The sequence below is a fragment of the Actinosynnema sp. NPDC023794 genome (assembly GCF_040639675.1).
Taxonomy (GTDB): Bacteria; Actinomycetota; Actinomycetes; order Mycobacteriales; family Pseudonocardiaceae; genus Actinosynnema; species Actinosynnema luteola.
In genome coordinates, this window is the sequence record NZ_JBFAFR010000002.1 from 678,050 (window position 1) to 734,485 (window position 56,436).

A 56,436-nucleotide genomic window follows, 5' to 3' on the forward strand; every position below is an offset into this window, starting at 1 on the left:
CCCCGGTGCTCGCTCACCCCGAACGCCAGCACCTGCCGCCGGAACACGTCGTGCTTCCGCATCAACCGCTCGATCTCGCCACCGACCGCCCGCGCCGCCGCGCGATCGGCCGCGAGGACCTCCAACCGGCAGGCAGGCGGCCCGAAGTCGTTGGACCCGCGGATGCCCACCAGCACGGGCGTGCCGTCAGGAGCCGTGGTCGGCACCAAGCCGAGCTGGACGACCTCGACGCTGTCCTCCGGCCCCACCGCCGCGGTCGCGTAGTCGGCCGACCCGAGGCCGACGCCGACCGAGTGCCGTGCGGCCAGGAGCATCCCCATGATGTCCTCGTGGCCGCGGTGGTGCCCACCGACCCCGAACCACTCGGCGTCCGGGGTGTGCTCCGCGAGGTACGCGTCGACACCCCGCTGGAGGTTGACGTGCTCCCACACCTCGAACCGCGTGGCGACCGACAACACCTGCGCCAACTCGCACCCGAGGTGATCACGGAGCCGCGCGAGCAACGGCGCCGCCTCGCCGTCCTGTTCGACGAGGTTCGCGGTCAACTGCATCAGGCGCCGCAAACTGCTCGCGAGCGCTCTGGCCTCGTCCCCGGAGAGTTCCCCCATGTGCCCATCATGCCCGGATCGGGTGCATCCGACCCGTTGCTTTCTGACAACGTGTACGGATGCTCGTGGACGACTCGGGACGCCCGTTGAACGCCGACTTCTCGATCGAAGCCGAGGGAGGCGGACTGTCGCTGGTGCTGGAGAGCGCCGGCGGGAAGAAGCGCGGCGGGGGCGTGCGGAACGCGGACTACAAGGATGCGCTGGAACTCTTGCTGCGCCGGCTCGGGGACCGGCGCGCCGTGGTGCGCACGGCCCTGGTCGACTCCCTCACCACGCAGGGGCTGCCGGAAGAGGACCGGCTGCTGGCGCACGAGCCGCTGCGGTTGGCGCCGGGTCTCGACTTCGCCGGGTTGCGGGTGCGCCTCACCAGCGCCCAGGGCCGCATCGGGCAGCGGGAGGGCGCGCTGAAGGCCGGCAACAACAGCAAGCGCATCCGGCTGCGGCTGGACGTGCCGGGCTACGGGCCGCAGGACGTTGCGCGACTGCGACGCGAGTTGGAGGGCTTGCGGCAGGACGTCGTGTGGCCGACGGGCCGGGTCGAGTTCGCCGCCAAGGCCGAGGACGAACTGCGGGTGCGCATCGGGGAGGAGCTGCCGGGTGGCGGTCGGATCGTCGCAGTGCCCGCCGGCGCCGTGGTGGTGGAGACCTCCCGCGGGTACGAGGAGGTCGCGCTCGACGAAGTGCAGGAAGGGCTCGACCGGTTCGCTGAGGACGGGAGGACGTCGGTCGGGAGCCTGGTGGACGCGCTGGTGGCGGTGGCGGCCGGCGCCGAGGTCGACGGCGGGCAGGCCGTGGTCCGCCCGCCGAGGCGCACCGACCGGCAGTTCGCCGGGTTCGACGGGCGGGCGTTCGCCAAGTACCGCAAAGAGCAGGGCGCGTTGCGGAAGCTGCTGGTCGACGGCGCAGGGCAGGCCGAGTGCGCGCTGTGCGGACGACCGTTCCCGGTGGAGTTCCTGATCGCCGCCCACATCAAGGCCAGGAAGGTGGCACCGCCCCCGGAGCGCCAGGACTTGGAGAACATCGCGATGCTCGCCTGCTCGTTCGGCTGCGACCGGCTGTTCGAACTGGGCTACGTCACCGTGGACGACCGGGGCGTGGTGCTGACCACCTCCACCGGAGGACCGCTCGACCCCCACCTGCGACTGCTGGAGGGCAAGCGGAGCAGCGCGTTCACCGATCGGTCCGCGAAGTACTTCCGCTGGCACCGGGAGAACGTGTTCCGGGGAACGGGCGGAGCGTGACCCTGTCGAGCGGCGGCCCGACCGCCACCCGGTCCGCCTCGGCCGGCACCTCGATCCTGCCGCTCGACCCCGCTCTCGCCGCGCTCCTTGCGGGTGAGCGTCGGGCCGCTCGCCTCGACCAGGTCGGCTGCCTCCTTCCCGAAGCTGTTCATGGCGGCGCCGAGCCGGCGGCACTGACCCGCCGGGCTGTCGAGGCAGCCGACAACGCCCTCAGGGAGGCGGGTGCCCAGGCGCGCACGGCAGCCTCGGCGGCTTCCCGGCGGCGCGGAGTCGAACCGTGGCGGTGTGCCGACCGGCACACCGCCCCCGTTGTGGCCTTGTTCGAGGGCGCCGTCGCGTGGACGGACCGGAGGGGTGTCGGAGGGGTCCGTTAGGATCGCGCGATGGCTTCGCAAGAGGTGCTGCGAAGGATCTTCGGGTACGAGTCCTTCCGCGGGGAGCAGCAGGACATCGTCGACCACGTCGTCGCCGGCGGGGACGCGTTGGTGCTCATGCCCACCGGGGGCGGGAAGTCGTTGTGCTACCAGATCCCCTCCCTGGTGCGCGAGGGCACCGGGGTGGTGGTGTCGCCGCTGATCGCGCTGATGCAGGACCAGGTGGACGCGTTGCGCGACCTCGGCGTGCGCGCCGGGTTCCTCAACTCGACCCAGTTCCCCGACGAGCGCTCGATGGTCGAGGCCGAGTTCCTGGCAGGCGAGCTGGACCTGCTCTACCTCGCCCCCGAACGCCTGCGCACCGAGCAGACCACCCGCCTGCTGGAGCGCGGCCGGATCGCCCTGTTCGCCATCGACGAGGCCCACTGCGTCTCCCAGTGGGGCCACGACTTCCGGCCCGAGTACCTGGCGCTCTCGCACCTGCACGAGCGGTGGCCGGAGGTGCCGCGCATCGCGCTCACGGCGACCGCCACGCCGGCCACGCACGCCGAGATCGCCGAACGCCTCAACCTCGGTGACGCGAAGCACTTCGTCGCCAGCTTCGACCGCCCCAACATCCAGTACCGCATCGTGCCCAAGAACGAGCCGAAGAAGCAGCTGCTGGAACTGCTGCGCACCGAGCACGAGGGCGACGCGGGCATCGTCTACTGCCTCTCGCGCAACTCGGTGGACAAGACCGCCGAGTTCCTCAGCCAGAACGGCATCCCGGCCCTGCCCTACCACGCGGGCCTCGACTCGGGCACCCGGGCGCGCAACCAGTCCCGCTTCCTGCGCGAGGACGGCCTGGTGATGGTCGCCACCATCGCCTTCGGCATGGGCATCGACAAGCCGGACGTCCGGTTCGTCGCCCACCTCGACCTGCCGAAGTCCGTGGAGGGCTACTACCAGGAGACGGGCCGCGCGGGCCGTGACGGGCTGCCGTCCACCGCCTGGCTGGCCTACGGCCTGCAGGACGTCGTGCAGCAGCGCAAGATGATCGACGACTCCGAGGGCGACCAGCAGCACCGCCGCAAGCTCATGGCCCACCTGGACGCGATGCTCGCGCTGTGCGAGACGGTCGAGTGCCGTCGCGTGCGGCTGCTTGACTACTTCGGCCAGTCCGCCACGCCGTGCGGCAACTGCGACACCTGCCTCGCGCCGCCGGAGACCTGGGACGGCACGGTGGCCGCGCAGAAGGTGCTGTCCACCGTGGTGCGGCTGCGCAACGAACGGCGGCAGAAGTTCGGCGCGGGCCAGACGATCGACATCCTGCTCGGCCGCAAGACCGCGAAGGTCATCCAGCACGACCACGACCAGCTGAAGGTGTTCGGCATCGGCGCCGAGCTGAACGAGAGCGGCTGGCGCGGCGTGGTCCGCCAACTGCTGGCGCAGGGCCTGCTCGCGGTGGAGGGCGAGTACTCCACGCTCGTCGTCACGCCCGGCAGCGACGAGGTGCTCTACCAGGGCCGCAAGGTGATGATGCGGCGTGAGAAGGAGCGCGCGGCCAAGGTCAAGACCGCCAAGGCGGCCAAGAACGCGCCGGTGGACCTGCCCGCCGAGGCCGCGCCGGTGTTCGAGAAGCTGCGCGCGTGGCGGACCACGCAGGCCAGGGAGCAGGGCGTCCCGCCCTACATCATCTTCAACGACGCCACGCTGCGGCAGATCGCCGCGACCACCCCGTCCACCTTGGACGAGCTGAGCGCGATCAGCGGCGTCGGCGAGAACAAGCTCGCCAAGTACGGTCAGCAGATCCTGGACGCGTTGAGCGCATGAACGACCTCCGCGCCGACTGCGCGCGCTGCTTCGCCCTGTGCTGCGTGGTGCCGGCCTTCGCCAAGTCGGTCGACTTCGCGATCGACAAGCCCGCCCGCACGCCGTGCCCGAACCTGCGCGACGACTTCCGCTGCGGCATCCACACCGCGCTGCGGGACACGGGTTTCACCGGCTGCACGGTGTACGACTGCTTCGGCGCGGGCCAGCAGGTGGCGCAGGTGACGTTCGGCGGCACGAGTTGGCGTGACGACCCGGCGTCGGCGCCCGCCATGTTCGCCGTGTTCCCGGTCATGCGGCAGCTGCACGAACTGCTCTGGTACCTGACCGAGGCGCTGGACCTGGAGCCGGCCCGCGAGCTGCACCCCGCCGCGCGCGAGCTGAGGAAGACGATCGAGGCCCTCACCACCGGCACGCCCGAAGAGCTGCTGGCGCTGGACGTCGGACCGCACTGGGATCGCGCGAACGCCCTGCTGCTGCGCGCCAGCGAGCTGACCCGCGGCAAGGGCAAGAACCGCCGCGGCGCGGACCTGATCGGCAAGGACCTCAAGGGCGCCAACCTCCGGGCGTCCAACCTGCGCGGCGCGTACCTCATCGGCGCCAAGCTGACCAACGCGGACCTGCGGCTGGTCGACTTCATCGGCGCGGACCTGCGCGGCGCCGACCTCTCCGGCGCGAACCTCACCGGGAGCTTCTTCCTCACCCAGGCCCAGGTGGACGCCGCCAAGGGCGACGACGCGACGAAGCTGCCGAAGTCCGTGACCCGCCCGGCGCACTGGGTACGTCGACAGGCGTAGTCGCGGGAGCCGCTGCCGGACCGACGCGGTGACGGCGCACGGCGCGCCACGCTGTGCGCCATGGAAGCCGTGAAGACCACCAGGACCGTGAAGTCGGCCAGGGCCGGGAACACCGCCAGGGCCGTGAACGGCCTGAAACCCCGGGCCCGCAAGACCTGGCTGCTGCTGCACGTCATCACGTCCGTGGGCTGGCTCGGCGTCACGACCGGGATGCTCGTGCTCGCGCTGGCGGCGTTCGACGCGCCGCAGCTCTACCCGGCGATGGAGCTGCTCGGCGACCTGGTCGTGTTACCGCTGGCGCTGGGCGCGCTGGTCACCGGCGTGGTGCTGTCGCTCGGCACGAAGTGGGGCCTGGTGAGGCACCGGTGGGTGCTGGTGAAGTTCGTGCTGACCGTCATCGCGGTCATCGCCACGACGTTCTCGCTGCGCTCGGGCCTGCACGAGGCGGCGGACGGCGTCGTCGCGGCGGGTGGCGACGTGCTGGTGGCGGCGTGCGTGTCGTTGGCGCTGTACACGTTCAACACCGTGCTGTCGGTGTTCAAGCCGTGGGGTCGGACCCGGTGGGGCTGAGCTCGGCGCGCCTGCGCTCGACGTTCGACGCCAGCTCGACCGGGTCGCACTCGGCGAGGTGGTCGCGGACCAGGTCGTGCGGGAACCGGTGCTCGTCCACCAGCAGCACCCGGTCGCGCGCGGACTGCAGGATCGCCTTGCGCCGCAACGGGAACTCGTCCAGCGCGAGCGGCCGGGCGAGCAGCTCGGCGATCAGGTGGTACGGCCGGTTCGCGATCGGCGTGACGGCCAGCCCGACCAGCAGCCCGGTCACCGCGCCCAACGCCGACAGTCGGACGTCCGCGCCCGCGAGCGCCGCGAACCCCACCCCGACCGCGCCCGCCGCGGGCAGCCAGCGCAGGCCGGCGGCCGGCCGGACCCGCACCCCGGACCAGACCTCACGCAGGCCGCCGACGAACGCGCCCGCCAGCGCGCCCGTGCCGAGCCCGATGCCCAGCCCGGCCGCCAACTCCGCCGACGGTCCCGTCACCACCATCACGCCGGCGGGCACGAGCGCGCACGCCACGGCCCAGTACCGGTCACGGGTGTTGCCGTACGCGACGAGCAACGCGACCACGACGACCAGCCCGTACCCGACCGCCGCGGGCCACCGCGCGACCTGCGTGCCGATCACCCCGCCGAGCACCGACACCCCGCCGGTCGCCAACGCGCCGGCGACGAAACCCGTTGCCGCCCAGACGTTCCCCCGGCTCGGGTCACCACGCGTCACCCGGAAAGCGCTGTGCGGCACGAAGACCGTGGCCACGGCGGCGACCGCGGCCGTCACCAGGCCGAGCCGCACGCCCACCACGAAGCACGACGCCGCCGCCCCGCCCGCCAACGCGCCCGGCGCGGCCCGCCGGAACAGCCGCCACACCGCCTCCGGACCGACGAAGTCCAGCCACACGTGCCGCGGCGGCAGCCGCGATCGCGCCAGCAGGTCGCGCTTGCGCGTCGCGATGCGGGCCAGGAACCGCAACGCGCGCACCGTCCGCTCCGGACGCGTCGCACCCCGTGCGGCCGACTCCACCACGTAGGTGTCCAGCACACCCCGGTACTCCGCCCGCCCGGCCCGGTAAGCCAACGCCAGCAGGCCGAACGCGAGCGGCGTGCGCAGCTCGTCCCACAGGTCCGGGTTCTTCTCCAGCTCGTCGTGCAGGCCGTCCAGCCGCGGACCGCACGCGGCGATCAGCTCCTGCACCACGGTGCGGGACAACGGTTCCACCTGGACGACGTCGTACCGGGGCAGGTGCTCGTACTCGTCGCTCGCGGTGCACAGCACGACCTGCGGCACGTTCAGCGCGGTGATCCAGGCCAGGCACTCGACCCGGTCGGCGGGCGCCAGCTCGTCCAACCCGTCGAACAGCAGCACGAGGTTGCGCTCCCGCAGCCACGCCCGTCCGACCCGCGCCGCGATCCGGTACCGGTCGGCGAGCACGCGCAGCAGCCACGCGCCGAAATCGTCGTCACGCCGCCAACCACCGAGGTCCACGACCACCGGTATCGGCCGGACCGGGTCGAGCGCGGCCCGCGCCAGCAACGCCTCGGCCAGCTCCAGCAGCAACGTCGTCTTGCCCGCGCCCGCCTCGCCGGCCACGATCACCGGGTGGCGCACGCGCGTCGACAGGCGCGGCCCGACCCTGGGCGCGACACCGAGCTTGAGCCGCAGCTGCTCGCCCAGCGACCCGTCCACCCGCGCCCGCACGAACCGCTCGACCCGGTCCAGCGCCGCCCGGCGGTTCGCGGGGTGCGCGGGCCGTCGTCGCACCAGCAGCGCGCTCAACCGGTCCCACGCCGCGAGGCACGCGGTGAGCGCGGACAGCACGATCAGCGCCGGCCACAGCCACCGCGCGTGCGGGCCGAGCACCGGCAGCGCCGACCCGCCGGTGGCGGCGTTGATCGCGACGGGGACGAGCACGAGGCACGTCACACCGCCGACCGCGGCCAGGGCGACCAGACGGGTGGTGCGGCCCAGCCGGGTCCAGCGGGCGCGTCGCGCATCCATCGGGCCTCCCACCAGGTCGCGATCGACGGTAACGGCGTTCGCGACGCGGGGGTAGGCGAGTTCCCGTGGTCGACCGGTCACCATCCGTGGTCACGTACTCCACAAACGGACGCCGGACGGCAGCGGTTCAGCCCTTGAGGAAGTCCACCAGGAGCCGGTTGACCGCGTCGGGCTGTTCGAGGAACCCGTAGTGGCCCGCGTCGGCCACCTCCTCGTACCGCGCCCCCGGGATGGCCTCGGCCACCTCGCGGGCCAGGTGGGCGGGCAGGACCCGGTCGTCGGCGAAGCCCACCACCAGGCACGGCACGGTGATGGCGCGGTAGGCGTCGAGCCGGTCGTCGAAGTCGTTCATCTCCATCTGCGCCCGCACGCCCTTGCTCACCGACGACCCGGTGAACTCGAACACGTCCAGCCAGTCGCGCGCGCCGACCGGGTCGCGCAGGGTCGCGGGAGAGAGGTTCAGCACCGCGTTCACCGCCGCGTAGTACCGCGAGGGCAGCGTGATCCCCTGGTCGTGCAGCGCGCGCTCGCCGTGCGACAACGCCAACTGCACCGGGTCCTTGCGGCCGGCGGTCGCCAGCATCACGGCCTTGGCCACCAGGTCCGGCCGGGCCAGCGCGAGCTCCTGCGTCACCCGCGCGCCCATGGACGTGCCGACCACGTGCGCCCGACCGCCGAGCGACTCGATCAACGCCGCCACGTCGCCGACCAGGTCCTCGATCACCATCCCGGACGCGCACTCGTCCGTCGGCGGGATGCCCCGGTTGTCGAGGGTCGCCACCCGGAAACCGGCCTCCCGCAGCGCGGGCGCCTGGTGCGCGTGCCACACCCGGCCCGGGCTGCCGGTGCCCATCACCATCACGACGAGGTCGCCCTCGCCCTGCACGTGGTAGCTGAGGTTGATCCCGTTGAGCGCGACGACCGGCATGGCCCGCAGGTTACTGACCGGGTCCGCACGGCGGCCATCGCCGCGCGGAAACAGCTTCGAGGTCGGCCGGAGCACGACATAGGTTGATCCCATGAGACGAGCGATCCTGTCGGGTTCCCCGTTCGAAGAGCAGATCGGCTACGCGCGCGCGGTGGTCGACGGCGACTGGGTGCACGTCTCCGGCACCACCGGTTTCGACTACACCACCATGACCATCTCCGACGACGTGGTGGCGCAGGCGGAGCAGTGCCTGGCCAACATCGGTGCGGCGCTGGCCGAGGCGGAGAGCGGCTTCGCCGACGTGGTGCGGGTGACGTACTACCTGCCCGACGCCAAGGACTTCGAGCCGTGCTGGCCGGTGTTGCGCGCGGCGTTCGGGGAGGTGCGCCCGGCCGCGACGATGCTGGAGTGCGGCCTGTCCGACCCGAGGATGCGCATCGAGATCGAGGTCACCGCGCACCGCCGGGCCCGCTAGCCGCGGGTGTGTGCCGGCTCACGCCGCCGTGGATTGAAAGTGACACCGGTGTGAGGTTCGACCATGCGGTATGCGATTCACCGCGCCCCGATCCGACACCGCGCCCCGATCCGACACCGCCGCTCGTGACGACACCGCGCCACCGACCGGGGCCGGGAGGCTGCCGCTGCGGCCCCTGCTCGCGTTGGCCACGGCCGCGTTCATCACGGTCCTGACCGAAGCCCTGCCGGCCGGCGTGCTGCGCGGCATGAGCGCCGGTCTCGGCGTGAGCGAGTCCGCGACCGGCCAACTGGTCACCGTCTACGCGATCGGCACGGTGGCGGCGGCGATCCCGCTGTCCGCCGCCACCTCGACCTGGCCGCGCAAGCGCTTGCTGCTGGCCGGGGTGGCGGGGTTCGCGGTCGGCAACACCGTCACCGCCGTCTCCTCGGCCTTCCCGGTCACCCTGGCCGCCCGGTTCGTCGCCGGCGTGGCCGCGGGCGTGGTGTGGGCGCTGCTGGCCGGGTACGCCCGCCGCGTCGCGCCCGACCACCTGCGCGGCAAGGCCACCGCGCTGGTCATGGCCGGCATCCCGGTCGCGCTGTCGCTCGGCGTGCCCGCGGGCACGTTCCTCGGCGGCGCGCTCGGCTGGCGTGCCGCGTTCTGGGCGATGACGGCGCTGGCCGTGGCGCTGATCGCCTGGGTGGCGGCCGTGGTGCCGGACCGGCCCGGTCAGCCGCGCGGCGGCCGGATCCCGGTCGCGCGGACGCTCGCCCTGCCCGGTGTGGCGCCGGTCCTGGCGGTGACGCTGGTGTTCGTGCTCGCGCACACGATCCTCTACACCTACATCGCCGCGTACCTGGCGCGGCTCGGCCTGGCCGACCGGGTCGACGCGGTGCTGCTCGTGTTCGGCGTGGCGTCGGTGGCGGGCATCTGGGTCGTCGGCGCGCACATCGACCGCCGCCTGCGCGCCCTGATGATCGCCGCCGCCGTGCTGTTCGCCGTCGCGGTCACCGCGTTGGCCGTCGACCTGGCCGTCGCGCCCCTGGTCTACGTCGCGGTGGCGTTGTGGGGCTTGGGGTTCGGCGGTGTGCCGACGCTGCTCACGACGGCGGCCGGCGACGCGGGCGGCGAGGCCGCGGACTCCGCGCAGGCCCTGCTGGTCACGTTGTGGAACGCGGCCATGGCGGGCGGCGGCGTCGCGGGCGGCCTGCTGCTCGACCGGCTCGGCGCGGGCTCGTTGCCGTGGAGCGCGCTGGTGCTCCTCGTGCCCGCCCTCACCGTGGTCGTCGCCGCCCGCGCGCACGGGTTCCCCGCGGCCCGGCGGTGATCAGCGCGGCCCGTGCTCGGACCACTCGATGGCGGGGCAGCGGTCCATGACCACGTCCAGTCCCGCCGCCGTGGCCCGCTCGTACGCCGCCTCGTCCACCACGTCGAGCTGGAACCACACCGCCTTCGCGCCGATCGCCACCGCCTCGTCGGCGAACGCGCCCGCCGCCTCGGACCGGCGGAACACGTCGACCACGTCGACCGGGAACGGGATGTCGGCCAGGGTCGCGTAGCCCTGCTCGCCGTGCACGGTCGGCGCGTCCGGGTGCACGGGCACGATCCGCTTGCCGCGCTGCTGGAGGAACTTCGCCACGCCGTGCGCGGCGCGGTGCGGGTGGTCGGCCAGCCCCACCACGGCCCACGTCTCCCCGGCGGCGAGGACGCGGCGGATCTTGTCGGGGTCTCCCCACGGTTCGGTCATGGCACCAGCGTAGGACGGGCTGACGTGAAGAGCTTTCGCGTTTAACCTGTGGAACTGTCCGCCGCCGCGGAGCCTTCGAGAGGACTTCTTGATGCGCGCCACCCGATCAGTCCTGATCGCCACGCTCGTCGCCTCCCTGATGACACCGCTCACCGCTCAAGCCGCACCCGCCGACGGCGTCTACTACGTGCAAAGCGTCACCACCGGTCTGAACGCCGGCGTGTCCGGGACGTCCGTGCTCCAACGGCGGCCCAAGGGCGACGAGGACCGCCAGCAGTGGACCCTCGCCGGCCGCACGCTGCGCGAGGGCGCGCAGTGCCTGGGCCGCCAGGGCGACCGGGCCGTGATGTCGTCCTGCGACAGCGCCGACGCGCAGTGGGACGTGCTGCCCGACGGCGATCGCCACCGGCTCGAGGTGCCCGGCGACGACCGCCACCTGATCGCCGCCGGCACGGACCAGGTGCGGATCGGCGCGGGAGCCGACCTCTGGTACCTCACCCCGGTGTCACCCCGCCGGGCGCCAGTCCCGCCGGAGGGTCAGCGGCGGTTGGACCAGGTCACCTTCCTCACCGCGCACAACGCCTACGCCAACGGCGTGGACGGCGGTTTCGCCCCGCCGTTCGCCAACCTCGCGCCCAACCAGGCCCGCGGCATCGAGCAGCAGCTCCGGGACGGTGTGCGCGGGTTCCAGCTCGACGTCCACCAGACCCCGGACGGCGCGATCCTGTGCCACAACAGCTGCACGTTCGTCAGCCGACCGGTGGCGCTGTGGGTGGACGTGCAGCGGGTCGTGGACTTCCTCGAACGCAACCCGACCGAGTTCGTCACGATCTTCCTGGAGGACTACGTCCCCGCGGCGGTGCTGCGCGCCGAGCTCGCCCGCGTCGACGGCCTGGCGACCCTGCTCTTCCGCCCGGACCAGGCGGGCGTGCGGACGAACGGCTGGCCGACCCTGGACGCGCTGCGCGCCGGCGACAAGCGGTTGATGATCTTCACCGACCGCGGCCGGTCCGGCGACTCGCCGCAGCGCGACACGTTCGGCGTGATGTACCAGTCGGAGTGGACGGTGGAGAACCACTGGTCGATGGGCTCGGGCCTGGGCACGTCGGACTGGTCCTGCTTCAGCCGCTGGACCACGCCCCTCACCCGCACCGAGCCCGGCTTCCGGCCGCTGTTCGTGATGAACCACTTCCGGGACGTCCCGATCACCGGCACCGCGACCACCGACAACGGCAAGCTCGCCGACCGGGCCCGGCGGTTCTGCGAGCCCGCCGCCCGCAAGACCCCGACCTACCTGGCCGTGGACCACTACCACCTGGGCAACCCGATGGCCGCGGTCGCGGCGCTGTCCGGCGAGCGGTTCCAGCCCTAGGCCGCCGGACGCGGCAGCCCGCACCCGGGGGCGGTCAGGTCCACCCGGCCGCCCCCGGTCAGGCACGGCACGATCTGGTGGGTCTGCTGCGCGTACCCGATGCCCTGGCGCACGGTCACCTCACCGGACGGGTCGACCTCGCACGGGTTGTTGTCCGTGCACCGCTCGCCGTCCTCGTTGCCGGTGTTGTTGACCGCCACCACCTTGCCGGTGGCCACGTCCACCACGGGCGCGCCGGACGTGCCGCCCTTCGTGCGGCAGTCCTCGGTGTAGCGCATCGAGCCCAGCCAGGTCCAGCGGCCCTCGCGCAGCTGGTGCACGTAACCGTCTGCCCGGCACGAGTAGACCTGCCGCCAGTAGCCCGACACCACCTCGATGTCGATGCCCTCGCCGGGGTGCTCCGCCGACAGCTCCAGCGCACGGCCGCCCATCGCCTCGAGCTCTCCGTAGGTGGACGTGAGCCGGTACAGCGCGACGTCGGTGCGGTGCATCGTGGCGTAGACCAGCGTGGACGCGCGCAGCGTGGCGAGCGAGCCCTCGCCGGAGCGGTCGAGCAGCGTGAACTTCCGGTCCGTCGGCACGTCGACCACGACCTCTTCGGGCTCCATGAACTTCACGCAGTGCCCGTTCGTCATCACCAGCGCCGGGTCCGACGGCCGGTGCTCGGGCGGCCGGACCACCGCGCCCGAGCATCCCTTCAACGACACGACGCCGGTGAAGTCGAGCTCCGCGCGCACCGGGGCCGACGGCGCGGCGGACGCGGGCGCGGCGAAGGCGGGCGCGGCGGACACGGACAGCACGAGCGCGGCGAGCACCGCTACCAGGTGGCGCATGGGCGTTGATCCAATCAGCCGCCGCCGAACGGCGCACGCCCGTTCACCCGCTCGCGTCATCGCCGAGCTTCGGCGGCGGCAGCCGGTAGGTCGGCGGCGTCGCGGACATCCGGATCGGGTTCGACACCAGCTCCAGCCCGTCGACGTCCGCGGTGGGCCGCAGGCCGAGCGACTCGGCCAACGCGAACGCGCCGGCCAGGTCGTTCACCGGCCCGCACGGCACGCCGAGCGGCGTCAGCACCGCGGACCAGTGCGCCGCCGGGCGCGTCCGCAACCGCCCGGCCAGCAGCTCGGCCAACGCGTCCACGTGCGCGACCCGCAGCTCGTTCGTGGCGAACCGCGGGTCGGCCGGCAACCCCAGCGCGTCGCACAGCCGGGTGAACTGCCGGTCGTTGCCCACGGCCAGTGCCACCGGCCGGTCGGCCGTCGGGAACACCTCGTAGGGCGCGATCGACGGGTGCCGGTTGCCCAAGAGGCCGGGCACGACGCCGGCCAGCGCGTAACCCGCGCTCTGGTTGACCATGCTCGACAGCAGCACGGACAACAGGTCGACCTCCACCAGCTGGCCCTCGCCGGTCGCGTCGCGGTGCCGCAGCGCGGCGAGGATGCCCACCGCCGCGTGCACCCCGGTCAGCACGTCCACCAACGCGACACCGACCTTGGTCGGCTCGTCCGCGCCGGTCACGCTCATCAGCCCGCCGACCGCCTGCACCAGCAGGTCGTACCCCGGCAGGTCCGCGCCGCCACCCGCGCCGAACCCCGTGACCGAGCAGTAGACGAGGCGGGGGTGCTCCCGCGACAGCGCCTCGTAATCGAGGCCGAACTTCCGCATCGTGCCCGGCCGGAAGTTCTCCACCAGCACGTCCGCGCCCAGCGCCAGCTCGCGTGCCACCGCCCGGCCCTCCGCCGTCGCCAGGTCGAGCACCCGTGACCGCTTGTTCCGGTTCACCGAGAGGAAGTACGTGGCCTCGCCGCGCGCGTGCGGCGGGCCCCACGCCCGCGTCTCGTCGCCACGCGGGTGCTCCACCTTGACCACCTCGGCGCCCAGGTCGCCCAGCACCATCGTCGCGTACGGCGCGGCCAGCACCCGCCCGAAGTCCGCGATGACCACTCCGTCCAACGCGCCCACGTCACCCTCACACGATGTTCAGCTCGGGCCGGAGCCCCGCGGCGAACCGCGAGACGTCCAGCGCGGACACGTCCACCACCGGCGTGCGACCCAGCACCAGGTCGCGCAGCACCTCGCCGACCGCGGGCCCCTGGAGGAACCCGTGCCCGGAGAACCCCGTGGCGTAGAGGAAGCGGCTCACCTCGCGCGACTCGCCGATCAGCGCGTTGTGGTCCGGCGTCACCTCGTACAGCCCGGCCCACCCGCCGGTCACGCCGACGTCCAGCAACGAGGGCGCGCGCCTGCCGATCGCGTCCGCGAGCCGGGGCAGCCACTCGTCGGACCGGTCGAGGTGGAAACCGGGCTCCTGCGCGGGATCCGACATGCCCATCAGGAGCCCGGGGCCCTCGCGGTGGAAGTAGAACGTGCTGGCGAAGTCGATCGTGAAGGGCACCACGGGCGGCAGCCCCGGCACCGGCCCGGTGACCACCAGCTGCCGGCGCAGCGGCGTCACCGGCAGGTCGACCCCCGCGAGAGCGCCGACCCCGGCCGACCACGCGCCCGCCGCGCAGATCACCGCGCCGGTCGCGATCACGCCCCGGTCGGTCGCCACGGCGCGGATCTCGCCGCCGGACGTCGCGATCCCCGTCACGGTCGTGCCGGTCAGCAGCCGCGCGCCCAGCCGCCGCGCGGCCGTCGCGTAACCCAGGACCACCGACTCGGGCGTGCAGTGGCCGTCGTCGGGGGAGTAGGCGGCGGCGAGCAGCCCGTCGGTCGAGATCAGCGGCGACAGCCGGCGCGCCCGCGCGACGTCCAGCATCCGGCTCGGCACGCCCAACGCGTTCTGCGCCACCACGTTCCGCTCGAAGGCCGCCACGTGCTCCGGCTCGGACAGCAGGAAGAGGTAGCCGACGCGGCGCAGGTCGATCTCCTGGCCCGGCCTGGTCGGGAACCGCGCGAACGCCTCCAGGCTCCGCGCGCCCAGCCGGATGTTCACCTCGTCGGAGAACTGGGCCCTCACCCCGCCCGCCGCCTTGGCCGTCGAACCGGAGCCGAGCGCGTCCCGCTCCACCAGCACCACGTCCCGCACGCCGGCCTCGGCCAGGTGGAACGCCGCGCTCACGCCCATCACCCCGCCGCCGACGATGACGACGGACGCCCGGTCAGGCCAGCCGGAAGTCAAGGTCCGCCTCGATCGACGGCGTGTCCACCTGCGCCTTCTGCAACGCCCCCGAGCGGTCCCAGTTCATCGACTGCCACCGGGTGAACTGGTCGAGCACCCACGTGCCGGACTGCCGGGAACCGTTGCCCGACTTGCCGTTCCCGCCGAACGGCAGGTGCGCCTCCGCGCCGGAGGTCGAGTTGTTCACGCTCACCATGCCCGCGCCGATGCCCTCGCGGAACGCGAACGCCTTCGCCGGGTCCGTGGTGTAGATCGCGGACGACAGGCCGTAGCCGGGCAGGTTGCCGAGCTCGATCGCCTCGTCCAGCGCGCGGTAGGCGGTGACGCCGACGACCGGCCCGAACGTCTCGTGGCGGAACAGGTCGTCGTCCGGCCGGACACCGTCCACGATGACCGGGTGGTAGAACAGGCCGCGCTCCGGGTCGCCGCGGAAACCGTTGCGGGGGTTGGCGTTCGTGATCCGGCCCAACCCCGTCGAGCCGTGCGTGACGTGGTGGTCGCCGATCCAGCCGAGGTACTCCTCGAACCGCGCCGCGAACTTCCCGTCCAGCATCGGCCCGTACAGCACGTCCTCGTCGAACGGGTCGCCGACCACCGCCGTCCCGGCCGCCTCCGCGAACCGCCGCACGAACTCGCCGTGCACGTCCTCGTGCACGACCACCGTGCCCAACGACGTGCACCGCTGCCCGCCGGTGCCGAAGCCGGAGAACAACGCGCCCCGCACCGCCAGGTCCAGGTCGGCGTCCTCGGTGACCACCATCGGGTTCTTGCCGCCCAGCTCCAGGCACGGCGACTGGAGGTGCCGCCCGCACAGCTCGCCGAGCCGCGACCCCACCGCCGACGACCCGGTGAACGCGACCTTGTCCACCAGTCCCTGCCCGAGACCGGAGTCGAGCCCGCGGAAGGTCTCCTCGCCGTCCGCGAAGACGATCTCGAACACGCCCTCCGGCACGCCCGCGCGCATGACGACGTCGTAGAACGCCCGAGCGGACGCGGCCGAGTACTCGGCGGGCTTCCAGACCACCGAGTTGCCGCACAGCAGCGACGGCACGATGCTCCACGACGGCACCGCCACCGGGAAGTTGCCCGCCGTGACGACCACCGTGCCGCCGACCGGCTCGCGGAAGGTGAACAGCTGCTTGTCCGGCATCTCCGAGGGCACGGTGTGCCCGTACAGCCGGCGTCCCTCACCCGAGAAGAACGTGCACGTGTCCACGACCTCCCGCACCTCGCCGCGGGCTTCGGGCAGGGGCTTGCCGATCTCCCGGGTGACGATCCGCGCCAGCGCCTCGGCGTTGGCCTCGACCAACCGCCCGATGTTCGCCACCACCTGCCCCCGCACCGGCGCGGGCACCCGGGCCCACTCCCGCTGCGCCGACCGGGCCCGGCGGGCGGCGGCCACGAACTCCTCCGCCCCGACCAGGTCGACGCGCGTGACGACATCGGACAGGTCGGCGGGATTGGAGGACACGTAGGTCGTCATGCGCCCAGCGTCGTCCGGACCGCGCCACGTGCCAAGGGTCGATCGGCCGGAAGGGCGCTACTCGCCCTTCTGCCCGTCCGCCAGCTCGCGGAGGAAGTCCAGGTGGCCGACGTGCCTGCCGGTCTCCTGCACCAGGTGGGCTAGGACCCAACGCACGGTGCGGCCGATGCCGTCGTGGTCGCCCCTGGTGCGGTCGTCCGGGCCGAGGCCCTTGAGCGCGAAGGCCGACCGCTCCCACTCGGCGCGGTACTCGGCGATCACCGACTCCACCGTGTCGCCGTCGTGCAGGAGCCACGACGCGTCCGCGTCCTCGCCCCACAACGACGGCAGCTCGACGCCGCCCGCCTCGATCGACAGCCACCACCGCTCGACCGCGGTCAAGTGCCGCAGCACGCCGAGCGCGCTCACCACCGGTGACGTCGGGATCGGTGTCGCCGCAGCGTCCTCCCAGCTCAGGCCCTCCACCTTCGACACGGCGGTCAGCCGCAGGAAGGTCAGGAACTCGGTCAGCAGCCGCAGCTCGTCGTGGGCGTCCGCCGCGGGCCACACGCGTTCGTTCGAACTCATGTTCGACACCTTAGCTCCTGCGGTACCACCGCGGCGACGTGGTGACCGGTGGCTTCAACGCCGCCGCGCGCACCACCAGCACGTTGGGCCCCGACCGTGCCGCGTAGTCGTCCAGGCGCGACCGGAACTCGTCGCCGAAACCGTCCACGGCGGACGCCTCCACGCCGAAGCTGCCCGCCAGCGCCACGAAGTCCGGCGACCGCAGGTCGACCCCGAACGGCTCGTGGCCGGCCCGCGCCTGGTCGTGCCGCAGCATCCCGTAGCCGCCGTCGTCCACCAGCACCACGGTCACCGGCAGCTGCTCCTGCGCGGCCGTGGCCAGGTCGCCGACCGCGAACAGGAACCCGCCGTCGCCGCACACCGCCACCACCCGCCCGGTCACCGCGGCGCCCAGCGCGGCGGGGAAGCCGAAGCCGAGCGTGCCCCACCCCACCGGGTACGCCAGCCCGCGCGGCCGGGTGAACCGGCCGAACCCGCCGACCCAGTACCCGGCCACGCACATGTCGGCCACCACCCGGCGCCCCTCCATCGCCTCCAGCAGCGGCACCGCGCGCGGCTCGTCCGCCTCGACCGCCTTGCGCACCAGGTCGTTCAGCTCGGCCACCCGGGACGCGACCCCGGTGTCCGGGCGCGCGGGCACGGCGGCGGCCAGCGCCGAGACCACCATCCGCGCGTCGCCGCGCAACGTCACGTCGGGCCGGTAGGTGCGGATCGCCTCCACGTTCACGTTCAGCAGCCGGGGCGGCGCGGGTTGCAGCCAGTTCTGCGTCATCATCCCGTCGAAGTCGCTGCCCACCCCGATGACCAGGTCGGCCTCGTCCCACAGCGCGCCGACCTCCGGCAGGTGCGCCGGCCCCTGCACCACGTTCGGGTGGTCGACCAGCCCGCGCGCGCCGTACGTGGTGAGGATCGGCGCGCCGATGAGCGAGGCCAGCGCGCCCACCGCCGCACCCGCGCCCGACCGCGCGGCGCCGCCGCCGGCCCAGATCAGCGGGCGTTCGGCGGCGGCCACCAGCTCCACGCCCGGCGCGAGGTCCGGCACCGACGGCGCGCGGGTCGGGATGCGGTTCCACACACCGGCGTCCGCGGTGAGGAAGTCGGTCGGCACGCCCAGGTACACCGGGCCCTGGGGCGCGGTGGTGGCCAGCAGCGCCGCGCTGTCGGCGTAGACGCCGATCGACTCGGCGGTGCGCAGCGTCCACCCGCCCTTGACCACCGGCAGGAACATCGCCCGCTGGTCGCGCGTCTCGTGCAGGGTGCCCCGGTACTCGCCGGGACGGCGCAGCGTCGACGGGATGTCGGTGGCGATCACCAGCACCGGCGACCCGGACGCGTACGCCTCGCCGGTCGCGCCGAGGCAGTTCGCCGCGCCCGGACCGGTGGTCACCAGCGCGACGCCGAGCCTGCCGGTGGCGCGGGCGTAGCCGTCGGCCGCGTACACCGCCGTCTGCTCGTGCCGGACGCCGACCAGCCGGATGCCGGAGGTCCGCAGCGCCTCCCACACGGGCAGGTTGTGCGCGCCGGGCAGCCCGAACACGACCTCGACGCCGTGCGCGGCCAGCACGCCCAGCAACCGCTCCGCCCCGCTCACCATGCGCCAGACGCTAGGGACGCGACGCCTCGCGGGCAACGTTGCGCTATCGTCGGATACGGCGTGCGTGAGCAGACGTGAGGCTGGAGCCACTCCCCGGCAACGGGTGGCAGATCCGCCGCGGGGTGAGGGCACCCCTGCTCATGGAGTAGCACCGAAGACCGTTGACCGACGCTTGACGCGTCCTTGTCACGCCGGGCCGGGCGGCGGGAGCGAGGACTGCCATGGCGCGATCGTCGTTGACCGAACAGCTGGTCGACCTCCGCCGGAGCTACACCGGCGAGAACCTCACCCAGGCCGTGCCCGCGGTGAAAGCGGTGCTGCACGACCTGCCCGACGACCGCCGCGAACGCGTGGTCGACGCGTTGCGCGGCCAGGCCGACGTGCGCGGCCTGTTCCTGCCCGACGCCGACGAAGACGACCAGCGCGCGCTGGAGTGCGTGCTGCTGCGGGCGGGTCTGGACGCGGGCGGCCACCTGCAACTGCGCCCGCCGGCGAGCATGCTGCGCCCGGCGCACGCGTTCCGCGCCGTCGAGCCGGGCCGTCGCCCGCGCGTGCACCTCACCGAGCACGCCCTCGGGCCGCTGCTGTACGAGCTGCTGCCGCGCCACGACGAGTCGTGGGTGGCGGGCGTGCCGGGGCTGCGCGTCGTCCACCACCCGCGGTCGGTGGAGCTGCGGCTGGTCGGGCTCGACGCGGCGGTGCACCTCGCGGGCGTGGACGAGCGGGCCTGGGCGGACGGCCTGAAGTACGTGCGCACCCTGCTCAAGGGCCGCGGCATGGGCGGCACGTTCATCGACGGCCCGCTCACCGCGGTCGAGCGCGACCACCTGGCCGAGACGCCGTACCCGACGGGCGTCGGCAGCGCCGTGCTGCGCCGGTACCACCTGTTCAGCGCGGCGCCGTGGGTGCGCGCGCTGGCGCAGGGCGACCGGTGGTGGGTCGAGTGGCCCGCGAGCCTCGGCGTGCCCAAGGTCGCCGACCGGCTGCTGCACCCGGTGTTCGGCCTGCCCGACGCGGTGGAGGTGCCCAGCGTCGGCGGCGGCCTCGGCGTGTCCACCGGCTGGTACGACCTGTTCCTGCGGGAGGTCGACGGCCCGGACCCCGACCACGAGGAAGCGCTGGCCGCGATGGAGTGGCCGGAGGGCGTCACGGGGTGGTGGGAACCGCCGCAGGCCGTCAAGTGAGCGGACCTCCCCGGGCGGGTGACACCTGCCCGGGGAGGTGCTCACCCCCGGCGTTCGGTCGAGCGGAGGCGTCCGAACCGACGAAGTCGTCACCGGTGGCCGTGATCACGGCCCAACCGCGCGGACCGGGCGGTGCACGCCGGTAGACTGCGGTTTCGTCCGACGCGACCGCGTCGAGCCGCCGCCAGAGTGTCAGGAGGACCCCGGTGACCCAACAGGCTGCCGAGGCCCAGCCCGAGGTCGCGCCCCGGCGCGTGCTCGTGGCCGAGGACGAGGCCCTCATCCGCCTCGACCTGGTCGAGATGTTGCGCGAAGAGGGGTACGAGGTGGCCGGGCAGGCCGCCGACGGCGACGAGGCGGTCACGCTCGCCACCGAGCTGCGGCCCGACCTGGTGATCATGGACGTGAAGATGCCCAAGGTCGACGGCATCGAGGCCGCGTCGGTGATCGCGGGCAAGCGCATCGCGCCGGTCGTGATCCTCACCGCGTTCAGCCAGCGTGACCTGGTGGAGCGGGCGCGGGACGCGGGCGCCATGGCCTACCTGGTCAAGCCGTTCGCCAAGCGCGACCTGGTGCCCGCGATCGAGTTGGCGATGAGCCGGTTCGCGGAGCTGCAGGCGCTGGAGAACGAGGTCGCGGGCCTCACCGAGCGCCTGGAGACGCGCAAGGTCGTCGAACGCGCCAAGGGATTGCTGATGACCAAGCAGGGTCTGTCGGAGCCCGAGGCATTCCGCTGGGTGCAGCGCACCGCGATGGATCGGCGTACCACGATGAAGGCCGTGGCCGAAGCCGTCATCGAAAACTTCGGGTGACTATCCCCGCGAGTGATACACGTTCGAGTATCGGACGGACCGTCGGGTCATTCTCGGTTACTGCGCGCATTGACCTTGTGACCTGCGGCGATTTGAGCTGGATTTAAGGTGGTTAACGCCGGAGCATTTTCCGGTGACTACCGTCACGATGTGGACACAGAGCAGTAAGACCACCTGTTCAGCGAACTCAACTGAAGCTACGTTCCCTCCCTAACCCAAGCCCTCGTGTGAGGGCTCCGCCTACCGGCGGGATGGTTGGTGTCATGGGAGGTATTCCGGTGTCAGGAGCACGACTCGGCCGAGTTCTGGCGCTGGCGGCGGCTTCGTCGCTGGTGCTCGCGGCTTGTGCCGGAGGCGGCGGCAGTGGCGACGCGGGTGGCGACGTCACCTCGGTCAAGATCGGGTTCATGGGTGACCTCACCGGTGAGAACGCGGCGATCGTGATCCCGCCCCGGAACGGTGCGGTGATGGCGGTCGAGGAGTACAACGCCAAGAACCCCAAGGTCAAGATCGAGCTGGTGCAGTACGACAGCCAGGGCAAGGCTGACCAGGCCACCTCGTTGATCACGAAGGCCATCACGCAGGACAAGATCGTGGCCCTCATCGGCCCGGCCTTCTCCGGCGAGTCCAAGGCGATCGGCGGCCAGCTGGAGGAGGGCAAGATCCCCAGCGTCTCGCCGTCGGCCACGAACCCCGGTCTGGCCCAGAACGGCTGGACCTACTGGCACCGCGTCGTGGCGAACGACGCCGACCAGGGCCCGGGTATCGCGGACTTCCTGGTGAAGGCCAAGAGCCCGAAGAAGGCGTTCGTCCTGTCCGACGACCAGGAGTACAGCGTCGGCCTGGCCGACGCCGTCGCCCAGTCGTTCGAGAAGTCGAGCGTGACGGTCGAGCGCGACAAGTTCTCCAAGGACGCGTCCGACTACTCGTCCACGGTCACGAAGGTCGCCGCGGCGAACCCCGACGTGATCGTCTTCGGCGGGTACTACGCGCAGGCCGGCCGGCTGCTCAAGCAGCTGCGCGACGGCGGCGTCACGGCCACGTTCGCCTCCGGTGACGGCTCGCTCGACCAGCAGCTCGTGACCGGCGCGGGCACCGCGGCCGCCGAGGGCGCCGTCCTCGCCTGCCCGTGCAACATCCCGACGCCCGACGTGACCGGCGCGCTGAAGACGTTCTTCGACAACTACAAGAAGAGCGCCAACGTCGACCCCGCGATCTACGCGACCGAGGGCTACGACGCCGCGACGTCGTTCATCAAGGCCGTCGAGGCGGGCAACACCACCGGCGAGAAGATCAACGAGTTCCTGAAGACGGTCAGCTTCGAAGGCGTCTCCAAGCCGATCAAGTTCAAGGCGAACGGCGAGCCGGAGAACAACGCGATCTTCATCTACCAGGTCGTCGACGGCAAGGTGAAGCTGTTGGGTCCGGCGGAGGAAGCGAAGCTGGAAGGCTGATCCGGGAACGGATCAGGCAAGCGAGCTAGCGCGCTGGGGAGCGGGAGTGTCGTGCGAACGACAGTTCCCGCTCCCCGTCACTATGGCGAAGTTTCTTTCCTCCCCGCCCGTCCCGTGAGGCAAACCTGTCATGCTTGATGATTTCCTCAACCAGTTCCTGCCCAGTACGGTGGGCGGCCTGGTGTTCGGCTCCATCTACGCACTCGTCGCCCTCGGCTACACGATGGTCTACGGCGTGCTGCGTCTGATCAACTTCGCGCACTCCGAGATCTTCATGATCGGCACCTTCACGTCGCTCGTGGTGATCACGGCGATCGCGCCGGCGTCGCCGCTGACCGGGATCGCCCTGTTCGGCGTGATGCTGTTGATCATCGTGGCGTCCGCGGCGATCTCCGGCGGCGCCGCGATGCTGCTGGAGCTGGTGGCCTACCGGCCGCTGCGCAGAAAAGGTGCGACCAGGCTCACCGCGCTGATCTCCGCGATCGGCGCGTCGCTGTTCCTCCAGGAACTGTTCGCGCTGGTCATCATCCCCTGGTTGACCGGCAACGCCGGGCGCAACCAGCAGTCCTCGGCGCGCATCGTCGACCGCGACACGGTGTTCACCGTGGGCAACGCGGCCATCCGCATCGACCAGATCATCGTCGTGGTCGCCGCGGTCATCATGATGATCGCGCTCGACCGCCTGGTGAACCGGACCAAGATCGGTCGCGGCATCCGCGCCACGGCGCAGGACCCCGAAGCCGCCGTGCTCATGGGCGTCAGCATCGACAACATCGTGCGGGTGACGTTCCTGCTCGGTGGCGCGATGGCCGGCGTCGCGGGCGCGCTGTACCTGATGGAGTTCGAGAACACCGTCTTCAACGTCGGTTTCGTGCTCGGCATCAAGGCGTTCACCGCGGCCGTGCTCGGCGGTATCGGCAACCTGCGCGGCGCGCTGCTCGGCGGTATCGTGCTCGGCCTCATCGAGAACTGGGGCGCGATCTTCCTGGGTTCGGAGTGGAAGGACGTGATCGCGTTCACCGTGCTGGTGGTCGTGTTGATGTTCCGCCCGACCGGCATCCTCGGCGAATCCCTGCAGAAGGCCCGCGCATGAAAGGCAACGGAGTGACTGGCAACGCGAATCCGTTGAGGCGCGTCGGCGCCCTGTTCGACGGCGCACGCGACTGGTGGGAACGCGCCAAGACCTGGCAGCGGTTCGTCGTCTACCTCGGCGCGATCGTGTTCGCGCTGATCCTGCCCGCGCCCTGGATCGGCACGTTCATGTCGCCGGGCGCGGACTGGACCACGGTGCTGATCTACCCGATCGGCACCTACATCCTGCTGGCGATCGGCCTGAACGTGGTCGTCGGCCAAGCGGGCCTGCTCGACCTCGGTTTCGTCGCGTTCTTCGCCATCGGCGGCTACACGCTGGCCTACTTCGCCACCGAGCACGGCTGGTCGTACTGGCCGACGGTGGTGTTCGGCATCTTCCTGGCGGCGGTCTCGGGCGTCATCCTCGGCGCGCCGACGCTGCGGTTGCGCGGCGACTACCTGGCGATCGTGACGCTCGGCTTCGGCGAGATCATCCGCATCACCGCGAACAACACCGACGAGATCGGCGGCGCGCGCGGCATCCCCAACATCCCGCACCCGACGGACATGCCGGCCATCGGCCTGGACTTCGGCGTGCTGCCCGCGCCGTACTACTACCTGATGGTCGCCGCGATCGTGCTGGTGATCATCTTCTCGGTGCGGCTGCAGAAGAGCCGCGTCGGTCGCGCGTGGGCGGCGATCCGGGAGGACGAGGACGCGGCCGAGCTGATGGGCGTGCCGACGTTCAAGTTCAAGCTGCTCGCCTTCGCCATCGGCGCCATGATCGGCGGTCTGGCCGGCGGCATCTACGCGGGCAAGGCCGTGTTCATCGAGCCGGGCACCTTCCCGTTCATCCTGTCCGCGACCATCCTCGCCGCGGTCGTGCTCGGCGGCGCGGGCAACCTGCCCGGCGTCATGCTCGGCGCGTTCGTCATCGCCTGGCTGCCCGAGCGGTTCCGCGAGGTCGACTGGCTGAAGGAAGCGCTGGGCAAGGACCCGGCCGAGTACCGCATCCTGCTGTTCGGCGGCGTGCTGGTGCTGATGATGGCGTTGCGGCCGGAGGGCCTGCTGCCCTCCCGCAGGCGCAAGGCCGAACTGCACGAGGGCACCGGCGGCATGGGCACCATGGGTGCCGAGGTCGCGGGTCCGGACACCGATGTCTCGACGACGGAGGCGGCCAAGTGAGCACTCCCGTCCTTCAGCTGGACAACGTGACCATGCGCTTCGGCGGCGTGGTCGCGCTCCGCGAAGCGAAGATCAGCGTCGGCCAGGGCGAGATCTTCGCCCTGATCGGGCCCAACGGCGCGGGCAAGACCACGGTGTTCAACGTGGTCACCGGCGTCTACCAGCCCACCGAGGGCCAGGTGCTGTTCAACGGCGCCCGGATCGACGGCACCAAGCGGTTCAAGATCACCAAGCTGGGCATCGCCCGCACGTTCCAGAACATCCGGCTGTTCCACAACATGTCGGCGCTGGAGAACGTGATGGTCGGCGCGGACGCGCACCACAAGACCGGTGCGGTCGGCGCCACGCTCGGCCTGCCCTGGCACCGCAAGGAGGAGAAGCGCGGGCGCGAGCTGGCGCGGGAGCTGCTCGACTTCGTCGGCATCCCCGGCCGGATGACCGAGACCGCGAAGAACCTGCCCTACGGCGACCAGCGGCGGCTGGAGATCGCCCGCGCGCTGGCCACGGACCCGAAGCTGCTGCTGCTGGACGAGCCGGCGGCCGGCATGAACCCGGCCGAGAAGGAATCGCTGCAGGCGCTGATCCGCAAGATCCGCGACAGCGGCCGGACCGTGCTGCTGATCGAGCACGACATGAGCCTGGTCATGGGCGTCAGCGACCGCGTGGCGGTGCTCGACTTCGGCCAGCTGATCGCAGAAGGGCTCCCGCAAGAGGTGCAGAGCAACCCGAAGGTCATCGAGGCGTACCTGGGGGTGTCCGAAGATGCTTCTTGAGCTCAAGGACATCCACGTCCACTACGGCAAGATCGCCGCGATCAAGGGCATCAGCCTCCAGGTCGAGGACGGTGAGATCGTCTCGCTCATCGGCGCCAACGGCGCGGGCAAGACGACCACGCTGAAGACCATCTCCGGGTTGCGCCCGCTGACCAGCGGCCAGGTGCTGTTCAACGGCGAGGACATCTCCAAGATGCCCGGCCACAAGCGGGTCATCGCGGGCATCGGCCAGTCACCGGAAGGCCGCGGCGTGTTCCCCGGCATGACGGTGCAGGAGAACCTGCTGATGGGCGCGTACACCCGCAAGGACGCGCTCGACGCCGACCTGGCCGAGGTCTACGAGCTGTTCCCGCGGCTGGCGGAGCGCAAGAACCAGTTCGGCGGCACCATGTCCGGCGGCGAGCAGCAGATGATCGCCATCGGCCGGGCGTTGATGACCAAGCCGAAGGTGCTCCTGCTGGACGAGCCGTCGATGGGCCTCGCGCCCATGCTCATCGCGCAGATCTTCGAGATCATCAAGGAGATCAACAAGCGCGGCACGACCGTGCTGCTGGTGGAGCAGAACGCGCAGCAGGCGCTGAAGCTCTCCGACCGCGCGTACGTGCTGGAGACCGGACGGGTCGTGAAGAGCGCGCCCGGACCGGAGCTGCTGGACGACCCGCAGGTGCGCGCGGCGTACCTCGGCGGGCACTGAGCCGGGGACCCGCCGGCCCGGCCCTCAGGGCTGGGCCAGCGGGATCTCGGTGCTCGACTCGTCCTTCAGGTCGGTCAGCGTCGGCCCGCCGTACACGCGCAGGGCCAGCGGTTTCGCGTCCTTGGGCAGGTCGTAGTAGACGTCGTACTCCAGGCGCACGTTCGCGCCCAGGTCGATCGTCTCCGGCTGCCGCTTGACGGCCATGGCCTGCGTGTCGACCGGGTGCTCGGCCTCGCGGTCGTCGATCAGCACGTGCCGGCGCGCGTCGAACGACACGCTGCTGCGGCCGTTGTTGATCACGCTCATCCGGATCCGCACGAACTGGCCCTTGGCGTGGAACTCGGCGTGGCTGCCGATCAGCGTCGGCATCTCGGTGGTCAGGCCGACCAGCGTGAACGCCGTGTCGCCGTCCGCGGTGGTGGGTATCTTGAGCGGCTTCTCGTCCGGGCGCACCGTCTGCACGGGCACCGGGTACGTCGCCGCCGACGTCGCCGTGGTCTCCGTCCCGGCCACGACCGGGGTGTCACCGCACCCGGCCGCCGCCAGCACCACGGCCATCACCAACACCACGCGCCGCACGCCCACCTCCGACTCACCGGGTCACGACCCACCGGGTCACCTTGAATTGCACACCTCGGGCGGCCGAACCGCACCTTCACACCTTCGGGGCATCTCTGAGGAAGCACGTCAGCCGGGCCGTGCAGGCGCGCCGGTCCTGCTCGTCGGTGATCACGATCTCGTAGGTGGCGGTGCTGCGACCGCGGTGGATCGGCGTGCACACCCCCGTGACGACGCCCTCGGCCACGGCCCGGTGGTGCGTGCACGACAGCTCCAGCCCCACGGCCAGCCGCTCCGGCGCCGCGTGCATGGCCGCCGCGACCGAGCCGAGCGTCTCCGCCAGCACCGCGTTCGCGCCGCCGTGCAGCAACCCGTACGGCTGGCGGTTGCCCTTCACCGGCATCGTCCCGACCAGCCGGTCGGCATCCCATCGGGTGATCTCGATGCCCAGCTTCGAGGTGAGCTGCTCGTGGGCGGCGGCCTGGTCGGCGCCGGGGATGTCCTCGGGTGCTGGCGTCACGTGTGCTCCAGTCTGGGCTGCCCAGTCGGTGCGGTGTTGTCGGACCCTCACCCTAGACTCGGGCCGTGAGCACTTCAGAAGCCTCCCGCCTGCTGCTGGTCGACGGTCACTCCATGGCCTACCGCGCTTTCTTCGCGCTGCCCAAGGAGAACTTCCAGACGGGGACGGGCCAGACCACCAACGCGGTCTACGGCTTCACCTCGATGCTCATCAACCTGCTGCGCGACGAGAAGCCGACGCACATCGCGGTGGCGTTCGACGTCTCGCGCAAGACCTTCCGCACCGAGGCCTACGCGGAGTACAAGGCCGGTCGCAGCGAGACACCGGACGAGTTCCGCGGCCAGGTCAGCCTCATCGAGGACGTCCTGGGCACGTTGAACGTCCCGGTGCTGTCCAAGGCGAACTTCGAGGCCGACGACCTGATCGCCACGCTCACCACGCAGGCCACGGCGCTGGGCTTCGAGGTGCTGATCTGCACCGGCGACCGCGACGCGTTGCAGCTGGTCACGGACAAGGTGACGGTGCTGTACCCGGTCAAGGGCGTGTCCGAGATGGCCCGGTACACCCCCGAGCTGGTGCTGGAGAAGCAGGGCGTGCCGCCCGAGCTGTACGCCGACTACGCGGCGGTGCGCGGCGACTCGTCGGACAACCTGCCGAACACGCCCGGCGTCGGCCCCAAGACCATCGTCAAGCTGCTCACGCAGTTCGGTTCGCTGAACGGGCTGATCGACCACATCGACGAGGTGCCGGGCAAGGTCGGCGACGCGCTGCGGGCGAACCTGGCCAACATCATGCTGAACCGGCAGCTCACCGAGCTGGTGCGCGACGTCGAGCTGCCCCTGGGCCCGGCGGAGCTGGAGGCCAGGGCGTGGGACCGCGACGCCGTGCACCGGCTGTTCGACGAGCTGGAGTTCCGGGTGCTGCGGGACCGGCTGTTCTCGACCCTGTCCACCGCCGAGCCGGAGGCCGAGGAGGGCTTCACGGTCAGCGGCGGCGCGGTCGAGGTCGGCGGGGTGGCCGCGTGGCTCGACGCGCACGCGCGCTCGGGCCGGGTCGGCATCGCGTTCCGCTCCTCGGGCGGCGACCTGGAGGGCCTGGCGCTGGCCGCGGTCGGCGGCGAGGGCGGGTACGTCGAGGTCGCGTCGCTGACCGAGGCCGACGAGAACGCGCTGGCCGCGTGGCTGGCCGACGAGTCGGTGGTCAAGGCGGCGCACGACCTGAAGCTGCCGCTGCGGGCGCTGCGGGCGCGCGGCTGGAAGCTGCGCGGGGTCAGCAGCGACACGGCGCTGGCCGCCTACCTGGTGCGGCCCGGCCAGCGGTCGTTCGCGCTGGACGACCTGGCGCTGCGCTACCTCAAGCGCGAGCTGCGGGCCGAGGAGCCCGACGACGGGCAGCTGTCGCTGCTGGCCGACGAGGCGGAGGAGCGGCAGAAGACCGCGCAGGCGGCGATCGTGCGGGCGTTCGCGGTGGCGGAGCTGGCCGACGCGCTGGACGCGGAGCTGGTCGCCACCGGCCAGGAGTCGCTGCTGGCGAACCTGGAGCTGCCGCTGATGATGGTGCTCGACGACGTCGAGGCCGTCGGCATCGCGATCGACACCGAGCACCTGGCGGCGTTGGAGGCGCACTTCGCGGCGGGCGTGAAGCAGGCCGCGCAGGACGCGTACTCGGTGATCGGCAAGGAGATCAACCTCGGCTCGCCCAAGCAGCTGCAGACGGTGCTGTTCGACGAGCTGAACATGCCGAAGACGAAGAAGACCAAGACCGGGTACACCACCGACGCGGACGCGTTGCAGAACCTGTTCGAGTCCACCCAGCACCCGTTCCTGCAGCACCTGCTCGCGCACCGGGACGTGACCAGGCTGAAGTCGACCGTCGACGGGCTGCTCAAGTCGGTGGCCGACGACGGCCGGATCCACACCACGTTCCACCAGACGATCGCGGCGACCGGCCGGCTGTCGTCCACCGACCCGAACCTGCAGAACATCCCGATCCGCACGGACGAGGGCAGGCGCATCCGCGAGGCGTTCGTGGTCGGGCCGGGCTACGCCGAGCTGATGACCGCGGACTACAGCCAGATCGAGATGCGGATCATGGCCCACCTGTCCGAGGACGCGGGCCTGATCGAGGCGTTCCGCAGCGGCGAGGACCTGCACACGTTCGTCGCGTCGCGCGCGTTCTCCGTGCCGACCTCGGAGGTCACCGCCGAGCAGCGCCGCCGGGTGAAGGCCATGTCGTACGGGTTGGCGTACGGGCTCTCGGAGTACGGGCTGGCGCAGCAGCTGCGGATCTCGGCCGCCGAGGCGCGGGAGCAGAAGGAGGCGTACTTCGCCCGGTTCGGCGGGGTGCGCGACTACCTGCACGCGGTGGTCGAGGACGCGCGGAAGAAGGGCTACACCGAGACGATCCTCGGTCGCCGGCGCTACCTGCCCGACCTGACCAGCGACAACCGGCAGCGCCGCGAGATGGCCGAGCGGATGGCGTTGAACGCGCCGATCCAGGGCAGCGCGGCGGACATCATCAAGGTCGCGATGCTCGGCGTGTTCCGCGCGCTGGAGGAGTCGGGCCTGCGGTCGCGGATGCTGCTCCAGGTGCACGACGAACTCGTGCTGGAGATCGCCGAGGGCGAGCGCGAGCAGGTGGAGGCGCTGGTCCGCGCCGAGATGGGCGGGGCGTACCAGCTGTCGGTGGCGATGGAGGTCTCGGTGGGCGTCGGCCGGTCCTGGGACGCCGCCGCGCACTGAGCCGGTCCGGCTGCGGTACGGACAGCCGTACTTCGCTCGCCGCCGCCAGGGGTCATCATTCCTGGTGGCGGAGGGGGTGGGCGATGGACGGCGGTCCGGTGTGGGGTGGCGGCGCCCGGTGGTCGAGGCTGTTCCTCCCGATCGGCGTGTTCCTCGCGCTCTTCGGCGTGCTGAACGCCGCCGAGCTGCCGTTGGGCTGGAAGGACCGGCAGCAGCAGTTCGGCAGGTACCTGGACGCCACGCTCGGCCTCGGCGTCGACTGGGTGCTGCCGCTGATCTGGCTCGTGAAGCTCGTCGAGCTGGCGCTGGGGCTGGTCGCGCTGGCCGCTGTGCTCCGGCGCAGCACCCGGTGGCTCGCGGCGGCCGTGATCGGCTGGCTGGGGGTGTTCACCGCGTTCACCGCCATGGACGTCTGGGCGGCCGACCGCGTCGAGTTGCAGGAGCACACGGTCTACTTCGTCATGTTCGCCGTGCTGCTCGGGCTGATCTTCGTGGTCTCCGCGGTCGAGCAGGTGCTCGCCTCACGCAGGTGAGTCGCGCAGGGGGGTGACGCGGACGTCGCGCGCGGTCAGCTCGGCGCCGCACCCCTCGCACGACACGTGCACGCCGACGTCGCCGCCGCACGTGCGGTGGTGCAGGTCGAACGACGGGCCCTCGGGCGACGCCATCCAGCGGTCGCCCCACTTCCGCAGCGCCATCAGCACCGGGTAGAGCTCGAGGCCCTTCTCGGTCAGCCGGTACTCGTACCGGGTCCGCACGTCCTTGTACGCCTCACGGCGCAGGATGCCCTCCTCGACCAGCGTGCCGAGGCGCTCGGTCAGCACGCTGCGCGAGATGTCCATCTCCGCCTGGAAGTCCTCGAACCGCCGCGTGCCCAGGAACGCCTGCCGCAGCAGCAGCAACGTCCAGCGCTCGCCCAGCAGGGCGGCCGGCAGCGACACGGTGCACAGCTCGTCGGAGACCTTCACAGGGGCCATGCCCATCGACGATACCCCTTGCGTTCGGAAAACGAATCCAGCTAGGGTTCGGAATCCGAACCCAGGGGGCGCTCGCCATGAAAGTCCGCGAACTGCACGCCGCCGAGGCGGGCCACGCCGTCGACGCGGTCTTCCACGGCCTGTCGGCGCGCAGCCGCTACCTGCGCTTCCACGCGCCGGTGCCCCGCCTCACCGGGTCCATGCGGCGCCGGCTGACCGACCTCGACGGCCACCGCAAGGTCGCCGTCGTCGCGGAGTGCCGCCGCACGCCCGTCGGCATCGCCCGCCTGATCGCCACCGGCGAGGACACCGCCGAGATCGCGCTCGCCGTGGTGGACCCGTGGCAGCGCAAGGGCGTCGGCACCGAGCTCGTGGCCGCCCTCGGCCGGCTGGCCGTCGACCTGCGCTACGCCGAGCTGCACGGCGACGTGCTGGGGGAGAACGAGCCCATGCTGCGCCTGGTCGCGCGCGTCTTCCCCGGCGCGCGGCTGACCCGCGACGAGGACGACGTCATCCGCGTCTCCTATCCGTTGAACTACCGGTTGACCCACGAAGACCTGGTGGCCGACCTGCGGTGGTGAGCAGAATGGGGCCCATGCGACGGATCTTCGGGTTGGCGCTCGTCCTGGTCCTGCTGGCGCCACCGGCCGCGGCGTCGACGCCGCCCGGTGAGCAGCCACTGCCCGGCTACACCATCGACAACCCGCCGTTGCTCCCCGCGCAGGTCGGCGGCGAGCCGTCGCGCGTGCTCCAGGGCGTGCACGAGCACGCGGCTTACACGATCGAGGTGCCGCCGCGCTGGAACGGCCGCCTGGCCATGTGGGCGCACGGCTACCGCGGCGCGAGCACCGTGCTCACCGTCGACCCGCCCGCGTACGGCCTGCGCCAGAAGCTGCTCGACCAGGGCTTCGCCTGGGCCGCCTCCAGCTACTACGCCAACAACTACGACGTGAAGGCCGGTGTCCTGGGCACCCACGGCTTGGCGAAGCACTTCGGGAAGCTGGTCGGCAAGCCCCGCGACACGTTCATCGCCGGCGTGTCCATGGGCGGCCACGTCATCGGCCGCTCCCTGGAGCAGTTCCCCGGCTTCTACAAGGCCGCGCTGCCGATGTGCGGCGTGCTCGGCGACCAGGAGCTGTTCGACTTCTTCCTCGACTTCAACCTCGCCGCGCAGGCCATCAGCGGCATCCGCGCGTGGCCCGCGCCGGCCGACTACCTGACCGCGGTCGTGCCGCGCGTCCAGGCCGAACTCGGGCTGACCGGCACGCCGAACGAGCGCGGCGCGCAGTTCGCCTCGGTCGTCGCCAACCGCAGCGGTGGCCCGCGTCCCGGCGCTGCGCCCGCCGTCGCGTACTGGAACGACTTCCTGTTCGGCCTCGCCGCCCCGCCGTCCGGCGGGGGTTTGGCGGCGGACCCGGGCCAGATCGCCACCAACGCCCTGACCCGGTACGAGCCGAACGCGCCGGTCGACGTCAACCGCGAGGTGCAGCGCGTGCTGCCGGAGAACGTGAAGGCCCGCGTCACGCCGAAGCTGACCGAGGTGCCGCGCGTCGCCGGCCGCCCGACCGCGCCGGTGCTGTCGCTGCACGGCCTCGGCGACCTGTTCGTGCCGTTCTCGATGGAGCAGCTCTACGAGCGGGACGTCGAGCGCACCGGCCGCGGCCACCTGCTCGTGCAGCGGGCGATCCGCTCGATCGGCCACTGCGAGTTCAGTCCGAACGAGGTCGGCGCGGCCTGGGACGACCTGCTGACCTGGGCCGACACCGGCCGCCGCCCCGCAGGAGACGTGGTGGACGACCCGGCTGTCGTCGCCGCGCCGGACTACGGCTGCCGCTTCACCGACCCCACCGCCCACACCGCGCCCAACACCACCCGCCGCCTCTTCCCGGCCTGCTAGGAGACCGTCAGCCGGTCGCACGCCGATCGGGATCACCTCGCCGACCGCTGCCGATCCCGATCGGCAGCGGCACCGGGCGGGGCTCCACCTCGGCGCTCACCGCCGACCTCGCGCCGTCCCGCGAGAACGCCGGCAGGGCTCGGAGCCGGAGTCGCGGCCCACCCGGTGGGACCCGGCCTTGACGGCGTGCCGTCCGGGCGGGCTAGCGTGGCGGAAAGCGCTTACCAGGAGGCACGCATGGCACGCAGGCGTTACGCGGTCGTCGGCACCGGCGCACGCGCCGAACTGCACGTCGACGCGATCGTCGGGCACCCGGAGCAGGGGGAGCTGGTCGCGTTCTGCGACGTCAACCCCAGCCGCATGGCCGCCCACAACGAACGCCTCGACCGGCCCGTCCCGACCTACGCCGCCGCGGACTTCCTGCGGATGATCTCCACCGAGCGGGTCGACGTCGTCGTGGTCTGCACGGTCGACCGGCACCACGACACCTATATCGTGGAGGCGCTGGACGCGGGCTGCGACGTCGTCACCGAGAAGCCGATGACGGTCGACCCGGCGGGCGTCGGCAAGGTCTTCGACGCGGTCGAGCGGACCGACGGCCGGGTCACCGTCACGTTCAACTACCGGTACAACCCGGTGCACGAGAAGGTCCGCGAGCTGCTGACCGGCGGCGCGGTCGGCGAGATCGGTTCAGTGCACTTCGAGTGGCTGCTCGACGTCCGCCACGGCGCCGACTACTTCCGCCGCTGGCACCGCGACAAGGCCGACTCCGGCGGTCTGATGGTGCACAAGGCCACGCACCACTTCGACCTGCTCAACTGGTGGGTCGACTCGGTGCCCGAGGTCGTGTACGCGCACGGGCGGTTGTTCTTCTACGGCGACGAGAACGGCAAGCGCCACGGCCACCACCGGCCCTACGACCGCGTGCACGGCTCGCCGGAGGCCCAGGACGACCCCTTCGCGCTGCACGTCGAGCGGGACGAGTGGCTGCGCCGGCTCTACCTCGACGCCGAGCACGAGGACGGCTACCACCGCGACCGGAACCCGTTCGCGCCCGGTGTGTCCATTGAGGACGACATGTCGGTGCTGGTGCGCTACGCCAACCGCGCGAACCTGACCTACCACCTCACGGCGTACTCGCCGTGGGAGGGCTACCGGCTGATGGTCAACGGCAGCCGCGGCCGGCTGGAGCTGGAGGTCGTGGAGAACAGCTGGGTCAGCGGGCAGCAGCCGGCGGTGCACGGCAGGGAGGCCAACCCCGAGGAGGGGCACGTGCGGCTGACCGTGCAGCAGCTGTTCGGGCGGGCGGAGGAGGTCCCGCTGGACGTCGGCGGCGCCGGGCACGGCGGCGCGGACGCGCGGATGACCGGGGTGCTGTACGGCCCGCCCGGCCAACCGGACCCGCTCGGCCGCCGGGCCACGCACCGCGACGGCGCGTTGTCCCTGGTCACCGGGTTCGCGGCGAATCGGAGCTTCGAGACCGGTGGACCCGTGCGCGTGGCGGAGTTGCTCGACGTCGGTTGGCGGTAGCCTGGCTCGGTGCCGCTCCTGGGACCAGCCGACGAGTTGCCGCACCCGCCGCGCCGGGTGCTCGTGGCCGGCACGTCCGGCTCCGGGAAATCGACCCTGGCCAGTCTCGTCGCCCGCACCCTCGGCCTGTCCTATGTGGAGATGGACTCGCTGTTCCACGGTCCACAGTGGACGCCCAGGCCCGAGTTCGAGGCCGACGTGCGCCAATTCGTCAAGGGCGACGCGTGGGCGACCGAGTGGCAGTACCGACTGGTGCGGCCGGTGCTGCTGGAGCACGCCGACACGCTGGTCTGGCTTGACCACCCCCGGCACGTGGTGATGCGGCGGGTGACGGTCCGGACGGCGGTGCGCCGGCTGCGCCGCGAGGAGCTGTGGAACGGCAACGTCGAACCGCCCCTGCGGACGGTGTTCACCGATCCCGAGCACCTGTTGCGGTGGGCGTGGAAGTCGCATGCCCGCACCGGCGAGCGGGTCGGGGCGGTGCTCCGGGGCGAGCACGCCGACCGGCTGGCGGTGGTGCGGCTGCGCGGGCAGCGTGAGGTCGACCAATGGCGGTCCGGCCCGTTGCGACGGGCGGCGGAGCGCGGCGAGGAGTCGGTGCGATGAGCGAGCGGACGGCGTTGGTCCTGGGTGGCACCGGGATGCTGAAGGGGTGCGCGGACGAGCTGCTGGCGCAGGGGTGGCAGGTCGTGCTGCCCAGCAGGCGGCCCGAGGGCGTGCTGGGCGGCGCGGCGAAGGCGGCCCTGCGCGGTCGCGCCCACGTGCCCCACGTGAGCGGCGCGGACGGGGCGCGGGTCGCCGTGGCCGCGGACTGGGCCAGACCGGCCGAGCTGGCCGATCGCGTGCGCGAGGTGGTGGACCAGCCCGCCGACCTGCTGGTCGCGTGGGTGCACGCGAGCTACCGGGACCCCGTGCTGCGGGCCGTCGCGCCCCTGCTCGCGCCGCACGCGCCGGTGGTCGAGGTGCACGACAGCGGCGCCATCCAGGCGGTCCGGGGAGTGCCGGACCCGGCTCTTGACGGCCATCCGACGCAGCAGGTGGTGCTGGGTTTCGTCCGGCACGGCGGCAGCACCCGCTGGCTCAGCCACGAGGAGGCGTCGGTCGGGGTGCTCGAAGCCGTCCACCGCGCCCTGGACGGCAAGCCGCCGTCGGTGCACCAGGTCGGCGAGATCGACACCTGGGCCGCACGGCACTAGCCCGCCCGCCGACGTCGGCCGGAGCCGGTTAGCCCGGCCGCAGGCCCCGGACCAGCGACAACACCGATTCGCGCACGTCGGTGAGGCTGCGTTCGGGCTGGAACACCTGCCAGTCCAGCGCGGTCACGAGCAGCGTGCCGAACAACGCCGCCGACGCCGTGCCGACCCGCACGCCGTCGGGCAGCCGGCCTTCGTCGGACAGCCGCTGCATCTGGCCGCGCACGATGGACACGATGTCGTCGCGCAGCAGGCTCAACGTGTCGTGCCACTGGCCGGGCGTGCGCCACAGCTCCGACACCAGCAGCTGCCCGAACGCCGGGTACTCGGCGAAGAACCCGAGCATCCCGTCCACCAGCGACTCCATCGCCGCGGACGTCTCGGCCTCCTCCTCGGCGACCTTGAGCCGCGCGGCCAGCAGGTCGACCCCGTGCCGCAGCAGCGCGTCCACCAGCGCGTCCTTGCTGGCGAAGTTGTAGTAGACGGTGCCCTTGGCCACGCCCGCCTCGGCGGCGATCTCGTCCACCGTGACACCGGCCGCGCCCCGTTCGCCGACGAGCCGCAGCGCGGCGTCGAACAGCTTCTGCTTGGTCGCGGCGGTGCGGCCGGGGCGCGCGCCGGTCACAGCACCAGTTCTGGCTTGAGGCGGCTGGGAGTCCACACCCGCTGCTTGTACGCGGCGAGCGTCGACAAGGCAAGGCCCGCCGCCAGGTAGCCGACGAGGATCAGCGCGTCCCGGCCCACGCCGCCCAGCGACCCGCCGTACATGAGGTGCCGCAGGCCGTCCACGGCGTAGCCCATGGGCAGCCCGTAGTGCAGCGGGTACAGCGGCACGGGGATGGTCTGCCACGGGAACGTGCCGCCCGCGCTGACCAGCTGCAGGATCAGCAGGACCAGGCCGATGAACTTGCCGACCGCGCCGAACAGCGCGTTCAACGCGTGCAGCACGGCCACGAACGTCGCCGACACCAGCAGCAGGAACGCCAGCGCGCCCAGCGGGTGCGACGGCCGGATGTCCACCACCAGCGTGACCACCGCGTACATCACCACGACCTGCGCCGCGCCGAGCAGCGCGCCCGGCAGCCAGCCGCCCACCGCCACCCGCAGCGGCGACTGCCCGGCCGCCAGCCCGCGCCTCGACAGCGGCTTGAGCAGCAGGAACAGCACGAACGCGCCGATCCAGGTGGCCAGTCCGAGGAAGAACGGCGCCAGACCCGCGCCGTAGCTGCCCGCCGACGTCTGGCTCACCCCGCGCACGCTCACCGGGTCGCCGATGGTCCGCGCGGTCGACTCGCGGGTCGGGTCGTCGGGGTTGGGGATCTGCGAGACGCCGGACGTCAGGCCGTCGCGCAGCTGGTTCGCGCCGTCGACCAGCTGCGCCTCGCCGTCGCGCAGCGCGCCCGCACCGTCGCGCACCTGCGCCGCACCGGACGACACCTGCGCCGCCCCGTCGTCGAGCCGCGTGATGGCACCGGTCAGCGCCGGCGTGCTCGCGGCGAGCTGCGCCGCGCCGTCGGAGACCTGCTTGGCGCCGTCGGCGAGCGTGCGGAGCTGCCCGGCCGTGCCCTGCACCTTGCCGTTGGCGTCGTCCACGGGCCGGCGGGCCTCGCCCAACGCACCCAGCACGCGTTGCACCTGTTCCTCGGTGAACCCGAGCGCGCGCAGCCTGGCGGCCACGTCGCCGTTGACCGCGTCCAGCCGGTTGACCAGGTCCTGCGCCTTGGCGGCGTAGTCCTCGGCGGTCCGGGCGACGGTCTCGTTGCCGTCGGCGACCTGCTTGGCCCCGTCCGCCAGCTGCTGCGACTTCACCGGCAGGTCGGCCGTCGAGTCGCGCAGCTGCGTGAGGCCGGCCGACACCCGCGCCGCACCGTCCGCCAGCGGCACGGTCCCGTCCGCCAGCTGCTGCGCCCCGGTCAGGGCGTCCTGCTGCCCGGTGGCCAGCTTCGTCGCCCCGTCGGCGGCCTCGGCGGTCTTCTGCCGGATCGTGGAGAAGCCGAGCAGCAGCTTGTCCGCGGCCTCCGCGCCGACCTTCACCGACACCGACCGGCGCACCTCGGCCACGACCTGGTTGGCGATCGTGGAGCCGAGGTAGTTGTTCGCGTCGTTGGTGGTCAGCACGATCACGCCCTGGCGCGGCGTGAAGTCGCCGGACGACAGCAGGGCCTGCGAGAAGTCCTCGGGCAGGGTCAGCGCGAACGTGTAGGTCCCGTCGCGCACGCCCCGCTCGGCCTGCGCCGCGTCCACCCGGCGCCAGTCGAACCTGTCGCCGTTCACCAGCTCCTCGGCCACCTCGTGGCCCGCGTCCAGGCGCGTGCCGTCGCCCGCGGTCGCGCCCTTGTCCTCCACGACCAGCGCGGCGGGCACCTGGTTGAGGTGCGCGTACGGGTCCTTGTTGGCGTAGAGGTACAGCGCCGCGTAGAGCAGCGGCACCAGCGTCAACGCCAGCACCGCGAGCTTGGGCAGCTTGCCGGAGGTGATCCGGCGCAGCTCGTTGAACGCCATCCGCACGGAGGTCACTCGGACTCCTCGTTGTCCACGACGTCGTCGTCCACGACGTTGTCGGCGCCGATCCGCGCGACGGGCACGTCGAGCACGGCGGCGCTGGTGGTGCTGCACAGGGCGACGACGGACCGCTCGGGCGTCACGTGCCCGCGCGCCAGCTCCAGCCACCCCTGCGGGTCGCCGTGGTAGCGGTCGGGGCTGTCCAGCACGAGGGTCGTCGCGCCGGGCCTGCCCGCGGCCAGCTCCAGCATCAGCGCGCACCGGGTGGCGGCGGGCACCTGGTCGAACCGGTGGTCCAGGTGCTCGTCCGCGCCGCGCCCGACCAGCCAGTCGGCCACCGCCTTGCGCCCGCTGCGGGCGCCGTTCACGGCCAGCTCCTCGCCGACCACGCCGGCCAGCGTGAGCGACGCCTCGGGCTCGCTCACGTCCGGTGAGTCGACCAGCACGACGTGCCGGCGCAGTTCGGCGGCCGAGGGGGAGACCTCGCCGGTGCTCGGGCGCATCCGCCCGGACAGCACCAGGCCGAGCGCGGTGTGCCCGGTGCCGGGGTCGCCCGCCACCAGCACCAGCTCGCCCGGCTTCACCAGCAGTGACGTCGGCTTCAGCAGCGGACCGTGCGGCCCGGTGACGCCGACGCGCCGCGCGTGGATCTGCACCGGGGGACCTCCCTTTTGAACTGACCGGTCAGTTCAAATAGTGGTCCGGCCAGAGGTGGCGCGCAACCCGACTCGGTGTGATGTGGCGCGCGGTGGCTAGCGCAGCGCGCCGGCGGGGCGGACCTCCCACATCGTCCACAGTGGACGATAACCCTGTCGCGGCCAGAACACCGAGGACAGCGGGTTCGGCGGGTTGTAGTACAGGTAGGTGCCGACCGTGCCCAGCCGGTGCAGCTCGCGGTGCGCGTGCGCCATCAGCTGGCGGCCGACGCCGGTGCCGCGGGCGCCCGGCAGCACGGAGACGCAGTTCACGTAGCCCCAGCGGCCGTGCGGCAGCCTGGTCGCCGTCCAGTTGCCCGGCTCCGACGTCACCACCGCGCACTCCGCCAGCGCCACCGCGATGCCGTCCCGCTCGGCCAGCCACGCCGGGCCGCCCGCGGTCAGCCGCTCGGCCAGCGTCCGCCGCTTCAGCGCCACCGCGTCCGGCCGGTGCACCGTCGAGCCCACCATGGACGAGTAGCGCAGCTCGGCCAGCGCCAGGGCCAGCACCGTCTCCAGGTCGGCGGGCGTCGCCCGGCGGATCGTCGCCGCGCCCGTCACCGGCGGGGCCGGGGCCTGCCGCACCGCGATCACGGTCAGCGGCACCAGGCCGTGGTCCAGCAGGGCCCTGGTCGCCTCGGCGTCCCGGCTGGGCCAGGTCAGCACGCACGCCGAGTCGCGCTCCGCCGGCGCGAGCAGGTCGAGCCGCTTGCGCCAGGCGCGCAGCAGCACGTCCATGCCCGCCGCGCCCGCGCTGCCCAGCAGCGGCGTCAGCTCCCACACCTCGGTGGCCGACCAGAGCCGGGCCGGCGACCGCCGGTCGTGCACCTGCCGCTGCAGCACGCCCGCGACCCTGGTCCCGTCCGGCAGCGCCGCGGTGATGACGTCGCCGTCCGGCGGCGCGACCGCGGGCGGGAGCAGCGGGTCGACGCTCGCGAAGCGCGCGCTCTGCGCCTCCATCAGCCCTTGACCGACGGTCATGTCAGGCAGGTTACGGCTTTCGGGTGCGGAAGATCGCGGTGCCCGGGAACAGCCGGCCGCGCAGCGGGCTCCACTGCCCCCACGTGCGGGTGTGCCCGGCGGGCCACTCCGGCTCCACCACGTCCACCAGCTCCAGGCCCGCGCCGACGAGCGCCCGCACGTAGTCCCCGGTGGTCCGGTGGTGCTCCACGTACGTCGCCCGCCCGGTGTCGTCGACCTCCACGTACGGCGTGCGGTCGAAGTACGACTGGGTGACCGTCAGCCCGCCCGGTCCCGGGTCGTCCGGGAAAATCCACCGGATCGGGTGAGTCACCGAGAAGACCCACGGCGCGCCCGGCCGCAGCACCCGCGCCACCTCGCCGAACACCTCGCCCACGTCCGCCACGAACGGCACCGCGCCGAACGCCGAGCAGGCCGCGTCGAAGCTGCCCGACGCGAACGGCAGCTGGTCGGCGCTGGCCTGCACCAGCGGCACGGGCACGCCGGTCGCCGCGTTCGCCGCCACCGCGTGCCGCAGCATCCCGGCGGAGAGGTCGAACGCCACCGCGTGCGCGCCCCTCGACGTCAGCCACCTGGCGCACGGCGCGGAGCCGCAGCCGACCTCCAGCACGCGACGTCCGCGCACGTCACCGAGGTAGCCGGCGTCCTCCTCGCGGACGCCCTCGGGGCACCAGACGAAGTCCGCCGCGCCCAGGAAGTCGCCGTGCTCGGCGTGGTAGTCGTCGGCGTCGGCGTCCCACCACATGCGGTTGGCCGCCCGCGACTCGGCGGCGTCGACGCCGCGCTTGGCGATGCCGGTGGTGCCGAGCGCGTGTTCCGCGCTCGCGTGCTGGTCGGGCACACTGCTCCATTCAAGGGTCCGGTTTGCCCGGCGGGCTTCCGGCCGCGTACGATATCGCCCGCGTAGTGGGTTCGCGCTGTCCTCGATCGGTGATCACTCGGTGAGTCGGTCTTCGCGGTGGGGCGTGCCCTCCGCGTAGCGTTGAACCCGCAGGCCACCAACCCCAATCCGTACCGGAGCCACCTACCTAATGTCCACCGACACCACCACTGTCCCGGTTGCCGCTGCGCCGAAGCAGGTCGCCATCAACGATATCGGGACGGAGGAGGACTTCCTCGCTGCTATCGACAAGACGATCAAGTACTTCAACGACGGCGATATCGTCGAGGGCACCATCGTCAAGGTCGACCGGGACGAGGTCCTGCTCGACATCGGCTACAAGACCGAGGGCGTCATCCCCTCGCGCGAGTTGTCGATCAAGCACGACGTCGACCCCAACGAGGTCGTCAAGGTTGGTGACGAGGTCGAGGCTCTTGTTCTCCAGAAGGAGGACAAGGAAGGTCGGCTGATCCTCTCCAAGAAGCGCGCGCAGTACGAGCGCGCCTGGGGCACCATCGAGGCGCTCAAGGAGAAGGACGAGCCCGTCAAGGGCACGGTCATCGAGGTCGTCAAGGGCGGCCTCATCCTGGACATCGGCCTGCGGGGCTTCCTCCCCGCCTCCCTCGTCGAGATGCGTCGCGTCCGCGACCTGCAGCCCTACGTCGGCCGCGAGCTCGAAGCCAAGATCATCGAGCTGGACAAGAACCGCAACAACGTGGTCCTGTCCCGCCGCGCGTGGCTGGAGCAGACGCAGTCCGAGGTCCGCAGCGAGTTCCTCAACCAGCTGCAGAAGGGCCAGGTCCGCAAGGGCGTCGTGTCCTCCATCGTCAACTTCGGCGCCTTCGTGGACCTGGGTGGCGTGGACGGCCTGGTGCACGTCTCGGAGCTGTCCTGGAAGCACATCGACCACCCGTCCGAGGTCGTCGAGGTCGGCCAGGAGGTCACGGTCGAGGTCCTGGACGTCGACATGGAGCGCGAGCGCGTGTCGCTGTCGCTCAAGGCGACGCAGGAAGACCCGTGGCGCCAGTTCGCCCGCACCCACGCGATCGGCCAGATCGTGCCGGGCAAGGTCACCAAGCTCGTCCCGTTCGGCGCGTTCGTCCGGGTGGACGAGGGCATCGAGGGCCTGGTCCACATCTCCGAGCTGGCCGAGCGCCACGTCGAGATCCCGGAGCAGGTCGTGCAGGTCGGCGACGACGTCATGGTCAAGGTCATCGACATCGACCTGGACCGCCGCCGCATCTCGCTGTCGCTCAAGCAGGCCAACGAGGGCTTCACGGTCGACTCCGAGTTCGACCCGACCCAGTACGGCATGGCCGCCGAGTACGACGACCAGGGGAACTACATCTACCCCGAGGGCTTCGACCCGGAGACCCAGGAGTGGCAGGAAGGCTTCGACAAGCAGCGCGAGGAGTGGGAGCGGCAGTACGCCGAGGCCCACACGCGCTACGAGGCCCACATGAAGCAGGTGGCCAAGGCCGCCGCGGCCGAGGAAGAGGCCGCCGGGGAGACGAACTACTCCTCCGGTGGCGAGGCTCCGGCCGCCGCGACCTCGTCCAGCACGGGCGCCCCGGCTCAGGCCGGCGGCACCCTGGCCAGCGACGAGCAGCTGGCCGCGCTCCGCGAGAAGCTGTCGGGCGGCGCCTGAGCAGCACCGGTCGGCGCAACGCCGGCTGACTGAACGACGACGATCGCCCCTCGCCCACCTCGGGCGGGGGGCGATCGTCGTTCACTCTTTCGGGGGTGGCTCGGCGTTGTCGTGCGCTAAATTGAGAATGCTATGAGCATGCGGACGGCGGTGTTGGCGGCGATGGTGGTGCTCGCGTGCGCGGGCTGCGCCGCCGTGCAGACGCAACCCGTGGCGCAGCCGCAGATCCCGACGATCGTGCCGCCCACGTCGTTCAGCCGGATCCCGCAGATGACGGACCGGCCGCTGCCGGACGACTGCGAGCTGGTCGTCCCGGTCGAGCTGTTCCACCAGAAGCTCGGCCGCGAGCTGCCCGGCGAGCTGAAGACCATCATCGGCATCTCGGAGCCGTCGCTCGGCCGCACCGGCAAGATCGACTGCTACTACGGCGTGCCCGAGCGGCAGCCGATCGCCGCCGCGCCCGTCATCATCGGCCTGGCCACGTACAACGACGAGCCGACCGCCAGTGCCCGGGTCGCGGACAGCGTGGCCGCCGAACGCGAGGACGGCGCGACCGTCCGCGAGGTCGACGTCGGCAAGCGGAAGGGCCAGCTGATCAGCGCGAAGGACGAGCGCCTCGTCGTCGGCTGGCTCGGCAAGACCACGTTCGTGGCGCGGGCGAAGGTCGGCGTGCTGCCCGAGGACGCGATCGGCGGCTTCCTCGCCGCCGTGGCGCAGCAGTCGATGACCCCGATTGAGCCCGCCTGAAGATCCGTTACGTGGCAGGCTGGTCGCCATGTTGCGCGTGGGGCTCTCCGGTGGCATCGGGTCGGGCAAGTCGACGGTGGCGGGCAGGCTCGCCGAGCACGGCGCGGTGGTGATCGACGCCGACCTGCTGGCCCGTGAGGTGCTCGAACCCGGCACCGACGGGCTGCGCGAGGTCGTGGAGGCGTTCGGCGCGGACGTGCTGGGCGCGGACGGCGCGCTGAACCGGCCCGCGCTCGCGGCGAAGGTGTTCGGCGACGAGCAGGCCCTGGCCACGCTCAACGGCATCACGCACCCGAGGATCGCCGCCCGCACGGGCGAGCTGATCGCCGCCGCGCCCGCGGACGCGATCGTCGTGCACGACGTCCCGTTGCTGGTGGAGAAGGACATGGCGCCGCTCTACCACCTGGTGGTGATCGTGCACGCGGATTTCGACCAGCGCCTCGTCCGGCTCCGCGACCGGGGTCTGCCCGAGGACGACGCGCGCCGCCGCATCGCCGCCCAGGCCGACGACGAGCGCCGCCGGGCCGTGGCGGACGTGTGGCTGGACAACTCGGGCACGCCCGACCTGGTGCTGGCGCAGGTGGACGCGCTGTGGGCGGACCGGCTGGTGCGGTACGAGTCGAACATCAGGCTGCGCCGCTACGCCGGCGGCGCCCCGATCGTGGTGCCGTACGACGAGACGTGGCCCGTCCAGGCGGCCCGGGTCGCCGCACGCATCCGGCTGGCCGCCGGTGGCCGCACGGTGGAGCACATCGGCTCCACGTCGGTGCCCGGCCTCGCGGCCAAGGACGTGCTGGACTTCCAGCTCGGCGTGACGTCCCTGGCGGAGGCCGCGGAGCTGGAGGAGGCGTTGACGCAGGCGGGTTTCCCGTTCCTGGCCGACGCCGAGGACAGCGTGCGGAACGAGGGCGACGCGCCGGAGGACTGGCACAAGAGGTTGCACGCGGGCGCGGATCCGGGACGGCGGGTCAACCTGCACGTCCGGGTCGAGGGCGGTCCGGCGTGGCACTGGGCGCTGCGGTTCCGCGACTGGCTGCGGGCCGACGCGGCGGCGCGGGACGAGTACGCGGCGATGAAGCTGGAGATGGCGGAGAAGCACCGGGGTGACGCGGAGGGTTTCGCCTACGGCGAGTCGAAGGAGCCGTGGATGGCCGCCGCGACCGCGCGGGTCAGCGCCCACTTCGAGGGCGGGCCGTCCTAGAGGGAGGGCCAGGTGTCGTAGATGCCCCGGTGGGTCAGCCACGAGCCGAGGTCGTGCCGGTGGAGGCTGACTTCCTCCAGGGTGCGGTGCACGATGCGCAGCGCCTGGTCGGCGTCGCCGGGTCCGAGGACGCGGCCGGCCACGGCGGCGGCGAACTCCTCGCAGCGCACGATCCGCGCGGTCGTGCCGCCGGGCACGGCCAGGCCGAGCAGGAGGTCGGTGGTGCGCCACGCGCGGCCGTCGCGCTGCACGCGGACCGCGCTGAGCACGCTGGGGCCGCTGCGCGCGTGTCTGGACCGAGGTCGGTGGTGCGTCAGCCGCAGCCCGATCGAGGGCATCAACCAGGTGACCTCCGAATCGGAGAACGGGTCCTCCGGCGTCGGGCACTCCAGCCGCAGTCCCCACGGCTCCACCCGGCACGTGGACAGGTGCCGCGACATGCCGCTGGAGTAGCTGCGAACTGCGCTGACGGTGTCGACCACGTCGACGAGCTGAGGTGTGATGACCGCTCCCACGCGACCCGAGGGTAGCCGGAAGTGTGCTCCGGGTAACTATTCGGTTCGATTCGTTACATCACGGTCTGTGTGGTATGTGGTCTCTATCAGGTGACGGACACCGATGGCGGTTGACCTGCAAGTGTGACGGTCTGTATTACCGTCGACGCCAGGTGGTGATCGTTCCCTGGGACGCGAGCCAGCGCACCGCGTCGTGACCGTGCGCGGCGATGCCGGCCACCGCGCGGTAGGTCGTCTCCAGCGCCCACTGCGCCCGGTCGGCCTGGATGAAGCCGCGGTCCAGCGCCGTCAGCAGCTCGTCGGTGTCCAGCACGGTCACGCTGCGGCCGGTGCGCACGACCAGGTCCAGGTACAGGTCGACGGTCTTCCACACCGAGCCGCTGGAGCTGATCTCGACCACGTCGACGTACAGGTCGTAGTCGCGCTCGTGGCCCGGGTGCCACGACTGCCGGGTGACGCGCAGGCCGTGCGCGGGCAGCAGCCACGACTCGAAGTGGGACAGGTGGGGGTGGCCGGGCACCGGGCGCGACATGTAGAGGCCGTGACTTGTCAGCCGGTACTCCTCGACCCCGCGCAGGTGGCCCTTGGGATCGGTGTTGCTCTTCGCGTCGAGGTCGAAGTACTCGATCTTCGGCGGGTGGATGTGCATGCGTGTCCCGGCGGCAGTCGGCGTCACAGCGCCGACCTTAGGCATCGACACCGGCGGAACGCTCCTTTCTGTCACCCGAAAGTATGATGATCGCTTACTCTTCCCGCCATGTTCGGCATCATCCGCCCCTGCCGCAACCGCCTGGGCCCCGAGCTGCGCGAGTCGTGGCTGGCGCACCTGTGCGGGCTGTGCCTGGCGTTGCGCGACGACCACGGCCACCTGGCCCGCGTGGTCACCAACTACGACGGCCTGGTGATCTCCGCCCTGGTGGAGGCTCAGGCGGGACGGTCGCGGCGCTCCGCCGGGCCGTGCGCCTTGCGGGGCATGCAGTCGGCGGACGTCGCCGTGGGCACGGGCGCGCGCTTGGCCGCGTCGGTGTCCCTGGTGCTGGCCTCGGCGAAGGTCGGTGACCACGTGGCCGACGGCGACGGCGTGTTCGCGCGGGCCCCGATGCGCGGTGTCGGCAGGCAGGTGGCCCGGCGGTGGGCGGCGCAGGCGTCGGAGACGGGCCTCGACCTGGGGTTCGACACGGCGGTGCTGGTGGACGCCGTGCGGCGGCAGTCGTCGGTCGAGGCCGCGGCGGGTCCCGGGTCGTCGGTGCTGACCGTGACGGAGCCGACCGAGACCGCGGCGGGCGAGGCCGTGGCGCAGACCGCGGTGCTGGCCGGGCGGCCGGGCAACGCGGCCCCGCTGCGCGAGGTCGGGCGGCTGTTCGGGCGGCTGGCGCACCTGCTCGACGCGGTGGAGGACCTGGCGGAGGACCGGGCGTCCGGCGCGTGGAACCCGCTGGTCGCCACCGGCACCACGCTGGACGAGGCGCGGCGGCTGTGCGACGACGCGGCGTTGGGCATCAGGCTCGCGATGGCGGAGGTGGAGTTCGCCGACGACCGGCTGGTGCACGTGCTGCTGGCGCACGAGGTGGGCGAGTCGATCCGGCGGGCGTTCGGCGACCCGCACACGCACTCCCACGGGCCGCACGGGCCGGGTCCGCACGACCCGCCCCCGCCGCCCGGCCGGCAGCCCGCGCCGGGGATGTACCCGCCGCCCGCCCGGCCCGGACCGCACGGTCCCTACGGGCAGCCCGGCCCGCACCCCGGCAGCGTGCCGCCTCCCGGTCACGTGCCGCCGCCCTCCGCACCCGGTCACGGCGGCCCGCCGGACCCGCCCAAGGGCGGCAAGAAGCGCAAGCGCGGCGACGAGCCGCCCCCTCCCGGCAGCGGGCTGTGGTGCTGGCCCAAGCTGAAGACGCCGCCGGTGACCCGCGGTGCGATCCTGGGCTGCCTCGCCGTGCTCTACCAGTGCGGCACGTGCCAGTACTGCTGCCGCGACCCGTACCCCGGCCCGTTCAGCGGCAAGCGGCGCGAGGCGTGGTGCAACAACTGCGACTGCGGCCCGAACTGCGACTGCAACTGCGACTGCTGCGGTTGCGACTGCAACTGCTGATCAAGGCCCGCTGACCTGGGCCGGATCGGAAATTGTCGTACCCGCGGCGTACCGTCGTACCCGTGGCTTTCCCAACCGAGATCCCGGTCAAGGCGCACTCGTCGCACCGTCCCGTCGGTGACATCCCCCGCACCGACGGGAAGTTCCGCGTGGTCAGCGACTACCAGCCCGCGGGCGACCAGCCCGCGGCGATCGCGGACCTCGAGAAGCGCATCCGCGCCGGGGAGAAGGACGTCGTGCTGCTCGGCGCGACCGGCACCGGCAAGTCGGCCACCACGGCGTGGCTGGTGGAGAAGGTGCAGCGGCCCACGCTCGTGATGGCGCCGAACAAGACGCTGGCCGCGCAGCTGGCGAACGAGCTGAAGGGGTACTTCCCGGACAACGCGGTGGAGTACTTCGTCAGCTACTACGACTACTACCAGCCCGAGGCGTACATCCCGCAGACCGACACCTACATCGAGAAGGACTCGTCGGTCAACGAGGACGTCGAACGGCTGCGCCACTCGGCCACGATGAGCCTGCTCACCCGGCGTGACGTGATCGTGGTGGCGTCCGTGTCGTGCATCTACGGCCTCGGCACGCCCCAGTCGTACCTCGACCGGTCGATCAAGCTGGAGGTCGGCGGCGAGGTCGAGCGCGACCTGCTGCTGCGGGCGTTGGTCGACATCCAGTACACGCGCAACGACATCGCGTTCAACCGCGGCACGTTCCGCGTGCGCGGCGACACGGTGGAGATCATCCCGGCGTACGAGGAGCTGGCGCTGCGGGTCGAGTTCTTCGGCGACGAGATCGACAAGCTCTACTACCTGCACCCCCTGACCGGCGACGTGGTCAAGGAGGTCGACGAGCTGCGCATCTTCCCGGCCACCCACTACGTGGCGGGCCCGGAGCGCATGGAGAAGGCGATCCGCAACATCGAGGTCGAGCTGGCCGAGCGGCTGGCCGCGCTGGAGCGGCAGGGCAAGCTGCTGGAGGCTCAGCGGCTGCGCATGCGCACCGCGTACGACATCGAGATGATGCGCCAGGTCGGCTTCTGCAACGGCATCGAGAACTACTCGCGCCACATCGACGACCGCGGTCCGGGCACCGCGCCCGCGACCCTGATCGACTACTTCCCCGACGACTTCCTGCTGGTCATCGACGAGTCGCACGTGACCGTGCCGCAGATCGGCGGCATGTACGAGGGGGACGCGTCGCGCAAGCGCAACCTGGTCGAGCACGGCTTCCGCCTGCCGAGCGCGATGGACAACCGCCCGTTGACGTGGGAGGAGTTCGCCGACCGGATCGGCCAGACGGTGTACCTGTCGGCCACGCCCGGCCCGTACGAGATGGGCCAGACCGGCGGCGAGTTCGTCGAGCAGGTCATCCGCCCGACCGGCCTGGTCGACCCGGAGGTCGTGGTCAAGCCGACCGAGGGCCAGATCGACGACCTGGTGCACGAGATCCGGGTGCGCGCCGAGCGGGACGAGCGGGTCCTGGTCACCACGCTGACCAAGAAGATGGCCGAGGACCTCACCGACTACCTGCTCGAACTCGGCATCCGCGTCCGGTACCTGCACTCGGAGGTCGACACGCTGCGCCGGGTCGAGCTGCTGCGGCAGCTGCGCCTGGGCGACTACGACGTGCTGATCGGCATCAACCTGCTCCGCGAGGGCCTCGACCTGCCGGAGGTCTCCCTGGTCGCGATCCTCGACGCGGACAAGGAGGGCTTCCTCCGCTCGGGCACCAGCCTGATCCAGACCATCGGGCGTGCGGCGCGCAACGTGTCCGGCCAGGTGCACATGTACGCCGACCGGATCACCGACTCGATGGCGCACGCGATCGAGGAGACCAACCGCAGGCGTGCCAAGCAGATCGCCTACAACGAGGAGCGGGGCCTGGACCCGCAGCCGTTGCGGAAGAAGATCACCGACATCCTGGAGCAGGTCTACGCCGAGGCGGAGGACGCCATCGCCCCCGGCGGCTCCGGCCGCAACACCTCGCGGGGCAAGAAGCCGACCGGCGACCCGGGCGCCAACGGCCGGGGCGGCTCGGGCGTGCTGACCGACCGCGACACCGGCACGATGGCCCGGTCCGAGCTGGCGGACCTCGTGCAGCAGCTGACGGACCAGATGATGAACGCGGCCCGTGAACTGCAGTTCGAGCTGGCCGCCCGCCTGCGCGACGAGATCCAGGACCTGAAGAAGGAGCTGCGCGGCATGGACGCGGCCGGCGTGAAGTAGCCACTTCGGCCCGCCGGTGGTGTGGGGGAGCACCCCGGCGGGCGGCGTGCCGGCTACCTGGTGAGACCGGTGACCACGTGGTCGATGTGACTTCCAGCGATAAACGGCGGATCTGTCGGCGCTGGGATTCTTGGACGAAACCGCTTGGTGGCGGCAGGTCCCAGCGATAGTCGGCGGGAGTGTCGGTCGTTCTCGATATGCACCGGGAGTGGTGGCGGGTCCTGGAGCCTTACCTGTGCGACGTCGAGGATCTCTGCTTCGCTGGAGCGGTCCGAGCGGGATCGGGCCAGGTTGACGCTGCTACCGGGGCGGATTCGGTGGTAGAGCGCCGAGTGGCGTGTCGGGGGCGCTGCGGAGGTGGCGCTGGTGTGCGGATGGCTCAGTCCAGCCCGGCACGCTTCCGGTAGTCCGCGTAGTCGTCGGCGACCACCCGGTGCGCCCGTTCGACTATGTCCCGCAGCTCGGCCGGCTCGACCTCCGCCACCTGCAGTTCGCCTTCGAGGTGCCGGGCGGTCAGCCACATCCGGTCACCGAACCGGAACAGGAACGAGTGGAACGGGAAACTGATCTCGCCCCACTCCAGGAACGACAGCCGCTCGTCCCACGACGCCAGGACCGGGTCGTGCTCGCTCCCGACGACCAAGCGCTCGTGCAGCGCCCGCGGGTCGGTGCCGAGCACCGCCGCGTGCGGCGCCAGATCGGGCCAGTTGTCCAGCGCACGCAGCGTCAACCCCACCCGGAGCAGGAAGTTCGGCACATACACCTGGTCGTCCCGGAACGTGAGGTCCTCGCCGCCGAGGTAGATCTTGACCGAACGCAGCTGTGCGTGCTCGACCTCGGCCGGCCCCACCAGGACCCCGAACCGCGCCCGATCACCGATCAACCGAACCCCTCCAGGTATTCCGGACATGCGCACCGTACCGGCACGACGGGCCGCCCTCTGCACATCTTCCGCAGAGCAATCCCACCCAGGGCGAGGTCACGCAGCGCAGTGCTCACAGCCGCGGGCCGTCCTGGCAGCGCCGCATTGTCCGCATCGGCACTGAACCACTGCCGCGTACTGCACCGACGATGCCAAAACCCAGTCCGCCCGCCGCTGCGCCTGAAGATGCCTGTGCGTCGGAGGCGAAGCGGTGGTCACCTCGCCGTCATCCGCCGGATAGCGTTGGGAACCGCCATTCACCGCTGACAGTCACAGCCGACGTGCCCGCCGCGGACCTCGCGCAGGCCGTGCCTCGGATCGACAGCGCCGCACCAGAGCTTGTTACACGGCCCACAGGCCTTCGCCGCCCCGACAGCCACGGCCTACGCGCCCCCAACGGCCTTCGGCCCGCCCGCCACGGCGGGAGGACGCGGGACCACTCGATCAGGCCCGTGGCGTGTTAACCCTTCAGCGCGGCGCGGACCTTGCCGACCACCGCGCTCTCGACCTCTCCGACGCGCCCGTCCGCCGAAGCGACCTCCTCGCACACGGCCAGCACCGCCGCCGGGAACGCCGCCGCCTCGTCAGGCGTCTTCGCCGCCAGGATGTCGACCGAACGCCGCAACGCGTCGAGCACGCCGGCCTCGACGTCGGCCGTGGAACCCGCGGGCAGTTCGGGCCGGGCCGCGCCGAGCACCTGCCGCAGCCGGGGCGAGAACGTCGCCATCGCCCGGATGCCCGCGTGGCTCTCCTCGTCCAGCGCGCCCGGCTCGGCCGTGGACACCAGCACCATCGCGCCGAAGACCGCCGTGCGCAGGGTCCGGCCTTCCTCGTCCGTGTAGACAGTCACGTGATCACCCTAATCGCCGCCGGTTAGCGTGGTGCCATGACGTTGGACGAGGTGATCGCGCACTGCCTGGCCAAGCCCGGCGCCGAGGAGACCTACCCCTTCGGCGACGGCGAGCTGTGCTGCAAGGTCGGCGGGAAGATCTTCGCGTTCATCGGGATGGACGGCGGCAGCGTCGGCGTGAAGTCGGGCGCCACCGCCGACGACGCGGGGCACTGGCGCGAGCTGTACCCGGACGACGTCGCGGTCAGCGCCTACATCGGGCGCCACGGGTGGAACCGGGTGCGCATCGGCGGTGCGGTGCCGGACGACGAGCTGCTCGAACTCCTCGACCTGTCCTACCAGCTCGTCCTGGACAAGCTGCCCAGGTCCGAGCGGCCGGCGCTCTCCTAGAACACCCCGCCGGACGGCGGGGTGGAGGACTCCGTGCGGTCCCGTGCGGTGGATCTCCACCACCGCGAGACTGGGACCATGCGACTTCGTCGGCTCCTCCGGTGCGCGGCCCTCGTCCTCGGTCTCAGCGCGGCCACCGCGGTCGCCGGCCCGCCGGTGGCGACCGCCGACGCCGCCGACTGCCACTTCTACCTGCTCATGCAGGGGCACGGCGGCTTGATCGTCGACAGCGCGTGCGGGTTCGGCGAGGACGGCAACGTGGAGACGTGCAAGTCGATCCTGGTGTGGGCGAACGTGTCGCCGCAGGCGGTCGTCGACGAGGCCTGCCGCCTGGCTTCCCTGCCGTGACGCGCGACGGCGCACCGGGGAGGTCCCGATGCGCCGTCGACCACGATCCCGACCTCAGCTGGTGATGTCCTTGCGCGCGAACTTCCGGGCCGCCAGCAGGGTGAAGAACGCCCCGTACGCCAGGGCGGAGAACGTGCCCTTCGCCATCTGCGACCAGTCGACGTCCGACGACAGCAGGTCCGCCCACGCCAACGCGTAGTGCGTCGGCAGGTAGTCCCGCAGGCCTTCGAGCGCGGTGATCTGGTCGAGGATCTGCGACACGATCGACGCCAGCACCGCGCCGCCCACCGCACCCAGCGGCGCGTCGGTGGACACCGACAGGTACAGCGCCAGCCCGGCCACCCAGAACAGGTGGATCGAGATGTAGACCACGGCCAGCGCCACGCCGTAGACACCGGCCCCGAAGGACGCGGCCTCACCGGTCGGCGACACGGCCTCGCCCGCCCCGTACCAGACCACGCCGACGACCAGCGCCACCGCGGGCAGCAGCGCCAGCGCGAACACCGACATCAGCCCGGACGCGAGCGCCTTGCGCCGCAGCAGCCGGTGCCGGGGGATCGGCGCGGCCAGGAGGTACTTCAACGACGACCACGACGCCTCGCTCGCGATCGTGTCGCCGAAGAACAGCGCCACGATCATCGGCAGCAGGAAGCTGCCGCTGACGAACAGCGTCAGGATCACGAAGTTCACGCCGCTGGCCGTGGCCAGGTCGACGAAGCCGCCGGCCCGCCGGTTCGGCGACGCCTGACCGAGCTCGAACGCCACCACCAGGATGAACGGCAGCAGCACCAGGAAACCCAGCACCAACTGCGTCCGCCTGCGGCGCAACTGCCGCACCAGCTCCACCCGCACGGGCAACGTCCGCCCGGCCTTGTACCCGACCTTCGACCCGTCCGGCGCGACCGAAGGGCGCTCGGCCTCCGCGGCGTCCGTCAGATCGGAGATCGCGGCCGGATCGGTGTGCACACCGTTCTCGCTCATTCGCCCACCAACTCCAGGAACGCGTCTTCCAACCGGCGGCGCGGACCGGCCTGGTCCACCGCCACGCCCGCGGCCACGAGCGCCTGCAACGCCGACGCACGCGGCGTGCCGTTGAGGCTCGCGTGGACCTGCTCGCCGTCCACGTGCACGTCGTGCACGCCCGACAGGCTCCGCAGCACGGTGGCCGCCTCGTCCGGCCGGTCGACCTTGAAGCTCGCCTCGCCGCCACCCGTCGCGATCTCGTCGACCGGACCGGCCGCGACCAGCGACCCCTTGTGCATCACGACCACGTGCGTGCACGTCTGCTCGACCTCGGCGAGCAGGTGGGACGACACCAGCACGGTGCGCCCGGCCGCCGCGTAGCGGCGCAGCACCTCGCGCATCTGGTGGATCTGGGGCGGGTCGAGCCCGTTGGTCGGCTCGTCCAGCACCAGCAGGTCCGGCAGGCCGAGCATGGCCTGCGCGATCGCCAGCCGCTGCCGCATGCCCTGGCTGTAGGTCCGCACGCGCCGCTTCACGGCGTTGCCGAGCCCCGCGATCTCCAGGGCCTCCTCGACGTGCGCCTGCTCCAGCGGACGACCCGTGGCCGCCCAGTACAGCCGCAGGTTCTCCGCGCCGGACAGGTGCGGCAGGAAGCCCGAGCCCTCGACGAACGACCCGATCCGCGACAGCACCGGCGCACCGGGGCTGACCCGGTGGCCGAACACCCTGATCCCGCCCTCGGTGGGTCGGATCAGGCCCATCAGCATGCGCAACGTCGTCGTCTTGCCCGCGCCGTTCGGCCCGAGCAGGCCGAGCACCTGGCCGTGCTCCACCCGGAACGACAGGTCCTTCACCGCGACGAACCCGCCGGCGTAGGACTTGCTCAGGTTCTCGATCACCAGCGGCACCGACTCGAGCTCCGGGTCGACGTCGGCGGTCAGCCTTCGGCGGAACCACGCGACCACGCCCGCGATGACGCAGATGATCAGCACGATCGCGATGCCCCACAGCGCGCCGGTCGGCACCTCGCTGGTCGCGTTCACGCCCGGCACCACCGGCACCGACAGCGCGGGCGATGCCAGCGAGATCCGGTACGCGGCGGGCTCCGCGGCGTTCGAGTACGCCATGTCGGTGGTCGACACGACCAGCTGCAGCCGGTGGTCGGCCTCGACCGGGCGCACCGCGCCGGGCAGCGTCACGGTGACCTCGACCGGCGTGCCGTCGGCGGGCAGGTCGGTCACCCGCACCGGCGCGACCGCCGAGCCGGGCAGCGTCCGCACGCCACTGGCGTCGGCGTCGTACAGCTTCACGAACAGCACCGCGCCCTCGGCGGGCACCGGCTGACCCGGCACGGCGGCCACGCGCAGCCGCACCGTGGACGCGCCGGTCAGCAACGTCTGCGCGGTCTGCGGCTCGCTCTGGAACACCGCCGCCTGGCCCGGCATGTCGATCGACAGCCGCGAGGACAGCGAGCTGGACCGCGACACCACCGACCCGAGGCCGGGCAGGCTGGACACCGCCGCCGGGTTGCCGCCCGCCGGGTTGACCACGACCTGCTCACGGCCGGTCAGCGGCACGTCGCGGCGCTCGGTGCCCGCCGAGCCGGTCAGGCCCGGGTAGCTCGGCGCGACGACGTTGCGCAACGACGGCGTTCCGCTGCTGCGGAACGCGCCCACCACGGTGTACTCGAAGCTCGTGCCGGGGTCGGCGCCCTTGCCCTCCAGGTGGAACGCCATCCAGTCGGCGATCTGGCCGCGCAGCTCGGGGCCCGGCGAGCCGCCGTCGTGGCCGCCCGAGTACCAGACGACCTTGACCTTCGCGCCGTTCGCGGCGATCTGGCGGGCGTTGGCGTCGGCCTGGTCGAGGCCGAAGAGGGTGTCCTGCTCGCCCTGGACCAGCAGCGTCGGCTGGGTGATCTTGTCCGCCACCGCCGACGGGGACGCGCGGCGCAGCACCTCCAGGGTCTGCGGCCCGGCCTTGCCGGTGGTCGCGACCTCGGTGTAGGCGGCGCACACGTCGGCCTGGAAGCGCCCGCACGCGCCGTTGAGCGGTCCGACCGGTCGGGGGTTGTCGCCCTGCTGCGGCGGTGCGGTGACCGCGGCGGCGGCGCTCTCGGCGCCTTGGGCGTCGTCGTCCTCCTGACCGGGCTCGGTCGCTTCCTGACCGGGGTTGGTCGCGTCCGCGCCGGACAGGCCGGCGGAGAAGAAGATGCCCGCCCACGACCGCTTGAACACGCCCTCGTCGGCGAACGCCCCCGCCGCCGGGGTGGCGGTGGACACGCCCTCGGCGCGCGCCGAGTTCGGCAGCAGCGCCTGGGCCAGGTCGTTGTAGGTGATGACCGGCGCGATGGTGTCCACCCGCGGGTCGACGCCGGCCAGCGACAGCGCGAGCGCGCCGCCGTAGGAGCCGCCGGTCACACCCACCTTCGGGTCTCCGGCGCTGTCGGTCACGACCTCCTCACGGGTGGCCAGCCAGTCGAGCAGCTTCTGCGCGTCGCGGACCTCGTGGTCGACCGAGTTCAGGGCGATCTGGCCGGTGCTGCGGCCGAAGCCGCGCGCCGAGTAGGCCAGGACGACGAACCCGCGCTGGGCCAGCTCGGTGGCCTGGGAGGCGACGCCGGCCTTGCTGCCGCCGAAGCCGTGCGGCAGCAGGACGGCGGGCGCGGGTGTGCGTTCGGGCAGGTACAGGGTGGTGTCGATCTGCACGGTGCGGTCGCTGTCCGGACTTTCCGGCACGTCGATCACCGCGTCGCGGGTGCTCACCGGGGCGGGGTCGTCCCCCTGGCGCGTGAAGACCACGATGGCGCCCACCAGGGCGACCAACACGACCAGCGCGGGGAGCGACCACCTGCCGCGGAGGCGGTTGAGGGAGGCCACGGAGTTGACCATAGGCGTGATTAGCTGAGAACGGGCTGTCAGCAGGGCGTCGGGCTCTCAGTCGAACCCGCCGATCAGGCCCTGGTCGGGTGCCTCTGATCACCTCCGCTGGCGCGGAACCGCATTCATGCGTGAGACTGTGCAGGCGTGGAGGGGAGTACTCCCTCGCGGCGGTGTCGTCAGCACGGAGCCTGGCGTGAGGTTCCCGGTGCCGCCGGTCGGTCGTTCAAGCCGGCGGAGGAGACCTCCGGTCATTGGCGTGCGCGCGATGCACCGGAGGTTGTGTAGATGTCTGTTCCCGTGTGGCTGTGGTTCGCCACGATCGCCGGCCTGATGGTCTTGTTGGCCATCGACCTCTTCATCGTCGACCGCAAACCACACGAGGTCACCATCGGCGAAGCCGCCCGGTGGGTCACCTTCTACGTCGGTGTGGCGATCCTGTTCGGCCTCGGCATCTGGTTCTTCTCGGACGGCGTCTACGCGGGCGAGTTCTTCGCGGGGTACATCACCGAGTACTCGCTGAGCGTCGACAACCTGTTCATCTTCTTGATCATCATGACCACCTTCAAGGTGCCCGCGATCCACCAGCACAAGGTGCTGCTGATCGGCATCTTGATGGCGCTGGTCATGCGCGGCATCTTCATCGCCGTGGGCGCGGCGGTCATCGCGCAGTTCAGCTGGGTCTTCTACCTCTTCGGGGCGTTCCTCATCTACACCGGCTACAAGCTGGCGCGGACGGACCACGACGAGGGGGAAGAGGAGTACAAGGAGAACGTCGCGCTCAAGGTCGTCCGCAAGGTCTACCCGGTGACCGACACCTACCAGGGCTCGAAGTCGTTCGTGAAGATCGACGGTCGCCGGTTCGTCACGCCGATGTTCATCGTCATCGTCGCCATCGGCACCACGGACCTGCTGTTCGCGCTCGACTCGATCCCGGCGATCTTCGGCCTGACGAAGGAGCCGTTCCTGGTCTTCACCGCGAACGCGTTCGCGCTGATGGGCCTGCGGCAGCTGTACTTCCTGCTCGGCGGTCTGCTGAACAAGCTGGTGTACCTGTCGATCGGCCTGTCGGTGATCCTCGGCTTCATCGGCGTCAAGCTGATCCTGGAGGCGCTGCACACCAACTCGCTGCCGTTCCTCAACGGCGGTGAGCCGCTGCACGTGCCGACGATCGGCATCGAGGTGTCGCTGTCGGTGATCATCGGCGTGCTGGCCATCACCACGATCGCCAGCCTGATCAAGGTGCGGCGCAACCCCGAGGCGGTCAAGCCGGTGCCCGTTCCGCCCGCTCCCAGTGACCATCTGTGAGCGTCAAAATCTCGTAAGCCTTGCTAATGATCGGTGGGGTAACGTGCTGAAG

General features: G+C 71.8%; 53 protein-coding genes (1 of these 53 running past the window's edge). 29 read left to right on the top strand and 24 right to left on the bottom strand.

The annotated features are described in order from the left end of the window. Positions 1-608 carry the 5' portion of an AAA family ATPase gene (locus AB0H12_RS07785; protein ID WP_499621604.1) on the bottom strand. Its footprint begins 883 nt before the window's first position, so 608 of the gene's 1,491 nt are visible here — the first part of the coding sequence; it begins with the start codon at positions 606-608; the stop codon falls past the left edge of the window. Between the two features lie 59 nt (positions 609-667). Between AB0H12_RS07785 and AB0H12_RS07790 the strand changes: the two genes are divergently transcribed. From AB0H12_RS07790 to AB0H12_RS07805, 4 genes are all read left to right on the top strand, one after another. Further along, on the top strand, positions 668-1,849 hold the full coding sequence (locus AB0H12_RS07790) for a hypothetical protein (RefSeq protein WP_499621605.1): 1,182 nt from the start codon (positions 668-670) through the stop codon (positions 1,847-1,849). Positions 1,850-2,232: 383 nt separating this feature from the next. After that, entirely contained in the window at positions 2,233-4,035 is a 1,803-nt protein-coding gene (recQ, locus tag AB0H12_RS07795) for a DNA helicase RecQ (RefSeq protein WP_499621606.1), read from the top strand. Continuing rightward, complete coding sequence (locus AB0H12_RS07800; protein WP_499621607.1) at positions 4,032-4,829, top strand: pentapeptide repeat-containing protein; 798 nt, start codon at positions 4,032-4,034, stop codon at positions 4,827-4,829. The genes recQ and AB0H12_RS07800 overlap by 4 nt, the downstream gene beginning before the upstream one ends. A gap of 60 nt (positions 4,830-4,889) precedes the next feature. Further along, positions 4,890-5,399 carry a hypothetical protein gene (locus AB0H12_RS07805; RefSeq protein WP_499621608.1) on the top strand — a complete coding sequence of 170 codons (510 nt, stop codon included), beginning with the start codon at positions 4,890-4,892 and terminating at the stop codon, positions 5,397-5,399. Here the strand turns inward: AB0H12_RS07805 and AB0H12_RS07810 are convergent. Together AB0H12_RS07810 and AB0H12_RS07815 are read right to left on the bottom strand one after the other, a co-directional pair. Continuing rightward, positions 5,368-7,383 (bottom strand): NACHT domain-containing protein, encoded by a 2,016-nt coding sequence (locus AB0H12_RS07810; protein WP_499621609.1) that lies wholly within the window; start codon positions 7,381-7,383, stop codon positions 5,368-5,370. The genes AB0H12_RS07805 and AB0H12_RS07810 overlap by 32 nt on opposite strands. Positions 7,384-7,510: 127 nt before the next feature. Further along, the gene (locus AB0H12_RS07815; protein WP_499621611.1) at positions 7,511-8,311 is read right to left on the bottom strand and encodes an alpha/beta fold hydrolase; all 801 of its coding nucleotides are present in this window, start codon (positions 8,309-8,311) and stop codon (positions 7,511-7,513) included. A 91-nt stretch (positions 8,312-8,402) separates the two neighbouring features. On the opposite strand from AB0H12_RS07815, the gene AB0H12_RS07820 reads away from it, so the two are divergent. Then, positions 8,403-8,786: a RidA family protein gene (locus AB0H12_RS07820; protein ID WP_499621612.1), complete on the top strand. Its 384-nt coding sequence runs from the start codon at positions 8,403-8,405 to the stop codon at positions 8,784-8,786. 70 nt (positions 8,787-8,856) lie between these two features. After that, positions 8,857-10,095, top strand: coding sequence for an MFS transporter (locus AB0H12_RS07825; RefSeq protein ID WP_499621613.1), 1,239 nt, complete (start codon positions 8,857-8,859; stop codon positions 10,093-10,095). Here AB0H12_RS07825 and AB0H12_RS07830 read toward each other — a convergent pair whose 3' ends face one another. Continuing rightward, a complete protein-coding gene (locus tag AB0H12_RS07830) occupies positions 10,096-10,515 on the bottom strand; it encodes a CoA-binding protein (protein ID WP_499621614.1) in 420 nt (139 codons plus the stop codon). Positions 10,516-10,606: 91 nt separating this feature from the next. On the opposite strand from AB0H12_RS07830, the gene AB0H12_RS07835 reads away from it, so the two are divergent. Further along, positions 10,607-11,887 carry a phosphoinositide-specific phospholipase C-related protein gene (locus tag AB0H12_RS07835; RefSeq protein WP_499621615.1) on the top strand — a complete coding sequence of 427 codons (1,281 nt, stop codon included), beginning with the start codon at positions 10,607-10,609 and terminating at the stop codon, positions 11,885-11,887. Here the strand turns inward: AB0H12_RS07835 and AB0H12_RS07840 are convergent. The 6 genes from AB0H12_RS07840 to AB0H12_RS07865 are packed head-to-tail and all read right to left on the bottom strand — an operon-like array spanning position 11,884 to position 18,655. Next, entirely contained in the window at positions 11,884-12,720 is an 837-nt protein-coding gene (locus tag AB0H12_RS07840) for a S1 family peptidase (protein WP_499621617.1), read from the bottom strand. The genes AB0H12_RS07835 and AB0H12_RS07840 overlap by 4 nt on opposite strands. A 43-nt stretch (positions 12,721-12,763) precedes the next feature. Further along, positions 12,764-13,849: a CaiB/BaiF CoA transferase family protein gene (locus AB0H12_RS07845; RefSeq protein ID WP_499621618.1), complete on the bottom strand. Its 1,086-nt coding sequence runs from the start codon at positions 13,847-13,849 to the stop codon at positions 12,764-12,766. Positions 13,850-13,856: 7 nt separating this feature from the next. Beyond that, complete coding sequence (locus AB0H12_RS07850; protein ID WP_499621795.1) at positions 13,857-14,957, bottom strand: NAD(P)/FAD-dependent oxidoreductase; 1,101 nt, start codon at positions 14,955-14,957, stop codon at positions 13,857-13,859. A 34-nt stretch (positions 14,958-14,991) separates the two neighbouring features. After that, positions 14,992-16,494: an aldehyde dehydrogenase family protein gene (locus AB0H12_RS07855; protein WP_499621619.1), complete on the bottom strand. Its 1,503-nt coding sequence runs from the start codon at positions 16,492-16,494 to the stop codon at positions 14,992-14,994. 57 nt (positions 16,495-16,551) lie between these two features. Continuing rightward, positions 16,552-17,061 carry a DinB family protein gene (locus tag AB0H12_RS07860; protein ID WP_499621620.1) on the bottom strand — a complete coding sequence of 170 codons (510 nt, stop codon included), beginning with the start codon at positions 17,059-17,061 and terminating at the stop codon, positions 16,552-16,554. A gap of 10 nt (positions 17,062-17,071) precedes the next feature. Beyond that, the gene (locus AB0H12_RS07865) at positions 17,072-18,655 is read right to left on the bottom strand and encodes a thiamine pyrophosphate-binding protein (RefSeq protein ID WP_499621621.1); all 1,584 of its coding nucleotides are present in this window, start codon (positions 18,653-18,655) and stop codon (positions 17,072-17,074) included. Positions 18,656-18,876: 221 nt separating this feature from the next. Here AB0H12_RS07865 and AB0H12_RS07870 point away from each other — a divergent pair, with 221 nt between their 5' ends. The 7 genes from AB0H12_RS07870 to AB0H12_RS07900 all read left to right on the top strand — a co-directional run bounded on the left by AB0H12_RS07870 (position 18,877) and on the right by AB0H12_RS07900 (position 25,828). Further along, positions 18,877-19,839, top strand: a complete 963-nt coding sequence (locus AB0H12_RS07870; protein WP_499621622.1) for a hypothetical protein — start codon at positions 18,877-18,879, stop codon at positions 19,837-19,839. Positions 19,840-20,045: 206 nt separating this feature from the next. After that, on the top strand, positions 20,046-20,651 hold the full coding sequence (locus AB0H12_RS07875; protein ID WP_073888656.1) for an ANTAR domain-containing response regulator: 606 nt from the start codon (positions 20,046-20,048) through the stop codon (positions 20,649-20,651). A gap of 278 nt (positions 20,652-20,929) precedes the next feature. After that, on the top strand, positions 20,930-22,105 hold the full coding sequence (locus tag AB0H12_RS07880) for a branched-chain amino acid ABC transporter substrate-binding protein (protein WP_499621623.1): 1,176 nt from the start codon (positions 20,930-20,932) through the stop codon (positions 22,103-22,105). Between the two features lie 130 nt (positions 22,106-22,235). After that, the gene (locus tag AB0H12_RS07885; RefSeq protein ID WP_230566926.1) at positions 22,236-23,198 is read left to right on the top strand and encodes a branched-chain amino acid ABC transporter permease; all 963 of its coding nucleotides are present in this window, start codon (positions 22,236-22,238) and stop codon (positions 23,196-23,198) included. Then, positions 23,195-24,361, top strand: coding sequence for a branched-chain amino acid ABC transporter permease (locus tag AB0H12_RS07890; RefSeq protein WP_499621625.1), 1,167 nt, complete (start codon positions 23,195-23,197; stop codon positions 24,359-24,361). Before AB0H12_RS07885 ends, AB0H12_RS07890 begins: the two co-directional genes overlap by 4 nt. Positions 24,362-24,393: 32 nt before the next feature. Continuing rightward, positions 24,394-25,134 carry an ABC transporter ATP-binding protein gene (locus AB0H12_RS07895; RefSeq protein WP_230567167.1) on the top strand — a complete coding sequence of 247 codons (741 nt, stop codon included), beginning with the start codon at positions 24,394-24,396 and terminating at the stop codon, positions 25,132-25,134. Then, on the top strand, positions 25,124-25,828 hold the full coding sequence (locus AB0H12_RS07900) for an ABC transporter ATP-binding protein (protein WP_499621626.1): 705 nt from the start codon (positions 25,124-25,126) through the stop codon (positions 25,826-25,828). Before AB0H12_RS07895 ends, AB0H12_RS07900 begins: the two co-directional genes overlap by 11 nt. Before the next feature lie 24 nt (positions 25,829-25,852). Here the strand turns inward: AB0H12_RS07900 and AB0H12_RS07905 are convergent, their stop codons facing one another. Together AB0H12_RS07905 and AB0H12_RS07910 are read right to left on the bottom strand one after the other, a co-directional pair. Next, complete coding sequence (locus AB0H12_RS07905) at positions 25,853-26,407, bottom strand: DUF4352 domain-containing protein (RefSeq protein ID WP_499621627.1); 555 nt, start codon at positions 26,405-26,407, stop codon at positions 25,853-25,855. Between the two features lie 76 nt (positions 26,408-26,483). Next, the gene (locus AB0H12_RS07910) at positions 26,484-26,906 is read right to left on the bottom strand and encodes a hotdog fold thioesterase (protein WP_499621628.1); all 423 of its coding nucleotides are present in this window, start codon (positions 26,904-26,906) and stop codon (positions 26,484-26,486) included. Positions 26,907-26,971: 65 nt separating this feature from the next. Here AB0H12_RS07910 and polA point away from each other — a divergent pair, with 65 nt between their 5' ends. Both polA and AB0H12_RS07920 read left to right on the top strand, forming a co-directional pair. After that, entirely contained in the window at positions 26,972-29,647 is a 2,676-nt protein-coding gene (polA, locus tag AB0H12_RS07915; RefSeq protein WP_499621630.1) for a DNA polymerase I, read from the top strand. 83 nt (positions 29,648-29,730) lie between these two features. Continuing rightward, positions 29,731-30,180, top strand: a complete 450-nt coding sequence (locus AB0H12_RS07920; RefSeq protein ID WP_499621631.1) for a hypothetical protein — start codon at positions 29,731-29,733, stop codon at positions 30,178-30,180. Here the strand turns inward: AB0H12_RS07920 and AB0H12_RS07925 are convergent. Further along, positions 30,169-30,624 (bottom strand): winged helix-turn-helix transcriptional regulator, encoded by a 456-nt coding sequence (locus tag AB0H12_RS07925; RefSeq protein WP_499621632.1) that lies wholly within the window; start codon positions 30,622-30,624, stop codon positions 30,169-30,171. The genes AB0H12_RS07920 and AB0H12_RS07925 overlap by 12 nt on opposite strands. 77 nt (positions 30,625-30,701) lie before the next feature. On the opposite strand from AB0H12_RS07925, the gene AB0H12_RS07930 reads away from it, so the two are divergent. From AB0H12_RS07930 to AB0H12_RS07950, 5 genes are all read left to right on the top strand, one after another. Continuing rightward, on the top strand, positions 30,702-31,205 hold the full coding sequence (locus tag AB0H12_RS07930; protein WP_499621634.1) for a GNAT family N-acetyltransferase: 504 nt from the start codon (positions 30,702-30,704) through the stop codon (positions 31,203-31,205). A gap of 14 nt (positions 31,206-31,219) precedes the next feature. Then, positions 31,220-32,521 carry a hypothetical protein gene (locus AB0H12_RS07935; protein ID WP_499621635.1) on the top strand — a complete coding sequence of 434 codons (1,302 nt, stop codon included), beginning with the start codon at positions 31,220-31,222 and terminating at the stop codon, positions 32,519-32,521. Between the two features lie 237 nt (positions 32,522-32,758). Next, positions 32,759-34,051, top strand: coding sequence for a Gfo/Idh/MocA family protein (locus tag AB0H12_RS07940; protein ID WP_499621636.1), 1,293 nt, complete (start codon positions 32,759-32,761; stop codon positions 34,049-34,051). 9 nt (positions 34,052-34,060) lie between these two features. Then, positions 34,061-34,657, top strand: a complete 597-nt coding sequence (locus tag AB0H12_RS07945) for a P-loop NTPase family protein (protein ID WP_499621638.1) — start codon at positions 34,061-34,063, stop codon at positions 34,655-34,657. Then, positions 34,654-35,247 (top strand): Rossmann-fold NAD(P)-binding domain-containing protein, encoded by a 594-nt coding sequence (locus tag AB0H12_RS07950; protein WP_499621639.1) that lies wholly within the window; start codon positions 34,654-34,656, stop codon positions 35,245-35,247. Before AB0H12_RS07945 ends, AB0H12_RS07950 begins: the two co-directional genes overlap by 4 nt. Before the next feature lie 28 nt (positions 35,248-35,275). Here AB0H12_RS07950 and AB0H12_RS07955 read toward each other — a convergent pair whose 3' ends face one another. From AB0H12_RS07955 to AB0H12_RS07975, 5 genes are all read right to left on the bottom strand, one after another. Beyond that, positions 35,276-35,869 (bottom strand): TetR/AcrR family transcriptional regulator, encoded by a 594-nt coding sequence (locus tag AB0H12_RS07955; RefSeq protein WP_499621641.1) that lies wholly within the window; start codon positions 35,867-35,869, stop codon positions 35,276-35,278. Then, positions 35,866-37,761, bottom strand: coding sequence for a YhgE/Pip family protein (locus tag AB0H12_RS07960; RefSeq protein ID WP_499621642.1), 1,896 nt, complete (start codon positions 37,759-37,761; stop codon positions 35,866-35,868). Before AB0H12_RS07960 ends, AB0H12_RS07955 begins: the two co-directional genes overlap by 4 nt. Then, positions 37,758-38,402: a hypothetical protein gene (locus AB0H12_RS07965; protein ID WP_499621644.1), complete on the bottom strand. Its 645-nt coding sequence runs from the start codon at positions 38,400-38,402 to the stop codon at positions 37,758-37,760. The genes AB0H12_RS07960 and AB0H12_RS07965 overlap by 4 nt, the downstream gene beginning before the upstream one ends. Before the next feature lie 96 nt (positions 38,403-38,498). Then, on the bottom strand, positions 38,499-39,422 hold the full coding sequence (locus AB0H12_RS07970; protein ID WP_499621646.1) for a GNAT family N-acetyltransferase: 924 nt from the start codon (positions 39,420-39,422) through the stop codon (positions 38,499-38,501). A 10-nt stretch (positions 39,423-39,432) separates the two neighbouring features. Continuing rightward, positions 39,433-40,263 (bottom strand): class I SAM-dependent methyltransferase, encoded by an 831-nt coding sequence (locus AB0H12_RS07975; protein WP_499621647.1) that lies wholly within the window; start codon positions 40,261-40,263, stop codon positions 39,433-39,435. Between the two features lie 190 nt (positions 40,264-40,453). On the opposite strand from AB0H12_RS07975, the gene rpsA reads away from it, so the two are divergent. The 3 genes from rpsA (at position 40,454) to coaE (ending at position 43,898) form a co-directional block, all read left to right on the top strand. Continuing rightward, positions 40,454-41,950 carry a 30S ribosomal protein S1 gene (gene rpsA, locus AB0H12_RS07980; protein WP_033442914.1) on the top strand — a complete coding sequence of 499 codons (1,497 nt, stop codon included), beginning with the start codon at positions 40,454-40,456 and terminating at the stop codon, positions 41,948-41,950. A gap of 132 nt (positions 41,951-42,082) precedes the next feature. Then, positions 42,083-42,697, top strand: coding sequence for a hypothetical protein (locus tag AB0H12_RS07985; RefSeq protein ID WP_499621649.1), 615 nt, complete (start codon positions 42,083-42,085; stop codon positions 42,695-42,697). Positions 42,698-42,725: 28 nt separating this feature from the next. Continuing rightward, positions 42,726-43,898, top strand: coding sequence for a dephospho-CoA kinase (gene coaE, locus AB0H12_RS07990; protein ID WP_499621651.1), 1,173 nt, complete (start codon positions 42,726-42,728; stop codon positions 43,896-43,898). Here coaE and AB0H12_RS07995 read toward each other — a convergent pair. After that, positions 43,895-44,413 (bottom strand): ribonuclease FAU-1 family protein, encoded by a 519-nt coding sequence (locus AB0H12_RS07995; protein ID WP_230566905.1) that lies wholly within the window; start codon positions 44,411-44,413, stop codon positions 43,895-43,897. The two genes, coaE and AB0H12_RS07995, sit on opposite strands and share 4 nt — an antisense overlap. 136 nt (positions 44,414-44,549) lie before the next feature. Next, on the bottom strand, positions 44,550-45,062 hold the full coding sequence (locus tag AB0H12_RS08000) for a ribonuclease FAU-1 family protein (protein ID WP_499621796.1): 513 nt from the start codon (positions 45,060-45,062) through the stop codon (positions 44,550-44,552). 108 nt (positions 45,063-45,170) lie between these two features. Here AB0H12_RS08000 and AB0H12_RS08005 point away from each other — a divergent pair, with 108 nt between their 5' ends. Together AB0H12_RS08005 and uvrB are read left to right on the top strand one after the other, a co-directional pair. Further along, on the top strand, positions 45,171-46,505 hold the full coding sequence (locus AB0H12_RS08005; protein WP_499621652.1) for a DUF5685 family protein: 1,335 nt from the start codon (positions 45,171-45,173) through the stop codon (positions 46,503-46,505). Between the two features lie 62 nt (positions 46,506-46,567). After that, positions 46,568-48,727, top strand: a complete 2,160-nt coding sequence (gene uvrB, locus AB0H12_RS08010) for an excinuclease ABC subunit UvrB (RefSeq protein ID WP_499621654.1) — start codon at positions 46,568-46,570, stop codon at positions 48,725-48,727. Positions 48,728-49,106: 379 nt separating this feature from the next. On the opposite strand, the gene AB0H12_RS08015 is transcribed toward uvrB, so the two are convergent. Both AB0H12_RS08015 and AB0H12_RS08020 read right to left on the bottom strand, forming a co-directional pair. Further along, the gene (locus AB0H12_RS08015) at positions 49,107-49,610 is read right to left on the bottom strand and encodes a hypothetical protein (RefSeq protein WP_499621655.1); all 504 of its coding nucleotides are present in this window, start codon (positions 49,608-49,610) and stop codon (positions 49,107-49,109) included. Between the two features lie 499 nt (positions 49,611-50,109). Continuing rightward, a complete protein-coding gene (locus tag AB0H12_RS08020) occupies positions 50,110-50,499 on the bottom strand; it encodes a hypothetical protein (RefSeq protein ID WP_499621657.1) in 390 nt (129 codons plus the stop codon). A gap of 36 nt (positions 50,500-50,535) precedes the next feature. On the opposite strand from AB0H12_RS08020, the gene AB0H12_RS08025 reads away from it, so the two are divergent. Then, positions 50,536-50,889: an MmcQ/YjbR family DNA-binding protein gene (locus AB0H12_RS08025; RefSeq protein WP_499621658.1), complete on the top strand. Its 354-nt coding sequence runs from the start codon at positions 50,536-50,538 to the stop codon at positions 50,887-50,889. Positions 50,890-50,967: 78 nt separating this feature from the next. After that, positions 50,968-51,237, top strand: a complete 270-nt coding sequence (locus tag AB0H12_RS08030; protein ID WP_499621660.1) for a hypothetical protein — start codon at positions 50,968-50,970, stop codon at positions 51,235-51,237. A 54-nt stretch (positions 51,238-51,291) separates the two neighbouring features. Here AB0H12_RS08030 and AB0H12_RS08035 read toward each other — a convergent pair whose 3' ends face one another. Further along, positions 51,292-52,218 carry an ABC transporter permease gene (locus AB0H12_RS08035; protein WP_499621661.1) on the bottom strand — a complete coding sequence of 309 codons (927 nt, stop codon included), beginning with the start codon at positions 52,216-52,218 and terminating at the stop codon, positions 51,292-51,294. Continuing rightward, the gene (locus tag AB0H12_RS08040; RefSeq protein ID WP_499621662.1) at positions 52,215-55,076 is read right to left on the bottom strand and encodes an alpha/beta fold hydrolase; all 2,862 of its coding nucleotides are present in this window, start codon (positions 55,074-55,076) and stop codon (positions 52,215-52,217) included. The genes AB0H12_RS08035 and AB0H12_RS08040 overlap by 4 nt, the downstream gene beginning before the upstream one ends. A 288-nt stretch (positions 55,077-55,364) precedes the next feature. Here AB0H12_RS08040 and AB0H12_RS08045 point away from each other — a divergent pair, with 288 nt between their 5' ends. Next, positions 55,365-56,384 carry a TerC family protein gene (locus AB0H12_RS08045; protein WP_499621664.1) on the top strand — a complete coding sequence of 340 codons (1,020 nt, stop codon included), beginning with the start codon at positions 55,365-55,367 and terminating at the stop codon, positions 56,382-56,384. Positions 56,385-56,436: the final 52 nt, after the last annotated feature.

Coding starts and splice junctions, on each gene's coding strand:
- AB0H12_RS07790 (WP_499621605.1), top strand. CDS start 668: ATGCTCGTGGACGACTCGGGACGCCCGTTGAACGCCGACTTCTCGATC.
- recQ (WP_499621606.1), top strand. CDS start 2,233: ATGGCTTCGCAAGAGGTGCTGCGAAGGATCTTCGGGTACGAGTCCTTC.
- AB0H12_RS07800 (WP_499621607.1), top strand. CDS start 4,032: ATGAACGACCTCCGCGCCGACTGCGCGCGCTGCTTCGCCCTGTGCTGC.
- AB0H12_RS07805 (WP_499621608.1), top strand. CDS start 4,890: ATGGAAGCCGTGAAGACCACCAGGACCGTGAAGTCGGCCAGGGCCGGG.
- AB0H12_RS07810 (WP_499621609.1), bottom strand. CDS start 7,383: ATGGATGCGCGACGCGCCCGCTGGACCCGGCTGGGCCGCACCACCCGT.
- AB0H12_RS07815 (WP_499621611.1), bottom strand. CDS start 8,311: ATGCCGGTCGTCGCGCTCAACGGGATCAACCTCAGCTACCACGTGCAG.
- AB0H12_RS07820 (WP_499621612.1), top strand. CDS start 8,403: ATGAGACGAGCGATCCTGTCGGGTTCCCCGTTCGAAGAGCAGATCGGC.
- AB0H12_RS07825 (WP_499621613.1), top strand. CDS start 8,857: ATGCGATTCACCGCGCCCCGATCCGACACCGCGCCCCGATCCGACACC.
- AB0H12_RS07830 (WP_499621614.1), bottom strand. CDS start 10,515: ATGACCGAACCGTGGGGAGACCCCGACAAGATCCGCCGCGTCCTCGCC.
- AB0H12_RS07835 (WP_499621615.1), top strand. CDS start 10,607: ATGCGCGCCACCCGATCAGTCCTGATCGCCACGCTCGTCGCCTCCCTG.
- AB0H12_RS07840 (WP_499621617.1), bottom strand. CDS start 12,720: ATGCGCCACCTGGTAGCGGTGCTCGCCGCGCTCGTGCTGTCCGTGTCC.
- AB0H12_RS07850 (WP_499621795.1), bottom strand. CDS start 14,957: ATGGGCGTGAGCGCGGCGTTCCACCTGGCCGAGGCCGGCGTGCGGGAC.
- AB0H12_RS07855 (WP_499621619.1), bottom strand. CDS start 16,494: ATGACGACCTACGTGTCCTCCAATCCCGCCGACCTGTCCGATGTCGTC.
- AB0H12_RS07860 (WP_499621620.1), bottom strand. CDS start 17,061: ATGAGTTCGAACGAACGCGTGTGGCCCGCGGCGGACGCCCACGACGAG.
- AB0H12_RS07865 (WP_499621621.1), bottom strand. CDS start 18,655: ATGGTGAGCGGGGCGGAGCGGTTGCTGGGCGTGCTGGCCGCGCACGGC.
- AB0H12_RS07870 (WP_499621622.1), top strand. CDS start 18,877: ATGGCGCGATCGTCGTTGACCGAACAGCTGGTCGACCTCCGCCGGAGC.
- AB0H12_RS07885 (WP_230566926.1), top strand. CDS start 22,236: ATGCTTGATGATTTCCTCAACCAGTTCCTGCCCAGTACGGTGGGCGGC.
- AB0H12_RS07890 (WP_499621625.1), top strand. CDS start 23,195: ATGAAAGGCAACGGAGTGACTGGCAACGCGAATCCGTTGAGGCGCGTC.
- AB0H12_RS07895 (WP_230567167.1), top strand. CDS start 24,394: ATGCGCTTCGGCGGCGTGGTCGCGCTCCGCGAAGCGAAGATCAGCGTC.
- AB0H12_RS07900 (WP_499621626.1), top strand. CDS start 25,124: ATGCTTCTTGAGCTCAAGGACATCCACGTCCACTACGGCAAGATCGCC.
- AB0H12_RS07920 (WP_499621631.1), top strand. CDS start 29,731: ATGGACGGCGGTCCGGTGTGGGGTGGCGGCGCCCGGTGGTCGAGGCTG.
- AB0H12_RS07925 (WP_499621632.1), bottom strand. CDS start 30,624: ATGGCCCCTGTGAAGGTCTCCGACGAGCTGTGCACCGTGTCGCTGCCG.
- AB0H12_RS07930 (WP_499621634.1), top strand. CDS start 30,702: ATGAAAGTCCGCGAACTGCACGCCGCCGAGGCGGGCCACGCCGTCGAC.
- AB0H12_RS07935 (WP_499621635.1), top strand. CDS start 31,220: ATGCGACGGATCTTCGGGTTGGCGCTCGTCCTGGTCCTGCTGGCGCCA.
- AB0H12_RS07940 (WP_499621636.1), top strand. CDS start 32,759: ATGGCACGCAGGCGTTACGCGGTCGTCGGCACCGGCGCACGCGCCGAA.
- AB0H12_RS07950 (WP_499621639.1), top strand. CDS start 34,654: ATGAGCGAGCGGACGGCGTTGGTCCTGGGTGGCACCGGGATGCTGAAG.
- AB0H12_RS07970 (WP_499621646.1), bottom strand. CDS start 39,422: ATGACCGTCGGTCAAGGGCTGATGGAGGCGCAGAGCGCGCGCTTCGCG.
- rpsA (WP_033442914.1), top strand. CDS start 40,454: ATGTCCACCGACACCACCACTGTCCCGGTTGCCGCTGCGCCGAAGCAG.
- AB0H12_RS07985 (WP_499621649.1), top strand. CDS start 42,083: ATGAGCATGCGGACGGCGGTGTTGGCGGCGATGGTGGTGCTCGCGTGC.
- coaE (WP_499621651.1), top strand. CDS start 42,726: ATGTTGCGCGTGGGGCTCTCCGGTGGCATCGGGTCGGGCAAGTCGACG.
- AB0H12_RS08000 (WP_499621796.1), bottom strand. CDS start 45,062: ATGCACATCCACCCGCCGAAGATCGAGTACTTCGACCTCGACGCGAAG.
- AB0H12_RS08005 (WP_499621652.1), top strand. CDS start 45,171: ATGTTCGGCATCATCCGCCCCTGCCGCAACCGCCTGGGCCCCGAGCTG.
- AB0H12_RS08025 (WP_499621658.1), top strand. CDS start 50,536: ATGACGTTGGACGAGGTGATCGCGCACTGCCTGGCCAAGCCCGGCGCC.
- AB0H12_RS08030 (WP_499621660.1), top strand. CDS start 50,968: ATGCGACTTCGTCGGCTCCTCCGGTGCGCGGCCCTCGTCCTCGGTCTC.
- AB0H12_RS08035 (WP_499621661.1), bottom strand. CDS start 52,218: ATGAGCGAGAACGGTGTGCACACCGATCCGGCCGCGATCTCCGATCTG.
- AB0H12_RS08045 (WP_499621664.1), top strand. CDS start 55,365: ATGTCTGTTCCCGTGTGGCTGTGGTTCGCCACGATCGCCGGCCTGATG.